This window comes from Mycobacterium sp. TH-M116 (genome assembly GCF_057473685.1).
On sequence record NZ_JBYCLC010000253.1, the window covers coordinates 1 to 54,033 of the forward strand.

A 54,033-nucleotide genomic window follows, 5' to 3' on the forward strand; every position below is an offset into this window, starting at 1 on the left:
CCCGTGGTTGGCGCTCCTGGGTCCGCTGCCGGATCCGCTCCCGGTTCCGGCGGCCAGCCCTTGCCTACACTGACTGACCTGCTCTATCAGCTCGCCAGCCGCTCTGTGACGTCGGACACACTGGTGCGTCGTTCCCTGCACGCCATCCACGTCAGCCAGTCCACCCTGAACGCCTTCCGGGTGGTACTCACCGAGTCGGCGCTGGCCGACGCGGCCGAGGCCGATCGTCTCCGGGCCGCCGGCGACACCTCCCCGTTGCTCGGCATCCCGATCGCGGTCAAGGACGACGTCGATGTTGCCGGGGTGCCCACCGCGTACGGGACCGACGGGAATGTACGCCCCGCCGCGCAGGACGCCGAGATTGTTCGCCGCCTGAAGGCGGCCGGCGCGGTGATCGTGGGCAAGACCAACACCTGTGAACTGGGCCAATGGCCGTTCACCAGCGGACCCGGATTCGGGCACACCCGCAACCCGTGGTCCCGGCGGCACACCCCGGGCGGATCGTCGGGCGGTAGCGCGGCTGCGGTGGCCGCGGGCCTGGTCACCGCAGCGATCGGCTCCGACGGTGCCGGCAGCGTCCGCATCCCGGCCGCGTGGACCCACCTGGTCGGCATCAAGCCGCAGCGGGGCCGCATCTCCACCTGGCCGCTGCCGGAGGCGTTCAACGGCATCACGGTCAACGGTGTGCTGGCCCGCACCGTGGCCGATGCGGCCCTGGTGCTCGACGCGGCGTCCGGCAACGTCGAAGGCGACCGGCACAAGCCTTCCCCGCTGACGGTGTCCGACTACGTCGGGAAAGCCCCCGGCCCGCTGACCGTCGCGCTGTCAACCCGGTTCCCGTTCACCGTTTTTCGAGCCAAACTGCACCCGGAGATCGCGGCGGCGACACGCGCCATGGCCAAGCAACTCCAACTGCTCGGCCACACCGTGGTGCCCGGCAACCCCGATTATGGCCTGCGGTTGTCGTGGGACTTTCTGGTCCGGTCCACCGCGGGGCTGCGTGAGTGGGAGGAGCGCTTGGGCGACGGCGTCACCCTGGATCCGCGCACCCTGTCCAACTTGCGCACCGGCCACGTGCTGGGACAGTCCACGCTGCGCAGCGCCCGCCGCCACGAGGCCGCCGCCCAGCGCCGCGTCGGCTCGATCTTCGACATCGTCGACGTGGTGCTGGCACCGACCACCGCGCAGCCGCCCCCCCAAGTGCGCGCGTTCGACAGGCTGGGCAGCTATCGCCTCGACCGCGCCATGATCCGCGCCTGCCCGGCGACGTGGCCGTGGAACGTACTGGGCTGGCCGTCAATCAACGTGCCGGCGGGATTCACCTCCGACGGCCTGCCGATCGGGGTGCAGTTGATGGGTCCTGCGGACAGCGAACCCCTGCTGATCTCGTTGGCCGCCGAACTGGAAGCCGTCTGCGGCTGGGCGAGCAAGCAGCCGAAGGTGTGGTGGAACACCTGAAGCGTCTTAGCAGCGACCTGTCCGCTACGGACGAGAGAAGACAAGACTTCAGAAACCAAGCCGACCAAGCTGTTTGGGGTCGCTCTGCCAATTCTTGGCGATCTTGACCCGCAGGTCGAGATAGACCTTGGCGCCCAGCAGCTTTTCGATCTGGGTGCGCGCGGCGGTGCCCACCTCCCGCAGCCGGGCCCCTCCCTTGCCGATGACGATCCCCTTCTGGCTGGACCGCTCGACGTAGAGGATGGCGTGCACGTCGATCAGGTCGTCGCGACCCTCGCGCGGGTTGACCTCGTCGATCACCACCGCGAGCGAGTGCGGGAGTTCGTCGCGCACCCCGTCCAGGGCCGCTTCGCGGATGAGCTCGGCCATCAGGACTTCCTCCGGCTCGTCGGTCAGCTCGCCGTCGGGGTAGTACGCCGGACCGGGTGGCAAGGCCTCGGCCAAGACGTCGATCAGCACCTCGACCTGGTCACCTCGGACCGCCGACACCGGCACGACCTCGGCCGTGTCGCCGACGAGCTCGCTGACCGCGACCAGCTGCGCGACCAGCCGCTCCTTGGGCACCTTGTCGATCTTGGTGACGATCGCCACGACGGTGGTCCGGGGCGCGACCGCACGGATCTGGTCGACGATCCACCGGTCACCGGGGCCGATCGCCTCGTCGGCCGGGATGCACAGCCCGATCACGTCGACTTCGGCGTAGGTGTCGCGGACCAGGTCGTTGAGCCGCTTGCCCAGCAGGGTACGCGGCCGGTGCAGGCCGGGGGTGTCGACCAGGATGATCTGGAAGTTCTCCCGGTGCACGATCCCGCGAATGGTGTGCCGGGTGGTCTGCGGCCGCTTCGAGGTGATTGCCACCTTGGCGCCCACCAGGGCGTTGGTCAGCGTCGACTTGCCGGTGTTCGGCCGACCCACCAGACACACGAACCCCGAACGGAAGTCCGTCATACCAGCCTCTCGTCGAAGGTACACACAGTGCGACCTATCACCCCTTGAGCCCAATCGGGAATTCTCGCCGTGAGTACACGCTCGGCATGCCCGCGCTCAGCCATGACGGCCGGCCTCCGCTCCGTTGGACCCGTCGGACTCCACCGGTGTGAGCAGGACGGTGCCGATCCGCACCCGCCCCCGATGGTCGAGCCCCCCTTCGGCGTGCAGGCGCAGCCCGTGGGACACCACCTCGGCGCCGGGCAGCGGCACCCGGCCCAGTTCCAGGGCCAGCAGGCCGCCCACGGTGTCGACGTCGAGGTCGCCATCGAACTCCACCCCGTACAACTCCCCGACGTCTTCGATCGGCAGCCGCGCCGAGACACGGAAGCGTTTGCCGCCCAAATCCTCGATCGGCGCCGTCTCGGCCTGGTCGTACTCGTCGGCGATCTCCCCGACTATTTCCTCCAGCACGTCTTCGATGCTGACCAGGCCTGCGATCGCGCCGTACTCGTCGACCAGCAGGGCCATGTGGTTGCGGTCACGTTGCATGTCCCGCAGCAGCGCGTCCAGCGGCTTGGAGTCCGGCACGAACACCGCCGGACGCATCACCTGGGCCACGGTCGTGTCCCGTCCGCCGTTGTCCGACAAGAACGTATGTTGGACAAGATCTTTCAGATACACGACACCCACGATGTCGTCGACGTTCTCGCCGATCACCGGGATGCGGGAATGGCCGCTGCGCACAGCCAGGTTGATTGCCCGGCTGGCCAATTTGTCGCTTTCGATCCAGATCATCTCGGTGCGTGGCACCATCACCTCGCGAGCAGGGGTGTCGCCCAGTTCGAACACCGACTGGATCATCCGGCGCTCATCGGCGGCGACGACGCCGCGCTGCTGGGCCAGGTCGACGACCTCGCGCAGCTCGATCTCGGATGCGAACGGCCCGTTGCGCAGGCCCCGGCCCGGCGTGAGCACGTTGCCCAGCACGACCAGCAACCGGCTGATCGGCATCAATAACCACGAGATCACCTGCAGCGGAACGGCGGTCGCCAGCGAGATCGAGTACGCGTGCTGGCGCCCGAGCGTGCGCGGGCCAACCCCGAGGACGACGAAACTGACCACCACCATGATGATCGCGGCCACGAACAATCCCCCGTCCACGCTCAGGGCGTGCCGGAAGAACACCACCAGCAGCGCCGTCGCGGTGATCTCGCAGGTGATCCGCAGCAGCACCATCAAGTTGATGTAGCGCGACCGCTCGGCCATCACCCGCGACAACGCCGCCGCGCCGGGCCGCTCGTCGCGCACCAGCTCCTGAACGCGGGCCGGCGACACCGTGCCGATGGCAGCGTCGATCGCCGCAAAGAGACCGCCCAGGACAATCAGCGCGATCGCGCCGAGCAACTCATTCAGTCCGGTCACAGGTCGAAGGCCGCGGTGTCCGGCAAACTTCCTGCCATGCGGACATTTTGACATATCGGCCCCACCGCGCCGGTCACCCCGACGCTCAACGCCTGCGCCGGTGCCTCGGCCGACTCCGAGACCTGCCGTGACGACCCGCGAACTTGCCAGCAATACCACAGTATTCTGCTCTAAGCTACGGGCCCGTGGGCAACCGGTCGCACCACACGGCGGTGGGTCAGGTGAGCGACTTCCCCCCAATGCTGCCCCCGTTCGCCGATGCCGACCGGACCGTGATCGCGGCCGACCCGAAGGATTACTGGCGCGAGCTTCAGGCCGAAGGTGTGTTCGTCGGCATGGGCGGCTACTACCTGGTGACCCGCCGCGAAGACGTGCTCGCGGCGCTGGGCGACTACGCCACCTTCACCTCACGCAGGCAGCCGCTCCCGTTGCCCGGCGCCGGGATGAAACCGCTGCCGACCCCGGTCCCGCTGGCCTACGACCCGCCCGCGCACTCGCGCTTCCGCCGGATTCTGCAGCCCTACTTCACCGCGCGCGCGGCCGATGAGCTGCTGCCCGCGCTGCGGGAGCAAGCATCGGCGCTGATCGGCGCTCTGCTGCCCCGCGGCGGGTGCGACGCAATCGCCGACGTCTCCATCCCGTTCCCCTTCGGCGTGTTGACGGCACTGTGCGGGCTTCCGCTGGGTGATCGGGACAAGCTGGCCGCGTGGGCGGAGGACGTCAACTGGGACACGCCCGGGTCACCCCACGCCTCCGGGCTGTTCGCCTACCTCGTCGAGGCCATCGCGGGCGACGAGCGGCCGGCGCTCGCCTCGCAGCTGCTCACCGGTGCCGACCCGCTGACCGAGAACGAGGTGATCGGTTTCTACGCACTGCTGTGCTCCGCACAGGACGCCATCCAGGCAGCCATCGGGTCGGCGCTGTTGTACCTGGCACGCGACCGGCGGCTTCGTCGCTGCCTGCGCGACAACCCCGACCGGATCGGGGCGTTCATCGAAGAGTTGCTGCGGCTGGAAACGCCGTTTCCGTTCATCGGGCGCTTCACCGCGCGCCAGGTGACGCTCGCCGGCGTCACGATACCGGCGGGCTCGGTGGTAGTCCTGTGCTTGGCCACGACGAACCTTGAGGCCGGCGACGGGTCGTCGGTGAGCATGACCGACGACGGCAAAATCCAACCCAAGCGTCACCGGAGCTTTGCAGCGGGAATCCATCGCTGCCTGGGCAAAGCCCTGGCCCGCATGGAGCTGACCGTCATCATCAACGAATTCCTCAATGCGATAACAGATTTCGAGTTGGAGCCCGACTTCACGCCGCGCTTCAGGTTTACCCCGGGCGGCGCGGTCATGCCGAGTAGTCTGCCGCTGCGCTGGGGCCCGGCCTGCTGAGCCTCGGCCGGCTCAGATTTCGAAATACCTGGACTTGTCCAGCAGCCGGCGATCACGCTCGCCCTGCACGTCGTGCCGGTATGCCTCGACCTGCTCGGCCACCCACTCTTCGAGCAAGCTGTCCTGCAGGGCGAACATTTCCTTCTCCTCGTCCGGCTCGCCGTGGTCGTAGCCGAGCAGGTGCAGCACACCGTGGATGGTCAGCAACGCCAACTCGTGGCCGAGGCTGTGGCCCGCGGCCGCGGCCTGCCCGGCGGCGAATTCCGGGCACAGCACGATGTCGCCGAGCATGGCCGGCCCCGGCTCGGGAGCGTCGGGGCGGCCGCCGGGTTCGAGCTCGTCCATCGGGAAGCTCATGACGTCGGTCGGGCCGGGCAGGTCCATCCAGCGCATGTGCAGGTCGGCCATCGCGGCGGTGTCCAGCAACACCATCGACAGTTCGGCGCCGGGGTTGACGTCCATCTTCGCCAGGACGAACCGCGCGACGCTGACCAGTTCCGACTCGGAGACGTCGATGCCGGACTCGTTGGAGACTTCGATGCTCATGGGACCACTATCGGCGACCCCGCGCACCCGATGACCGGCGCGCCGCCCGATTCATGGTCAAACCGGGCTCCTCGAACCTCGCGTAGGCGTCCACGATCTCCGAGACCAGACGGTGCCGAACGACGTCCGCGCTCGTCAGCTCCGCGAGGTGGATGTCGTCGACGTCGTCGAGGATCTCCATCGCCGATCGCAGGCCGGACCTGGCGGCGCCGGGCAGGTCGATCTGGGTGATGTCGCCGGTGACGACGATCTTGGAGCCGAACCCGAGCCGGGTGAGGAACATCTTCATCTGCTCGGCGGTGGTGTTCTGCGCCTCGTCGAGGACGATGAACGCATCGTTCAGCGTACGGCCGCGCATGTAGGCCAGCGGGGCGACCTCGATGACCCCGGCGGACATCAGCTTCGGGATCAGCTCGGGGTCCATCATCTCGTAGAGCGCGTCGTAGAGCGGCCGCAGGTAGGGGTCGATCTTCTCGCTCAGAGTGCCCGGGAGAAAACCCAGGCGTTCGCCGGCTTCCACCGCGGGCCGGGTCAAGATGATGCGGGTCACCTGCTTGGTCTGCAGGGCGCGAACTGCCTTGGCCATGGCCAGGTACGTCTTGCCGGTGCCGGCGGGGCCGACCCCGAAGACGATGGTGTTGGCGTCGATGGCGTCGACGTAGCGTTTCTGGTTCAGCGTCTTGGGCCGGATCGTCTTGCCGCGCCGCGACAGGATGTCCAGGGTGAGCACCTCGGCAGGCGACTCGTTGCCGGAGCCGACCAGCATGGCGACGCTGTGGCGCACCACGTCCGGCGTCAACGGCTGACCGCCGGCCACGATGGCGACCAGTTCGGAGATCACCCGCTCGGCGAGTGCGACGTCACCCGGGTCGCCGGACACGGAGACGGCATTGCCCCGCACATGCAGGTGTGCGTCGAGCGCACTTTCGAGGGCGCGCAGGTTCCCGTCTGACGAGCCCAACAGGCCGACGATGAGATCGGGCGGAACGTCGATGCTGCTACCGACCTGAGCAGACACCTCCGAAACTGCGGGTGCGTCATCGGCGCTGGTCTCGCGGGGCGTCACGTGGTTTCCGATGCCTGCCTGCTCGTGTATGCCGGGGTCACGCTGCAAACCACCAGTCTAACGCCGGGCAGGATCCCTCCCAAGCGCGCGTTTGCAGCTCGGTGCGCCGGCGACCGTGCCATCTGGAACGCATCAGTGGCGTGTCGCGCCGCCGGATGCGCACTCGGCGTCCGGGTCCCAGCGTGCGGTGAGCACCCCCAGCGCACCCAGCGCCACTGCCGCCGCCGTCGACGTCCGCAACACCTGCGGGCCGAGCCGGGCCGCCACCGCGCCGGCGTCGGTGAGCGCGGCGATCTCCCCGGGTGCGATCCCGCCCTCCGGGCCGACCACGAGAAAGATCGAATCTGCTTGTGCAACAGTGTGATCCGCGATTATATCGGCGAACCGACCGGTCGCCGACTCGTGCAGCGCCAGCACCGTCGCCCCGGCGGCCACTTCGTCGGAGATCCGCCGGGTGAGCGCCGCGGTGGACAGCAGGCCTTCGACCGGCGGGATGTACGCGCGACGGGATTGCCGGGCCGCCGAGCGGGTGACGGCGCGCCAGCGGCGCAGGCCCTTGTCGACGCGGGCGCCCGTCCAGGTGGCGACGCAGCGGTCCGCCTGCCAGGCGACGAACGCGTCGGCGCCGGCTTCGGTGGCCAGCTCGACCGCGAGCTCCGAACGTTCGGACTTGGGTAGCGCCTGCACGACGGTGATCCGGGGCCGCCCGGGCGCGACGCTCCACCGTCCCAGCACCCGCGCGCGCAACCCGTCGCGGCCCGCGTATTCGACCTCGCAGCTGGCCAGGCCCCCGGCGCCGTCACCGAGCACCAGTTGCTCACCGGGCCGGATCCGGCGCACGGTGGCCGCGTGGAATCCCTCGTCGCCGCCGACACCGGCCACCGCGCCGGCATCGGGCAGCGCATCGACGTAGAACAGCGTCGCCACCATGGACAACCCCTGACGACTGCCGGCTAACGTCCGGTGAAGGTTTCGCGCAGCCGGCTGAACAGCCCGCCCCCGTTAGCGGCGTCGTGCGAGGAACGGACCTCGGCCACGTCACGGCTGCGGCGGTTCTTCAGTTCCCTCAGCAACTCGGTGTCCCGGTGGTCCAGCCGGGCGGGGACGACCACCTCGACGTGGACGAGCAGATCACCTCGGACGCCCGTTCGCAGGTGCGGCATCCCGTGGCCACGCAGTGTGATGACCGTCCCCGGCTGCGTGCCGGGCGGGACGGTGATCTCGCTCATGCCGTCCAGGATGGCGTCGACGGTGACCGTGACGCCCAGCGCCGCGTCGACCATCGGCACCGAAACCGTGCAATGCAGGTCGTCGCCCTCCCGGACGAAGATGTCGTGTGCCTGTTCGTGCACCTCGACGTACAGGTCACCTGCGGGCCCACCGCCCGGGCCGACCTCACCCTGCGCGGCGAGTCGCACCCGCATGCCCTCGCCGACACCGGCGGGAATCTTGACGCTGATCTCCCGACGCGCCCGCACCCGGCCGTCGCCCATGCACTGGTGGCACGGGTCGGGGATGACCACGCCTACCCCGCGGCAGGTGGGACAGGGCCGGGACGTCATGACCTGGCCCAGCAGCGAACGCTGGACCGTCTGCACCTCCCCGCGTCCACCACAGGTGTCGCACGGGACCGGAGCGGAATCGCCGTTGGTGCCCTTGCCCTGGCAGCGGTCGCACAACACCGCGGTGTCGACGGTGACCTGTTTGGTGACGCCGGTGGCGCACTCCTCGAGATCGAGGCGCATCCGCAGCAGCGAGTCCGAGCCGGGCCGGACTCGGCCGATCGGGCCCCGAGAGGTCCCGCCGCCGTTGAAGCCGCCGCCGAAAAAAGCCTCGAACACGTCGCCGAGGTTGCCGAAGCCGCCGAAACCTCCGGCACCCGACGCCGCGTTTTCCAGCGGATCCCCGCCCATGTCGACGATCCGGCGTTTCTCCGGGTCGCTCAGTACCTCGTAGGCGGCGCTGATTTCCTGGAATTTCACCTGCGCGGCCTCGTCGGGATTGACGTCGGGATGCAATTCGCGCGCCAGTTTGCGGTAGGCGCGTTTGATGTCCGCATCGCTGGCGTTCCTGCTCACGCCGAGCAGGCCGTAATAGTCGCGTGCCACGCTTGAGTCTCCTCTACCTGGTTTTCGCCGCGCCTGCGCAAGCCTGAGCATTATGCACGAGCATGTTCACCGGGAACCGAGCACTTCGCCGATGTAGAGAGCAACCGCGGCAACGCTGGCAATAGTTCCCGGGTAATCCATTCGGGTGGGCCCCAGCACACCCATTCCGCCGTAGACGGTGTCGGAGGTGCCGTAAGCGGCGGTCACCACCGAGGTGCCCACCATCTGCTCGGCGGCCGTCTCGTGACCGATACGCACGGTGACCTTGCCGGCTTCCTGCTGGGCCGCCAACAGCTTCAGTACCACGACCTGCTCCTCAAGGGCCTCGAGAATGGAACGCAGCGAGCCGCCGAGGTCCGCGGCGTTGCGGGTCAGGTTGGCAGTACCGCCCATCAGCAGGCGCTCCTCGGTGTGCTCGACCAACGACTCCAGCAGCACCGTCGCCGAACGGCCGACGGCGTCGCTGAGGCCGTCGGGGCCGCGCAGTTGCCCGGCGAGGTCGGCCACCGCGACCGAGGCCGCCGACAGCTTCTTGCCGATCAGCGCCTGGCCGAGCATGTCGCGCAACTGAGAAAGCTGGTAGTCGTCGATCACGTCGCCGAGCTCGACGATGCGCTGGTCCACCCGGCCGGAGTCGGTGATGACGACCATCAGCAGCCGGGCGGGGGTCAGGGCGATCACCTCAAGATGTCGCACCGTCGACGACGACAGCGTCGGGTACTGCACCACGGCCACCTGGCGGGTCAGCTGCGCCAACAGCCGCACCGCCCGGCGCAACACGTCGTCGAGGTCTACGCCGGACTCGAGGAAGCCCTGGATCGCGCGCCGCTCGGCCGACGACAGCGGCTTGACGTCCTCCAGCCGGTCGACGAACTCGCGGTAGCCCTTCTCGGTGGGCACGCGCCCCGAGCTGGTATGGGGCTGCACGATGTAGCCCTCGGCCTCCAGCACCGCCATGTCGTTGCGGATCGTCGCCGACGACACCCCCAGGTTGTGACGCTCGACCAGGGACTTGGAACCGATGGGTTCCTTGGTGGCGACGAAGTCGGCGACGATGGCCTGCAGCACCTCGAAGCGACGGTCGTCGGCGCTACCCATTGTCGGTCACCTCCCTGACACCTGCTGACCGGGTTGATTTTACGGGCCTCGCTCTCCGCTGCCCGACAGCGGCAGAGAGCGTCAGCGGCGGGAAGGGCTTTCCGGCTAGCCTATCGAGCATGAATCCGTGCGGCCCGGCCGATGCGACGGGGCCGGAATCGCCGATGATCGATCCATGATCTTCAAAGGCGTGCGGGAGGGGAAGCCCTATCCCGAGCACGGGCTGTCCTACAAAGACTGGTCCCGAATACCCCCCCAGCAGATCCGGCTGGACGAATTGGTCACCACGACGACGGTGCTCGCGCTCGACCGGCTGCTTTCCGAAGACTCCACCTTTTACGGCGACCTGTTCCCGCACGCGGTGCGCTGGAAGGGGATCACCTACCTCGAGGACGGCCTGCACCGCGCGGTGCGCGCCGCGCTGCGGAACCGCACGGTGCTGCACGCCCGGGTGTTCGACATGGACCTGCGCTGAGCGCGCGGACCGGTCAGTCCGTCGCCGTCGCCGCCTGAATCAGCGCGATCGCGGCGTCGTGCTGCAGAACCCAGGTGCCATTCTGGTTGACGAACGCGAGGCGCTTGGTGACCGGCCCGGCGAACTTGGGGCCGGCGATGGCCACGTCGGCCTGGGCGGCGTTCGGGCCGGCCGGCGCGATATTCGTCGCGGTGAACGTTTCCGGGAAGTTCCCGTGCCGGTAGGCCTTGCGCAGTTCGTGGTCGGCGACGTGGCCCTCGTCCGGGCTGATGCCGTTCTCGACCAGGTCGTTCTTCGTCGTGTAGGACACGCCGGGATCGGTGACCTGGTTGCAGAGATTCGACAGCTGCTCAGCGGTCGGCAGCTTCTGCCCCGGCGCCGGGGACGGGGGGTTCTGCGGCAGCGGCGTCAGGGGTGTCCCCACTGCCGCCAGCTGGATCCCAACGAGGCCATCCGACGGTGCACTGAACGCTGCGACTGAGCCGCCGATGACGGCCAGGACCGCTACCGTTGCTACCCGTTTCACGGTTTTTCCCTTCGATAGAGCCGAACGTGATGTCATGACGACTGGCCTGCAGCCTGCAGCAACTCCATCGCCGAGGAGCGGGACAGCACCCAGCCGCCCTGGTTGACGAACGTGATGTTCTGGCTGACCGGCGCCGCCAGCTTGGGACCCGACACCGCCACGTCGGCCGTGGCCGAGCCGGGCGCGGCCGGCTGGATGTTGGTCACCGCGAACGACAGGGGCAGGTCCCCGTTCTTGGCGGCCTTCTTCAGCTTCTTGTCGGCGACGTGGGCTTCCATGCCGCTGATCCCGCCCTGGACCAGGTTGCCCTTGTCGGCGAACGGCACGTTCGGGTCGGCCAGGTTGTTCAGCACGTCGGTCAGCTGCGCGGCGGTCGGGACGTTCGCGCCCTGGGCCGGGGCCGGCGGGTCCTGCGGCAGGGGCGCGCCGACCGCGGCCAGCTGGGGCTGCGCGGGGCCGGCGGCCGGAACGGACGCGACGGACGTCACGCCGACTGCTGCGGCGGCAAACGCCCCCAGGACCGCCATGCCGGTGGCGATCGATGTGAAGTTCTTCATGCTCGGGTCTCCCCCTCGGTGTGTGCCGCCCGCAGCGATCAGTGGTGCCTCAGTGTCGACGTTGTGCCCTGTGTTGGCATTGTGCCCTGTGTTGGCATTGTGCCCTGTGTGTCGGCTGTTTTCCCAGTGACGATTGGTTTCGTTATCGCGACGGTACCCGGGCGGACTCAGGCGCAGCCGTGCCCAACCTGTGCAGCAGATGAGACCGTTCGGTGGGAGTCACGCCCGCGACCGGTCATCGGCCAGGACCTCCTCGTCCGTCATCGCGGCCACGTCGAGGTAGTGGCGTGCGATCACGGCGAGCCGGCCCGGGGTGCCGCGTTGTGACTCCCGCCCTTCCAGTCGCTCGGCCAGGCCGGCGACGGTGCGGGCGGCGAAGAGGTCGGCGACCATGGCGTGCTCGACGTCCAACCAGTCGCGGATCCGGGCGATCGCGGTCGTTGCCAGCACCGAGTCGCCGCCCAGCGCGAAGAAATCGTCCTGCACGCCGGTGGATTGCGCGCCCAGCACCTCGGTGACGATCCGGGCCAGGGCGGCCTCGAGGTCGTTGCGTGGGGTGCTTGCGTCCCCGTCGTAGCCCTGCCCGTCGAGCAGCGCGGTCACCGCAGTGCGGTCCACCTTGCCATTGGGGGTCAACGGGATCCGCTGCACAATGCTGATGCGAGCGGGGATCATGTAGTGCGGCAGAAACTCTGCCACCGTCGCGGCAAGGTCGGCCAACGGTTCTCCCGCGATCGCGGCGACGAGCTGGGGCGCGGCGGCGCCGACGACGGCCGCGACGGCATGGCGCACCCCCGGCACGGCACGAAGCGCGCTTTCCACTTCGCCGAGTTCGACGCGGTACCCGCGGATCTGAACCTGCTGGTCGGCCCGGCCCAGGAACTCGATCGTGCCGTCGGGCCAGTAGCGCGCCAGGTCGCCCGTGCGATACCAGCGCGCGCCGTCGTGCTCGACGAAGCGCTCGGCGGTCCGGTCGGGGTCGTTGCGGTATCCCGCGGCGAGGTTGGGGCCGCTGAACCACAGTTCGCCGGGAACCCAGTCCGGGCAGTCGCGCCCCGTCGGGGAGGCGATCCGGCAGCGCACGTTGCGCAGGGGAACCCCGAACGGCACGGTCGTCCAGTGCGCCGGTGGCGCCCCGACGACCTCGCACACGGTGCCGTGGACCGAGGTCTCGGTCGCGCCGCCCAACCCGGCGAACCGGCAGCCGGGCACCTGCTGGGCGAGCCGGCGGGCCAGGTCCGCGCCCACCCAATCGCCGCACAGCATGGCCACACGCAGCGAGTCGCCCAGCCGGTCCCCGCCCAGCTCCAAGATCATGTCCAGCCAGCTCGGCACCGAGCTGAGGACCGAAACCCGATGGTGGCGGATCAATTCCACCCAGGTGGTGGCCGCGGCCCGTTGGTCGGTATCCATGGCCACGATCGAACCGCCGGCCGACAGCAGGCCGAAGATGTCGTAGACCGACAGGTCGAACTCGAGGGCGGCCAGCCCCAGCACCCGGTCGCCGGTGCCGATGCCGAACCGGTCGTTGAGGGCGTCGATGGTGTTCATCGCCCCGGCGTGCCTGATGTCGACCCCTTTGGGCACGCCGGTGGAGCCGGACGTGAAGATCACGTACGCGAGTTCGCCGGTGCCGGGGAGCACCGGCGCCGGCAGCGGCGGCGAATGCCGTTGCGCCGCGTCGATGGGCAGGCACGGGACCGACGGTCCCATGCTCGCGCCCTGGGTGGTCAGCGCCGCGACGATGTCGGCGGACCCAAGGATCTTGGCGCGCCGCCCGTCCGGCTGGTCGAACCCGATCGGCACGTAGACGCCGCCCGCGGCGAGCACCCCGAGCACGGCCGGGATCTGGTCGGGCCCCTTGGGCAGTTGGACGGCCACGGCGTCGCCCCGGCGTACCCCGGCGGCGCGCAGCGCACCGGCGACCGCCAGCGCGCGCCGGGCGAGTTCCCCGTAGCTCCAGGCGCCCTCGGTCCCACCCGCTGCCCCGGGCAAGCCCCAGACGACCGCCGGCGCGTCCGGATTGGCCGCGGCGTGCTCGAAGAATCCTTGGTGCAGGCAGCGTCCGCTGACCGGGCCGTCGGTCGCGTTGACGGCCGCACGGACCCGGGCCTGGGCGCTGGGCAGCCGTACCGCCGCCTCCGCGTCCCAGCCCGCGTCGCCGTCCGCCAGTCGCCGCACCGCATCGGTGAATGCGGCGAACATGGCGTCGATGAGACCGTGCGGGAAGGCCGACTCGCGCACATCCCAGTTCACGAGCAATCCGCCGCGCAGCTCGGTGATCTGGGCATCGAGCAACACCTGGGGCCCCTGCGAGACGATCCACACCGGGTCGCCGAAGGTCTCGGTCACGGTGGCCGAGAACAGCTCGCCGAGGTCGAGCGCGCTGGTGAAGACCACCGGCGCCAGCACCGGCGCCCCGCGGTGGCGGCCGAGGTCGCGCAGCACTTCGAGCCCGGAATAGGCTGCGTGCGAACCGCTTTCGTACATGCTGCGCTGGATGGCGCGGGCCCGCTCGGTCACCGAGACGTTGTCGGTGACGTCGACCTCGAGCAGGACCGAGGAGGTGAAGTCCCCGACCACCCGCGCGATGTCGGGGTGGGCCGATTCCCGTTGGAATAACGGCACGTTGAGCAGGAAGCGCGACTGCGCCGACCACCCGCCGACGGTGTCGGCGAACACCGCCGCCAGCGCCATCGCCGGCGTGACCCCGCGGGCGTGGGCCCCGGCGATCAGCCGCTGCTTGGCCTCGGGCACCAGCCAGTGGTGGTGCCGCACGGTGCGGTGCGCTGCGCCGCGCTCCCCGACCGGCACGGTCGGCAGCTCGGGTGCGCCGGGCAGCTCGGGCAACCGCTGCTGCCACCACTGCCGGTCCCGGGCTCGCGCCGCGGCGTCAGGGCGGCGTTGGGTGCGGTAGCGCCGGTAGCTGTAGCCGGGCGGCTGCAGCGTCACCCCGTGGTACGTCTGGGCCAGCTCGGCCACCAGGACGCGGTAGCTCATCGCGTCACCGGCGAGCATGTCGACGTCGAGATGCAGGCGAGCGCGATCCGCGTCGTAGAGGCTCAGCGTGACGTCGAGCACCTGGGCGTCCTCGATCGCCAGGCGCTGATGCGTCGTGCGGTCGCGCAACTCGGCCAGCGCCGACCGGACGGCGTCGGGGCTTTGTCCGCGCAGGTCGACCACGGCGAAGACCGGCCTGCCCGGCTCGGGCATCGTCTGTTGGGTGCCGTCCGGCAGAAACCGGGTGCGCAGCATGGGATGGTTGGCGACCAGAGCCTTCACCGCGCTCTCCAAGCGCTCGGGCTCTATTGCCCCACAGTCGAATTCGACGTAGAGGTGGGCAGCGACGCCGCCGAGTTCCTGCTCGTCGGCGCGGCCGATCCAGTACGCGTGCTGCATGGTGGCCAACGGGAACGGCGCGTCCTCGGCCGCGTCTCCGGCCGAGGACGCGGCGGCGGGGTCGGCCGGGCCGGGCCCGGCCGCCCTCGTGCCCGGCTCCGCGCAGAGCAGGGCGTGCCAGGATTCGACCGTCGGCGCGTCGGCGAGCTGGGCGAAGGTGATGTCCGCGCCGCGCTTTCGCCAGCCGCCGGCCAGGGCCATCATGCGGATCGAGTTCAGGCCCAACTGGATCAGATTGTCGTCGTCGGCGATCTCGGTTGCCGGGCACCCCAGTTGCGCGGCGACGGTGACCCTGATCTGGTCTTTGCTCACGCTGTCGGCGCCGTCACTCACGGGTTGCCTCGCCCTCACTTCGGTCCCTTTCGTGTGGTCGATCAAGCTCGGCGGCCAGCGCGGCGATCCCGCGCCGCCACAGCTGCGTCAGGCGGTCGATGTCGGCGGGCGCGAACAGCGCGTCGCTCCACCGCCAGTTGCCGATCAGTTGGACACCTTCCGGCGTCATCGCCACGAAGGCGCTCAGGTTCACCGCGAATCGCAGCGGCAGGTCGGGCTCGGGATCATCGGGCAGCGCATCGATGTAGGACCCGGCGAGCAGCGACCACGGCTGTTCGCTGACGCCGAGGTCGAGCCGGCCCAGATAACTGAACTGGATCTGTGGTTCCGCGGCGGCGCGCAGCTCGGGTACGTCCGCGACGTAACGCAGCAGCCCGAAGTCCAGGCCGCCGTTGGGGACCGCACCGAGGTGGGCCACCACCGCGTCGAGCAGCGCTCCGGCCGCACCCGGGTTGTGCTCGGCCCGTTCGACGTCGAGCGCCTCTGGTCCCGCGCCCAGGCGCACCGGGTAGGCGTGTGTGAACCACCCGACGGTGTTGGTCGTGTCGGTGTCGAGCACGGCGTCGGCGCGCCCGTGGCCCTCGAGCGCCACGAGGGTGCCGGCCCGCGAGTCCTGCCCGCGTTCGCGGCGCCAGGCGGCGATGGCCATGGTCGTTGCGGTCAAGAGGAATTCGCGCACGCCGTCGTCCCTGGTGACCGCGGCGAGCATGCGCCCGGTGGTCTCGGGGTCGACCGCGTGCCGGGTCACCCGCAGCGAGGACCAGGTGTCCCGGGTGGGGTCGACGGGCCGCGTCCCCAAGTCCGGGTCGGTCCCGCGGACCTGGTCGAGCCAGTACGGCAGCTGATCACGGACCTCCGGCGTGGCGGCCCGCTGCCACATCAGCGCACACCAGCGCCGATAGGAGGTGAACTCCCCCAGCATCTTCGGTGCCGTTCCCGCCCGCACGCAGCGCCAGGCCTCGACCAGGTCGCCGAGGATGATGTGCCAGGACACCACGTCCACGGTCAGGTGGTGCGCGGTGAGCAGCAGCACGTCCGATCGCGGCGCACCGGAATACCAGACCGCGCGCACCATCGCCCCGGCGCGGGGATCGATCTGGTCCAGCACGCCCCGGGCGGAGGCCGCGAGAGCCGCAACCAGTTCAGCATCGGTGGGTTCGGCGAGCCGGACCCGGGTGAGCAGGTCGGCGGCGCGGACCGCGCCGGGCTCGCGGGTCACCAGGCGCGGACCCGCGGCGGTGTCGACCAGTACCGAGCGCAAGGTGTCGTGCCCGTCGAGCAGCGACTGCAGCATCGACTCGATCGAGGCGCGATCGATGCCCGACGGCAACCGCAGCAGGACGGAATGGGTGAACCGCCGGTAGTTGCCGTGCTCGTAGAGCCACGACACCATCGGCAACGGCAACACCTCGCCGTACTCCGCTCCGGGCGCCGAGGCGCCGGGCGCGTCCGGCGCGGATCCCGCGTCGATCGCCGCCGCGAGTTGGCGGATCGTCGGCGCGGCGAACACCATCCGCGGGCGCAGCGTCAGCCCGCGCCGTTGCGCCTTGTGCACCAACGAGATCGCCACGATGCTGTCCAGCCCGAACGCGAAGAAGTCGTCGTCGAGGCGCGGCACCACCCCGTTGAACTGCTCCCCGAACACCTCGCACAGCGACCGTTCGGTCTCGGTGGCGACCGCCGCGCCGCCGCCCGCGGGCGACAGCGCGCGCTCGGCCAGCCGGTCCAGCGCGTGCCGATCCAGCTTGCCGTTGCCGTTCACCGGCAGCCGCGGCAGCGCCACGACCCGCGCCGGCACCATGTACGACGGCAGCCGCCCGGCCAGCGCGGTGCGCACCGGGTCCGGGTCGCCGTCGGCGGCGTCCGCCCACACGACGAACCCGACCAGGGCGGTGGAGCTTTCGCGGCGTACGACCGACACCGCCGCGTCACCGACCCCGGGGTCCTCGCGCAGCGCGGCTTCGATCTCCCCGATCTCGACCCGGTAGCCGCGGATCTTGACCTGGGTGTCGGCGCGGCCCAGGTAGGCGTACCCGCCGTGCGGCAGGCGTCGCACCAGGTCGCCGGTCCGGTACATGCGCCGGCCGGGACGGAAGGGGTCCGCGACGAACCGCGCGGCGGTCAGCGCCGGCCGGCCGAGGTAGCCGCGGGCGAGTTGTGCGCCGCCCAGATACAGTTCGCCGACGGCGCCGTGGGGCACCATGCGCAGGCCGGAATCCAGGACGTAGGCGAACGTTCCGGCGTTGGCGGTGCCGATCGTGGGTGCCGGGTACTCGCCCACCGCTGCGACGACCGCCTCGACGGTGACCTCGGTGGGCCCGTAGCAGTTGTAGACCGCGCCGCAAACGCCCGCTGCGGGCAGGCCGCGCAGCTGCTCCCACACCGCGCCGTCGATCGCCTCGCCGCCCAGGGCGAGTACCGGCAGGCCGTGCCTCAGCAGCCCGGCGGCGCGCAGCTGCCCGAGCATCGAGGGGGTGGTGTCGATCATGTCGACGCGATGGGTGACCATGCCCGCCACCAGCCGGTCGGCGTCGCGCATCTCCGCGGCGCCGAAAAGGTGCAGGGCGTGGCCGTCGAGCAGGCTGACCAGGGGCTGCCAGGACGCGTCGAAGCTCAGCGACCAGGCGTGCGCGATGCGCAGCCGGCGGCCCAGCCGCGCCACGGCCGGACCGTAGACGCGCTCGCGGTGGTCGGCGAAATAGCTCAACACCGCGCCGTTGGTGCCCAGCACGCCCTTGGGTTCCCCGGTCGAGCCGGAGGTGAAGATGACGTAGGCGCATTGCCCGGGATGACGTTGCACCGCCGGCGCGGCGGCGGGCGACCGCGAGATGCGCTGCGCGGTGGTGGGGTCGTCGATGACCAGCGTGGCCGTGTCCGCGCCGACCAGCCGCCGGCAGCCGGCCGTGGTGAGGGCCAGGACCGGATCGGTCTGCGCCAGCATCGTGTCGATGCGGGCCTGCGGCAGCGTGACGTCGACCGGCAGGTAGGCACCGCCGGCGGCGAGGACGGCCAGGATGGCGACGACGGACCGGGCCGAGCGCGGCAGCACCAGCGCGACAATGGATTCCGGTACCACGCCGCGCGCGGCCAGTTCCGCGGCCAGTCGGCAGGCCGCGGCGTGCAGCTCGGCGTAGGTGTAGCGTTCGCCGCTGCCCGTGCCGAGAGCGTCCGCGTCCGGGGTGGCGCGCGCCTGCCGCGCGAACGCCTCCCACACCGTGGTGTGCGGCGCGGGCACCGACCGCGCGGCAAGACCGGCGAATTCGGCACGCTCGGCGGCGGTGAGCACGTCGAGCGCGTCGGGGCTCACGTCGCCGACGTCCGGCAGCCGGCGCAGCACGCCCAGCAGCCGCTCGCATGTGTCGTCGGGCCGAAGATGCGGCAGGGCTTCGTGAATGGCCTCGACGAGCACCACAAGCGCGTCGCCGCGCAGGTGCGCGACCACGGTCAGCGGGTAGTGCGTCAGGCTTTCCATCTCGACCGGGCGGAAGCGGGCCCCGTCGGGCGTGGTGACCGCGCGGATGGCGTCCTCGACGGGCGCGTTCTCGAACACGAACAGGCTGTCGAACAGAGCCCCGCGCCCGTGCGTCCGCTGGATCTCCGAGAGGCTGAGGTACCCGATGTCGCGCAGCGCCGAGGCCTCGCGCTGTAGGCGCGCGCAGTGGGCGGCCACGGTGTCGGCCCCGCCGAACCGGTGCACGACGGGCACGGTGTTGATGAACAGGCCGACCATGCCCTCCACGCCGGCCAGCTGCTCGGGTCGCCCGGACACGACGGTGCCGAAGACGACGTCGCGGCGGTCGGTGAGCCTGCTCAGCACGACCGCCCACGCGAAGAGCACCGCGGTGTTGAGCGTGAGTCCGTTGCGCCCCGCCCAGTCGCGCAGCCGGGCCGTGTCGGGCGCGGGCAACACCAGCTCCGCGGTGCCCGGCACACTGTCGCGAGTGGCGACGGTGCCGTCGGCGACCATGAGCGGAGCCGACGCACCGGACAGGTAGTCGTTCCACCGCGACAGCGCCGCGACGCGGTCCTGCCGGGCGAGCCACGCGATGTAGTCGCGGTACGGGCGGGGCGGCGGCAGGCCGTCGACCGAACCGCCCGCCCGGTACACGGCGAGCATCTCGGTGAAGAACACCCCGAGCGCCCAACCGTCCATCAGGATGTGGTGGGCGGTGAACACCAACCGGCTCCGGGACTCGCCGGGCACGCACAGCACCACGACGCGCAGGGCCGGTCCCCGGCCCAGGTCGAACGGGCGGCGCCGCTCCGAGCGTGCGATGGCATCGAATTCACCCGGCGCGGCGGTACGTTCGGTCCACGGCAGCTCGGCATGGGCGGGCACGATCTGCACGGGTTTTTCGACACCGCGGTCCCAGAACGCGGCGCGCAGATTCGGGTGCCGGTCCAGCATCGCCGCGGCGCTGCGGCGCAGCAGATCGACGTCGATGGGCCCGTCGATGTCGACCCGCAGCTGCATGGTGTACAGGTCGACGCCGTCCTCGGCCAGCCGGTACAGCGCGAACAGCCCTTCCTGCAACGGGCTCAGGGCGAGGACGTCTTCGACCTGCGGCGGAGCCTGACTCACCGCCACGTCACGATTCCCTGAGCCAGGAGGCGGTGAGCTCCGCCAGCGTGGCCTCGTCCAGGCCGGACGCGCTCATCGGCGCCGACGGCGACTCCGGCGACTCGGGCGGCTCGGGCGCCGAAGCATGCTGGGGCACGGGCTGATCGGTGGCCGCGTCGACCGCGGCGGCCAGCTCGGCGATGCTCATGTGCTCGAACACCATCGCCGCGGTCAGCGGCAGCCCCGCAGCGGTGGCCCGGGCCGCCAGCTGCACGGCGACGATGCTGTCGCCGCCGACGGCGAAGAAATTGTCCTCGCGGTGGACGCCGGTGATCTCCAGCAGCTCCTCCAGCAAGGCGGTCAGCGCCCGTTCGGTCTCGGCAGACCCGCCGGACAGCGGCCGCGCCCGCGCTTCGGGCGGGATCGGCTGGGCCAGCAGCGCCTGCAGGTCGGCCGCGGGCAGCAGCCCGACCGACGCGAGGGACGCGTCGGGCGTGGTCGCGAACGCGTCGAACGCCGCGTCGAGGGCAGCGGCGACGCGCCGGACGGTCGCGGGCTCGTAGAGATCGGCATTGGCCACGACCCGCACGTCGAGTTCGGCGTCCGGGGTCACGTTCACGCCGACGTTGAGGTCCAGCAATGAGATCTCGAAATCCATCGGGAGCGCCGACACCGTGGTGTCCCCGGCGCCGGTGAGATCACGCGGCAACAGTGCCCAGTCCTCGCCACGGAAGTGGATGGACTGCTGGAACAGCGGGTGGTTGCGCGACGGGGAGCGGGGCGGGTTCAGTGCCTCGACCAGCCGCTCGATGGGGAATTCCTGATGCGCCAGTGCGTCTTTGACCGTGTCGCGGCTGCGCGCGACGAGCTCGCGCAGGCTCGGCTGCCCGGAGAGGTCGGTGCGCAGCACCACGACGTTGGCGCAGGGTCCGGTCAGGTTCGCGGTGCTCTCGCCGACCCGGCAGGCGACGGGACTACCGATCGCGATGTCCGTGCCGCCGCCGAGCTTGTGCAACACGACCGCCAGGACCGCTTGGTACACCGAGAATTCGGTGGTGCCCGACTCCTCGGCCAGCCGGACGAGTGCCGCCCGCCGGGCCGCGGCGACGGTGAAATCGACCACTTCCCCGCGTTTCCCGAGCAGCGGCGGGCGCGCGCGGTCGGTGGCCACCGAGATGTCGGTGGCCAGCCCTTCCAGCGCGCCGCGCCAGTAGTCCAGCTCCGCCCGCGCCCACGGACCCGGGGATTCGAACGTATTCCGTTGCCAATGAGCATAATCGGCGAATTGCACCGGTGGTGCGGTCCACTGCGGCGGCTGCGCGTTGCGCCGCGCCCGGTACGCGACGACGAGGTCATCGACCAGGATTCCGAACGAGGTGTGGTCGGTGACCGCGTGGTGGATCAGCAACAGCAGCACGTGCGTGTCCGGGCCTGCCACCAGCAGGGTGGGGCGGATCAGCGGCTCGGATTCCAGCGCGAACACGTGGCGGCGCAGCGCGGCGATCGCCTCGCCGAGGCGATCGGCGGCGACCTCGGTCACCGCCGGTTCGAGCCGCAATTCCGGGTGCACGTACTGGTAGGGCATCCCATTGTGTTCCACGAGGTTTGTGCGCAGCACCTCGTGGCGGGCCACCACGTCGTTGAGCGCCGCGGTCAGCACCCCGGTGTCCAGCGGACCGGTGAAGCGCAGCGTGAGCGCCATGTTGAAGACGTCGTTGGCGCCCCGCATCCGGTACTGGAACCACATGGCGAGTTGGGAGTAGGACACTGGGGGCCGGGCCGGGCGGGTTTCCCCGGTCAGCTGCGGCCGGGTGTCCGCGGGGCGGGATCCGGTACGCAGCCGTTCGATCAGCCCCGCCAGCCCTGCCGGTGTCGGGGCGTCGAACACGTCGCGCACGCTGCACTCCACGGCGAATGCGGTCCGGATCTGCGCCACCAGGCGGGCAGCCAGCAGCGAATGGCCGCCCAGCCCGAAGAACGACTCGTCGGCGCCGATGCGGTCCCAGTTTTCGTCGCGGCCGAACAGGCGGGCGAAGATCGCGCACATCCGGCGCTCGATCTCGGTGGTCGGCTGCCGGTGGCCGCGCGCGGCCACCGGGGTGGGCGCGGGCAGGGCCCGCTTGTCCAGTTTGCCGCTGACCGTCAGCGGGATCTCGGGGATCACCCCGAATGCGCTGGGCACCATGTAGTCCGGCAGCGCCGCCGCGGCGTGGGCGCGGATCTCGTCGATGTGCACGCCGGCGGGTGCGCCCGATGGGCCGCAACCGGCGGTGGGCACCAGGTAGGCGGCCAGCGTCGGCCCGGCTTCGGTGTCCTCGGCGATGACGAGGCAGTGCCGGACCGCCGGGTGGGCGGCGATCACCGACTCGACTTCGCCGAGCTCGATGCGGTAGCCCCGCACCTTGACCTGCTCGTCGGCGCGGCCGACGAATTCCAGCTCCCCGGACAGGTTGCGCCGGACCAGGTCTCCCGTCCGGTACATCCGCATCCCCGCGGCGAACGGATCGGCGACGAAACGCTCCGACGTCAGCCCGGGGCGCCCCAGATACCCCCGCGCCAGCTGCGCCCCACCCAGGTAGAGCTCGCCGATCACCTGCGCGGGCACCGGCTGCAGCTCCTCGTCGAGCACATAGGCGTAGACGTTGCGGTTCGGGACACCGATGGGCACGACGCGAGAGCCTTGTGCGCCTTCGACTTTCCTGTGTGTCGCGCAGACCACAGCCTCGGTCGGGCCGTAGTGGTTGCGCAGCTCCGCGTCGAAATGGCCCGCGAATCTGTCGGCCACCTCACCGGGTAGCGCCTCCCCGCCCACCGGCACGTGCCGCAGCGCGCGCCACTGGGCGGCCCGCGGCAGCAACAACAGGGTGCTCAGCATCGACGGGACCATGTGCAGCACGGTGACGCGGTGGCGCTCGATCAGGTCCGCGACGTAGTCGATGTCGCCGAACGCCCCGGGCCTGGGCACGACCAGCTGCGCACCCAGCGTCAGCGTGACGAAGATGTCCAGCAAGGACGCGTCGAAGCTGACCGACGACGACTGCAACAACCGGTCGGCGGCGGTCATGCTCCACTCGGCGATGAATCCGTCGACGTGCTCGGCGATCGCCCGGTGCGAAACCGCCACGCCCTTGGGTCGCCCGGTGGAGCCGGACGTGTAGATGACGTACGCCAGATGCTCGGGATGCAACGCGAAGATCCGGTCGGCGTCGGTCAGCATCGCGTTTGGGAGACGCGCGGCGTCGCGTTCGGCGGCGACGAACTCCCGATGCCCGATGACCGTCCGCGGGCGGGCGTCCGCGATGAGGTAGTCGATGCGCTCGTGCGGGTAGGCGGGGTCGATCGGCAGGTAGGCCGCCCCGGCTTTGAGCACCGCGAGAACTGCGACGACGAAGTCGATCGACGTCGTCATGCGCAGCCCGACGATGTCTTCGGGACCCAAGCCGCGCCGAACGAGCAGGCGCGCCAGTCGATTCGCCCGGCGATGCAGCTCGGCGTAGGTCAGCCGCGCCTCGTCGGAGACCAGCGCGACGGCCTCAGGAGCCGCGTCGGCGGCCGCTTCGAGCAACGCGACCATCGTGGTGGCCGGCGTCGTGACGAGTTCACCATGGGATTGCGCCAGGACGTCGGCCCGCTCGCCGGGGCCGAGCATGTCGATGCCGGCGATCCGGCGCCCGGGCTCGGCGAGCGCATGGTCCAGCAGCCGCAGGTAATGCGCCAGCATCTGTTCGACGAGTTCACCGCGCAGCCAGGTCTGATATTCGACCTCGACGCACACCCGGCCGGGGTCGAGCACGATCGCGAGCGCCAGCGGTAGGTGCGCGCTCACCGCCGCCAGGTCGAGTTGTGCCACGGTGATGCCGTCCAGGGCGAAGTCGTTGGCGCTCTTGCGCAACGAAAAGCCAAGCCGTACCAGTCGGTCCATGCCGTCGTGCCCCATGCGTTCCGGATTCACCTCGCGCACGACCCGGTCGATGCCGACGGACTGGTGAGCGAATCCGTTGAGGCAGGTTTCGCGGATCGCGTCGACGAACGAGACGAAGGTGTCCTGCGGCCGCACGGTGATCCGCAGCAACAGCGTGTTGCCGAAGTACCCGAGGGCGCCGTGGGCTGCGGCCCGGCGCCCGGTCACCGGCACGGACACCAGGAAATCCTGGGTTCCGGTGTAGCGGCGCACCAGCACACCGAAAGCCGCCAGCAGGACCATGAACGGCGTGGCGGACTGGCGTTGGGCGAATTCTTGTACCTTGTCGAACAATTCGGGGGACATGACACGGGATAGGCGCTCGGCGTCCCGCGAAGGCCTGGTGGCGGCCAGGCCGGGAAGCGGCAAGGGTTCCGGCGCCGGCCGCAGCGTGTCGGCCCAGTAGCCGACGTCGGCGACGGTGGATTCGGCGGCGGTCTGAAGCACCTCGGCGGCCACGAACTGCGGTGCGTCGCCGAGCCGCCGGTCACCGTTGTAGGCCGCGCTCAGCTCGGCGGAGAAAACGGCCCAGCAGTCGTCGTCCCAGCAGATGTGATGTATGACGAGCAGCAGCACGGACTCGCCGGTCCCGCTGTGGATCAGGGTCGTCCGCAGCGGCAGGTCGGTGGCGAGGTCGAACGGCCGGCCGAACTCGGCGCGCGCCAGGGCTTCGATCCGCCGTGCTCGTTCGGCCTCGGGAAACTCGGTCAGATCGACCGTCGGCCAACCGATCTCGACGTCACCGGAGATCACCTGATACGGTTCGCCCTCGCTGCCCACCCCGTATACCGTGCGCAGGATCGCGTGCCGCGCCACCAGGTCGTGGAACGCCGCACGCAGCCGCTCCCCGTCCAGCGGTCCCGTCAGGCGGTAGGCGACGCAGACGTTGAGCGTGACGTCGCCGGCGTCCATCGCCTGCAGGAACCACATCCGTCGCTGCCCGGGCGAAAGGGGGTAACGCTCCCCCGCCCGTACAGCCTGAGGGATGACGGATTGCTCGGCCGCCAAACCGCTTTCGTTGATGCGTCGGCGCAGAAGCGCTCGGCGGCGGTCCTGCACGGTCCGGGCATCGTCTGCCATAACTCGCCCCATCTTCACTCCGCCGGTGATATCGGTTGGTCAGCGACCTCTGGCCTGCTCGGCCAACCGTCAGCCCAGTAGCTTATGTTAGCCTTCGCTAAGTCGCTAGGTTTCGGGTGCCGGCCACCCCGGTGCGTAGGCGGTGGTGCACACATCGCTCCGATGCGGCTTTCACCGGGGCGCAGGAGGCAAAAGTGGACATGGTGGACCTCGGACACAGCGTGCCCCACTCGGAGCACGCGGTGTTCCCGCCGGAGTTCTCGCTGCGCCCCGTGGACCCGGACCGTGACGTCGACCTGGTGCATCCCTGGATGAACGATCCCGCGGTGGCGCGCTTCTGGGGAAAACCGTGGCCGCGCGACCAGATCCGTTCCTACCTGCACCAACAGGTCCGCAGTACCCACTCCACCCCATACCTGGGTCAGCTGGCCGGCGTCGCGATGAGCTACTGGGAGCTCTATCGCGCCGACCTGGACCCCCTCGCCGACCACTACACCGCCCGCGCGCACGACGCCGGCGTCCACGTATTGCTGGGGCCTGCCGGATGCCGTGGGCGCGGACTGGGCGCGGCCCTGTTGCGGGCAGTCTCCGACTGGCAGCTGGACGTCGATCCCCGCGCGACCCGGGTGGTCGCCGAACCCGATGCCGACAACGTGCCATGCATACGGGCGTTGACGCGTGCCGGCTTCGAACGCATCACCGAGATGGCCCTGCCGAACAAACGGGCCGCCCTGATGATCCGCGAACGACGCTGAGGACCGACCGGGGCGCCATGGACGCACCCGGAGCCGGTGGACCCGCACCCCACTCCCGTCGAGGTTCGCCTTATGTTAGCCTCTCCTAAGTTATAGGCGGTGCGAACGCGGGCGGCCGGAGTGACGCCGATCGAGAGGTGAGAGCGGATGCTGCGAACGCCGGGCTGGATCAGGCAGTTCCACAAGCCCCACTCCCCTGGGAGTCTTCCGCTGTTGGTGTTCCCGCATGCCGGGGCCGGTGCATCGACCTACCGTGCTTTCTCGAAAGCTCTCGGCCGCAACTTCGAGGTCATCGTCTTCCAATATCCCGGCCGTCAGGACCGCGCGGCCGAGCAGGCCTTGCATTCGCTGCCGGAGATCGCTGCGGGAGCCTTCGCCGAGTTCTCGGCCTCGGAGCACAACCGTGGGGTTCCGATCGTCGCCTTCGGCCACAGCATGGGCGCCATGGTCGCCTTCGAGTTCGTCCGGCTCGCGGAGGCCGCGGGTATTCCGGTGGACCAGCTCGTCATCTCCGCGACCGTCGCCCCGTGCCGGGCCGCCGCCACACCCTCGCACCCGACCGAGGACGACGAGGAACTCCTCAACCACCTGCTGGCGCTCGAGGGCACCGACTCCGGTGTGCTGGCCGACCGCGACCTCATGCGGCTGACGCTTCCGGTGGTCAAGGCCGACTTCAAGGCCTTCGACGCCTACTCCGGCGCCGAAGACGTCACGGTGGCGGCCCCGATTCACGCCATGGGCGGAGATCAGGACCCGTATGTCACGCTGGGCGACCTGTACGGGTGGGGAAAGCACACCGCCGCGCTCAGGGTCACGATGTTCGAGGGCGGGCACTTCTATCTGAACCAGCACGTGGACGCGATCGCGGCGCTGCTGAGCGCGCACGCCGAGCAGCCGACGTGAGCGGCGACCCCGTCGTCATCTCCGGAATGGCTGTCGAGGCGCCGGGCGGAATCGACAGCCCCGCCGCCCTGTGGTCGGCGCTGGCTGAGGCCAAAGAACTCATCGGCCCCTTCCCCCGCGACCGCGGCTGGCCGCTGGAGGACCTGTTCTCGGTGTCGGAGCTCGACGGCTGGGGGCGAGTGTGCGACGCCGGCGGCTTCATGGACAGCGCAACGACATTCGACCCGGCCTTTTTCGGAATCACTCATCGCGAGGCTCTCGTGATGCACCCTCAGCAGCGGGTTGCGATGCGGGTGGCGTGGAAGGCGCTCGAGAATGCCGGCATCAATCCCGGCTCGCTCGAGGGCGAAGTCGGCGGTTGTTTCGTCGGCATGTCGATGACGGAATACGGGCCGCGCACCGCGCTGGCCGATGCCTTCACCGGACACCGGACCGTCGGCCTGGGGCAACTGGGAGGCGCCGGACGGGTCTCGCACTTTCTGGGACTGACAGGCCCCTCCCTCGCTATCGATTCCGCGTGCGGATCGTCGCTGACCGCAGTGCAGTTGGCCGCCAACGCGGTTGCGATGGACGAGTGCGAATGGGCGCTGGCCGGGGCCGTGTGTGTGCTGGGGGCCCCGACGGCCTTCTACGAGTTCGCGAGACTCAACGCGCTCTCCGACGACGGGCATTGCCGCGCCTACTCCGATGACGCGAGCGGCACCATCTGGGGTGAAGGCGCGGGTATGGTTCTCGTCGAACGGGAATCGCGAGCGCGCAGGCTGGGACACCACGTCTTGGGACGCATACTCGCCGTGCGAACCAACCACAACGGCAAGGGCAAGCCGATCCTGGTTCCCCGGGTGCGCGCGCAGGAGCAGGTCATTCGCACAACGCTCGACGCGGCCGGAATCGATCCGGCCGACGTCGGGATGATCGAAGGGCACGGCACGGCAACTCTGGCGGGCGACCCCGTGGAATTGCTCGCCCTGTTCAAGACGTACGGCTCAGCGGGGTGCGAAGCCCGGCTGGGCTCGATCAAATCGAACGCCGGACACGCACAAGCGGCATCGGGAATTCTCGGACTGATCAAACTGCTCCTTGCGGGCCGGCACGGCCACATTCCGCCCACCCTCTTCTCGGACAACCCGACCACGACGCTGGACTGGAACCTCACGGGCCTGCGACTGGCCACACAGCTGCACGCGTGGGAAGCCAAAGAAGGCTACCGCTACGGCGCCGTGTCGTCGTTCGGCGCCGGCGGTGCCAATGCGCACGCCGTGGTCGCAATGCCCACCGATCCAGGGGAGTGAGGGCGTGACGCTGTGACCTATCGGCTTCCCGACGGGACCGTTCCCGTTCTGCTGTCGTCGAATGAACCCGAGTTGTTGCGCGTCGAAGCCGCGGCCCTGCTCTCCTACGTGACGGGACACTCCGCGGTGACGCCGCAGCAGATTGCGGCAATGCTGTTTCGCACCCGCTCCGCGCGCAAACACCGGGCCCTGGCCATGGTGGGCACCCGGGAGGAGCTGACCGGCGCCCTGCGGGCGGTCGCCGAGGACCGCGCACACCCCGCGGTGGTGCGCAGCGAGACGCCGGCCGCGGCGCGCAAAATCGCCTACGTCTTTCCCGGACAGGGTGGCCAGCGACCGGGGATGGGACGGCTCTTCTACGAGGCGGTCCCCGCGTTCCGCGACGAAGTGGAGCGTTGCGACGCGGCGTTCCAGACGCTGGTCGGTGAGTCACCGCTGGATTACCTTCTCGGGCTGCATGTTCCCGTGCCGGACCGCGCGATCACGGTGCAGCCCGCGCTGTTCACCCAGATGGCCGGGTTGGCCGCGATGTGGCGCTCGTTCGGGGTCGTGGCCGGGGCCACAGTCGGACACAGCCAGGGCGAGGTCGCGGCCGCTTACGTCTCCGGCGCCGTCACACTGCCGGATGCGGTGCGCGTCATCGGCATTCGCGCGGATGCGGCCGACCAGTTCGGCGCCGGGGACTATGCGATGGCCGTCGTCGCCACCGGCCGCGACACCTGCGAGGACGTCCTCGCACGCCGCTCGGGGTGGGCACAGCTGTCGGTGGTCAATTCCCCCAACATGGTCGGGATCTCCGGCGACCGGGACACCGTGGAGGGGATCGTCGACACGTTCACCGAGCGCGGAACCTTCGCTCGCGTCATCGGCGTCCGGTATCCGGCCCACACCAGCCTGATCCAGGAACTCGCCGACAGGGTACGCGCTGCCGCCCACCACGAACTGCAGCATCCGGCGTTCCTGGACACTGACATCGACTGCCTCGGAAGCACCCTCGGCGGTCCGATCACCACAGACCTACCGGTCGACGAATACTGGCTGTGGAACCTGCGCAACCCCGTCCGATTCGACAAGGCGATCGCGGCCGCGCTCGAACTGGGCGTCGACACGTTCGTAGAACTGGCCGAACACCCCACACTGCAGCTGGCAATCCAGGACAACCTCGCGTCCTCCAACACCCATGCCGCCGGCCCGCGCGCGACCGTGGTCGTCAGCACGTCCGATCGCGCGTCCGGCGACCTGGCCGAGTTCACCCGCAACCTGGCGCTGCTGGCCGTGCACGATCAGGACTACCCGTGGGAGTGCCTGCGCGCCGAGCCCGAAGACCCCACCCCCCTGCCGTTACGCGACTTTCCCAACCTGGTGATGAACGAGTCGAAGCTCTGGCTGCCTTACGACGAGGTCCTGCCCCGGCGCAGCCGGCGGGGGCCCGGCCCCGACCCGACCGATCCGGCCCCGGCCACGGCCGCGCCGCGGCTGCTCACCGAACGGTGGGTCCGGCTCTCGCACCGCTCGCTGGCACCACCGCGCTCGTTCGGGATCGTCGACCACACCGGGGCCTGCGCGCAGCTGGCCGACGCGCTGCTCGCCGCCGCGGACGACATCGGCGCCTCGGGGCATAGGCTCAATGGCCACGAAATCCCCTCCGGGGAAACCGATCTCGACACCCTAATCATCCTGCTCGCGCCGTCGCCGCCGGTGGACGATGCGGCCGCCGCCACGGCGGTGGCGACCTTCTTCTCCCGCCGCGCGTGGTGGCCTGACGTCAAGACGGCGATCGCCGAATGCTGGCTGGTGACGGTAGGCGGCGAGCCGGTCGACGGCGACACACCGCCCGATCCGGTGCACGGCGCGGCGGCAGCGGGTTTCCGCTGCCTGGGCGCCGAACACCCCGGAGTGCGATTCCGTCACCTCGACCTGGAACCCGGGCCCGTGTCACCGCGGTCGGCCACCACGATCCTGTCCGCGCTGCACACCGCCGGTGAGTCGGAGCTGGCGCTGCGCGCCGGCGGGCTCTACGCGAAGAGGGTCATCGAAGAGCTCCCGGCCTCCCCCGGTACCGCTGGGGCGCCGCCCGAGCATGTGCTCCTCGTCGGGGGAACCGGCACGCTGGGGCTGGAATTCTGCGACCACTTCGCCCGCCGCGGCGCACGGCGCATCACGCTGGTCAGTCGGTCGGGCGAGACCGATGCCGTCGCGCAGCGTCTGCACCGGATCCGCTCGGCGACATCGACGCGCATCGAGGTCGCCGGCTGCGACGTCGGCGACCCGGCGGCGGTAGCCGAACTGGCGCAACGCCACCGGGATGCACCCGCCGACCTGATCGTCCACGCCGCGGTGCACTATTCGGGTGCCGAACTGGCGGACATCACCCCCGAGCAGGCCGACGAAGCGTTGCGCGCCAAGGTCGTCGGCATCTCCCGCGTGCTCGCGGCGTTCCCGCGCACCGACGACTGCCGCGTGGTCTTGTGCTCCTCGATCGCCGCCACCGTCGGCGGCCGCGGCCTGATCCTCTATGCCGCGGCGAACAGGATGCTCGACGCGATGGCGCACCGGCTGCGCGCCCACGGCGTGGACTGCGCATCCGTGCAGTGGGGACAGTGGGCGGTCACTTTCGACCCCCGGTCGTCAGGCACCGCGAAGCTCTCCCCGACCGGGTTGCTCGCGATGTCTTCGGCCGACGCGCTGACCCTGGGAATGGGCCGGTATGACGGAAATGCCGGCGTCGCGGCGTTCGCGCTGGGTCGGGCACGGTCGGTGCTGGATGCCTGCGGGCGCGCCTCGTTGCTGTCCCAGCTGGATACGCCCGCACCCGAAACCACCGGACCGTCCGCGCCTGTCACCGCGGATCGGACGCCGCACCGCTTGCTGACGCTGGTGGCCGGGGCCATCGGTGTCGATCGCGCCGAGACAATCGACACCCAAACCCCCTTGGTCGCGCTGGGACTGGAGTCGCTGCAGGCCCTGGAGTTACGCCGCCGTGTCAAGGCCGAGTTCGACCGCGACGTGGACGTGGTCGACCTGCTCGGCGGGGCGTCCGTCGCCGATCTATTGGAGCGGCTGAGCAGCTAACCGCCGGCCACAGGCTGTGCTGCGCCCCGTCGTTGACCAGCACACAGAACGCGAGCTCCGCGTCGTCAAACGGATTGGTACTCATCGGTTCTCCCCTTCTTCGAACCGGTGTGTCCCAGCTCGGCACCCAGTACGCGGTCGGACAGCAACCCCAGGCAACTCAGGTTGGGAAACCCCGGTCCCTCGTTGACGCCCGACAGGTTCGGCAACAACAGCTTGGGAGCAACGCCCGCGACGGCCAGGTCCGCGCCGATGGACTCCTCCAGTGCCTCGAGGGACACCGGCCCGCCCAGGCCGCGTTCGAGAGCGCCCCGGGCGGCCGGGCACAGCAGCGGCAGGAACCACACCGGATCGGCGCCGGATCCGTCGATGACGAGGTCGAACCGGTGCAGCGTCTCCAGCGGCTCACCGCAGTTGTCGGTGCGCAGCGTGATCCAGATCCGGTCGTCGCGGTCGATCACGCGGGCGACGCGCCCGCGCCGATGTTGGATCCGCTCGTCGGCCAACAGGGATTCCTGGACCCGTGCCGAGAACACCCCGCGGTCGGTGCGGGCGATGCAGTCGCGCCGTTCGGCCTGGCTCAGGCTGCGCCAGCCGGTCGGGTCGGAGAACAGCGAGTTCTCGAAGAAGCCCTCGCCGCGGGTGAACAGCGTCGCCTGCGGCGAGATGGCCGTGATGACCGAAACCCGATGGTGGAAAAGTTCGTTGAGGATGGAAGCGGCGGTCTCTCCCCCGCCGATGACCGCGACGTTGTCGGCGACGATGCGCTCGTGTTGTCCCGCGCGCCGCCAGAACTGCGCGATCGAGAGCACCCGCGGATCACCCGCGAGCATCGACCTGTCGGGCTGTCCCGGCCCGGTCACCATCAGCGTCGCGGCGGACAGGCTCGGCCCCCGGGTGTGCAGCACCCAGCGCGCGTCGTCCACGGAAATCCGGACCACCTCGCCGTCAACGACTTTCAAGCACACCATGGCGGCGACCCAGCGCAGATAACCGGCCCACGTCTCGTGGGTCGGCGCCGGCCTGCCCCGGTCGACCCAGCCCACGAACTGGTCGGTGGCAACCAGGTACGACTGCCAGCTGAACCGCATCATCCGTTCGTCGACTTCGGAGCCCGGCATCAGATCGGACCGGTACGGGAAGCCGATGTCCTTCTCGGGGCTGGTACCCAGCCGCTGCCGGCCGTCCGTCCAGCCCCCACCGGCCCGCCAGTTGGCGGCCACCCCGGACCGTTCGACGGCGACGACGTCGGGGGCATCGATGCCCAACTCGCGCAGCACCGCCGCCTTCGCGGCCACCGCCACCGCCTTCGCACCGGCCCCGACGATCGCAAGGGTGTCGCTCATCGCGCGTTCACCGCGCCACCTCCGTCGATTGGCTTAGCCGAGGCTGCCCTAACTTTGTGTACGCTACCCTATGCTCGACCGGCAGGACACGCCCGCCCCCGACGGAGTTCCCGAGTGCCATCTGATCCTGAGCCACCGTTGCACGGCTTCGTTCCGTTCCCGCCCGACCGCGCGGCTCGCTATCGGTCGGTCGGTCACTGGGCCGGCCGAACCCTCGACTCGGTGTTGCGGCACGCCGCGGCGACCTGGCCCGACCGCGTCGCCGTCGTGGACACGGCCGGCCCCGACCGCGGCCACACTTACGCCGAACTGGACGCGCTCGCCGACCGCGCCGCCGCCGGCTTCGCCGCGCTCGGCCTCGCGCCGTTCGATCGGGTACTGGTGCAACTGCCCAACACATGCCGGTTTTCCGTCGCCCTGTTCGGTTTGCTGCGCGCCGGGGCCATCCCCGTGCTGTGCCTGACCGGACACCGATTGACCGAGTTGGCCACTTCACCGAGGTCAGTGGAGCGGTGGGGTTGATCGTCGCCGACTCCGCGGGCGGCTTCGACCACCGCGCGATGGCCGAAGATCTCGTCGTGCTGCATCCCGGGCTGCGCCACGTGATCGTCGACGGCGACGCCGACCCGTTCACCGCGTGGTCGGCGCTGCCCGACGGTTCCGCGCCACACGTTGCGGGCGACCCGTCCGCACCCGCGCTGGTGCTCGTGTCCGGCGGCACCACCGGCGCCCCGAAGCTGATCCCGCGCACCCACGACGACTACCTCTACAACGCGACCGCGAGCGCTCAGCTGTGCCGACTGACCGCCGACGACGTGTATCTCGTCGTGCTGCCCGCCGCGCACAACTTCCCGCTGGCGTGCCCGGGTCTGCTCGGGGCAATGACCGTCGGCGCCACCACCGTCTTCGCCGCCGACCCCAGCCCCGAGGCCGCCTTCGCCGCCATCGCGCGCCATCGAGTGACCGTCACCGCGCTGGTGCCGGCCTTGGCCAAGCTGTGGGCGCAGGCCTGCGACTGGGAGCCGCAGCCACCGAAATCGCTGCGGCTCTTGCAGGTTGGGGGGTCCCGTCTGGATCCCGAGGACGCCCGCCTGCTGCGCACGACGCTGACACCGGCGTTGCAGCAGGTATTCGGCATGGCCGAGGGATTGCTCAACTTCACGCGACTCGACGATCCACCCGACGTGGTCGAGCACACCCAGGGCCGGCCGTTGTGCCCGGACGACGAACTGCGCATCGTCGACGCCACGGGCGAACCGGTGGCGCCCGGAGACGAGGGCGAGCTGCTGGTGCGGGGGCCCTACACGATCAACGGCTACTTCCACGCCGAGCGCGACAACGAGCGCTGCTTCGATCCCGAGGGCTTCTACCGCAGCGGCGACCTGGTCCGGTTGCGCGAGGACGGCTACCTCATGGTCACCGGCCGCGTCAAAGACGTGATCTGCCGCGGCGGCGAGACCATCGCCGCGGTGGACATCGAGGAACCGCTGCTGAGCCACCCCACGGTCCTCGCGGCCGCGGCCATTGCGCTGCCCGATACCATGCTCGGCGAAAAAATCTGCGCCGCGGTGGTTTTCAATGGGCCGGCGATCGGCTTGGCGGAGTTGAACGCCTACCTCGACTGTCGCGGCGTGGCCGCGCACGCGCGCCCGGACATGCTGGTCGAGATGGCGGCGCTGCCCACGACACCCGTCGGCAAGATCGACAAGAAGGCGATCGCCGGCCGTCTTGGCCCGCGAGCGTAACGTCACTGCGAAAAGTGGCCGCGGATTTCGCAGCCCCGTTACGCTCGCGGACCGGGCTGGGCGCAAACGCTCAGACGGGCAGCCCGGAGAACATGACCCGGCCGGGATCGTACTTCTGGCGCACGGCGCTCAGCCGCGACAGATTCGGACCGAAGTACCGCGACGCCGCCTGGTTCGCCTCGAGGTAGTTGACATAGCCGCCGGCCGAATATGGTTGCACCGCTCGGTGTGCCGTGTTGAGCCAAGCGGTGGCCGCCGCCGGCGATCCGGACGTTTCGACATACCACTGCACCAGCGCGTACTGGCGCCGCCACGGAAAGGCCGTCGCTCCCGGCGCCACGGTCGCCAGCGCGCCATCCAGGGCGTGCATGATCGCCAGCATGCGGCCCGCCCCGCGGGGGAAGGCGTTGACCGCCGCCGCGATTCCCTGCGCGGTGCCCGCGTTGACCAGCGGCAGGACGTCGGATCCGCCGACATACCCCAACGGTGCCGGGTTGAGGTTCCCGACGGCCAGATACCGCACCAGGTCCATGCGGTTGAACGTGTGGGTCTCGGTGCCGGTCGGCTGGATGCCGACGGCCGCGACGATGGCGCGCTGCACCCCGGCGCCCGATCCGGCCGGGCAGGTCGCCAGGATCCGGCAGTGGGTGCCCATCGGGTCGACCGTGGCATCGGCCAGCGCCCAGCTGTTCCGGTCGGCCGTGCGCAGCCAGTTCTGCCAACCGACGAGAACCTGGGCGAGCGACTCCGGCGGGAAATCGAGGTTCACGGCGTCGACGTCACCGGCGGGGAACGTGGCGAAGGTCAGCGAGGTGGTGACACCGAAGTTGCCGCCACCGCCGCCGCGCAACCCCCAGAACAGATCGGGGTTGTTGGCGGCCGACGCGGTGACCGCCCGGCCGCCGGGCAGTACCACCGACGCCGACGTCAACTGGTCGCACAGCAGGCCCGCGTGCCGCGAATCGGCGCCCAGGCCGCCCCCCAGCGCGTGACCCGCCGCACCGACCGTCGGGCAGGTCCCCGTCGGCACGCCGCGGCCCGCTCCGGCCAGCGCCTCGTGCATCGCATACAGATCGGTCGCCGGTGTCACCGTGACGTGCCCGGTGGCCGCGTCGTAGTTGATGCCGCCGGGCAACTGCCGCAGGTCGAGCACCATGGTGCCGTTGGCCGTGGAGGCCCCCACGTAGGAGTGCCCACCTGCGCGCGGGGCGACCTTGAGGTTGTGCGCCGCGGCGAACGCCATCGCTTTCTGCACGTCGGCGGTCGAGGTCGGGACGACGACCGCCGCAGGCATCGCATCGTTGTAGTTGGTGTTGAAAACCTGCTTGACCGTGGCGAATTGGGGACCCTGGTCCGGCAGGATCACCTGGCCGCCGATGACGGACGAAAGACCGCTCCAGCCCGTGGCTTTCGGTTCTGCCCGCGCTCGTCCCCCGCCCAGGACCGTCCCTGCGGCCAGCCCCGCAGCGGCAGCCCGCAGAAACGTCTGCCGCGAGATTTCATGCGCCAACGCCGGGCTCCCGCAACTGCGTCATGTTCGGCATTGTCGACCCCGGGAAGCGCGGTACCGTACGACGTGACGCGGGGTGACCGAACCGTTCCCGAACCGTGACCCCGCCCAACGGGTGGCGAAGCAAAGGAGCAACCAATGGCTTTGGGTTTATGGGGTGGCCTGACGCTGATCTCCCTGACACTGGTGCTGACGTTCGCCTCGGTTGCCACTGTGTTCGTCAAGCGGCTGGGCGCCCGGCCCACGTTGCCGATCAGCGAGGAGATCGGGAGCGCCAAAACGGTGCTGGACAAGGTGCGCAAGGGCCGGCCGATGTCGCGAGAGGAGCTGGACTATGCCAAGCAGGTCGTCGCCGACCGCGGTTCGCCGATGGCGCTCTGCATCCCTGCCGCCTTGTTCATGCTGGGGTGCTTCTACGTGATGGGCAGCCTCGAACACCTGCACGGGGCCACGCCGTCCGAACGGACATTCCTCGGCGTGATCCCGATGTTCACCTCCACGAACCTCGCCATCCGGCTGCGCGCCAGCGCGCGGTTGAAGAAGCGCCTGCAGTAGACGCTAACGTCCACAAACTGATATTCTCCCTTCGCTCCACATGTCAATCTGTCTGATACATGGATGGGTCGTGCCGGCCCCGGCAGTTCGTCGGGACCGAGGCGAGAGCGTGCGGCCAGGCACGGTAGCCCGAAAGGTGGTCGAGTGACTCCTCGTGCGTCAGTGGCCAGGACCGTCCTGGCCCGGGCGTGGATGCCGCTGGTCACCGCCGTCGCGATCGGTGTGGGCGCGGTCTGTATGTGGAAGGTGCATCAGTTCTCCGCTCCCCCGCCGGTCATCACCGTCAACGGACCGCAGGCGCCCGAGGAGTTCAACCCCAAACGACTCACCTATGAGGTGTTCGGCTCCGCCGGAAAGGGCGGCCAACTCGTCTACATCGACATCGACGGGCATCCCCATCAGGTGGATGTCACGACGTTGCCGTGGTCCCACACCGAGACGACGACGCTCACGGTGGTGTCCGGCAGTGTCTCGGTCCACGTTCACGGCGCGCACGTGGGCTGCCGGATGCTGGTGGATGGCGTGGTGCGCGACGAACAGGTCAGTCACCATCAAGACGCGGACGTCGAATGCCGGGTGAAATCGGCATGAGCGAACACCGCGTGGACGACGCCCCTGTCAAACGCCCTTTCATCCCGCGCATGGTTCGCGCTTTCGCGATACCGATCATCCTGTTCTGGGGTCTTGTCGCGGTGACCACGAACACCTTCATGCCCCAAGTGGAACGGGTCGCAGAAGAACTCGCCGGACCGATGGTGCCGCACTACGCGCCCTCGCAACGGGCGCTGCTGCACATCGGCGAGAAGTTTCACGAATCCGACTCCACCAACTTGACCATGCTCGTGTTCGAGGCCAATCGGCCGCTGGTCGTCGCCGATCACGAGTACTACGACGGACTGATGCGCCGCCTCGAGCGCGACAAACGGCACGTGCAGTACGTCATGGACCTGTGGGGCAAACCGTTCACCGCGGCAGGGGCGCAGAGCGTCGACGGCAAGGCCACCTACGTGCTGTTGCGTCTGGCCGGTGACATCGGCCAGATCGAAGCCAATCAGTCCGTGCAGGCCGTGCGTGACATCGTCGCCAAAGACCCCCCTCCGCCGGGCCTCAAGGTCTACGTCAGTGGCGCGGCCCCGCTGGCCTCCGACACGCTCACCACCGCCAACAACAGCCTGAACAACGTCACGATCGTCACGATCATCCTGATAGTCCTGATGTTGTTGGTGGTCTACCGCGCACCCTCGGTGCTCCTGGTGCCTTTGCTGGGGGTCCTCATCGAAATGCTGGTCGCCAAGGGGATCACCGCCACCCTCGGCCACCTCGGATTCATCGAACTCTCGTCGTTCGCGGTGAACATCGTCATCGCCCTGACCCTGGGCGCGGGAACGGATTACGGCATCTTCCTGATGGGCCGCTACCACGAGGCGCGACAAAACGGTGCGAGCCGAGAGGACAGTTTCTACATCGCCTACAAGGGTGTGGCGCCGATCATCATCGGCTCGGGGCTGACGATCGCGGGTGCGTGTTACTGCCTGACTTTCGCGCGGCTGAACTACTTCCACACCATGGGCCCGGCAGTGGCGATCACGATGATCTTCACCATCATCGCCGCGATGACGCTGGGCCCGGCACTGCTGACCGTGGGCAGCCTGCTGGGGCTGTTCGATCCCAAACACAAGGCGAAGGCACACCTGTACCGGCGCATCGCCGCCAGTGTGGTGCGCTGGCCGGTGCCGATCCTGGCAGCCAGTTCGGCCGTCGTCATGATCGGGGCGATCTTCGTGCCGACCTACCGGCAGAACTACGACGACCGTCAGTATCAGCCGTCTGACGCCCCGGCCAAGTTGGGTTTCGCCGCGGCCGATCGGCACTTTTCCAAAAGCAAACTCTTCTCCGAGATGCTGATGATCGAAACCGACCACGACATGCGCAACTCGGCCGACTTCATCACACTCGACCGGGTCGCCAAAGCTCTGATCCGCCTGCCCGGTGTGGCGATGGTGCAAAGTATGACGAGGCCCCTGGGCCGGCCGCTCGAGCATGCCAGCATTCCGTACTTGTTCACCACACAGGGCAGCGGCAGCGGTCAGCAGCTCCCGTTCAACAGGGAACAGAATTCCAACACCGACCAGCAGGCAGATATCCAGGCGCATTCTGTCGAAGTGCTGCGCAAGGAGATCGGCTTCTTCCAGAAGGTGTCCGACGAACTGCATCAGACCGTCCTCACCGTCGAGGATCTGCAACGGATCAGCGACGAGTTGAATCAGGAAACCGCAAACGTCGACGACTTCTTCCGACCCGTCAAGAGTTACTTCTATTGGGAGAAACACTGTTTCGACATTCCCATCTGCTGGACGTTCAGATCGCTGTTCGAAGCACTCGACAACATCGACAAGTTGGCCGAAGACATCGGGAACGCCAAAGTCTCCCTCGAAGAGGTCGACAAAGCCTTCCCGCAGATCATTACGCAGCTGAAAGCCACGGCCGACGACACCGAGGCCCTGCGGTCGAAGCTGGTCAACAGTTACGGCTCGGCAGATCTGCAGTCCATCCAGACCGACCAGACGTTCGATGACCTGATCAACGTCGGCAACGACTTCGACCGGGCCCGCAGCGACGACTACTTCTACATCCCCCACGAAGGTTTCGACAACGAAGACGTCAAAACCGGCATCAAGCTCATGATGTCCCCGGACGGCGAAGCCGCCCGGTTCATCGTCACCCACGAGGGCAACGCGATGGGCCCCGAAGGCGTGGAGCATGTCGAGAAGTTCCCGACCGCGATCACCACGGTCCTCAAGGAGACCTCGTTGGCCGGCGCCCGCGTCTACATCGGCGGTTCGGGGTCCAACGACAAGGACATCAAGGAATACGCGATGTCCGATCTGATGATCGCGGCAATCGCCGCGTTCATCCTGATCTTTCTGATCATGATGTTCCTCACCCGAAGCCTGGTGGCGGCCTTGGTCATTCCCGGAACGGTGGCGTTCTCCTACGCCGGGGCATTCGGGCTCTCCATTCTCGTCTGGCAGCATCTGATCGGTCTGCACCTGCACTGGCTGGTGTTGCCGCTGACGTTCATCATCCTGGTGGCGGTGGGCTCGGACTACAACCTGTTGCTGATCGTGCGAGTCAAGGAAGAGATCGGTGCGGGGTTGCACACGGGGCTGATCCGCGCTCTCGGCAGCACCGGTGGCGTGGTCACGTCGGCAGGCCTGGTGTTCGCGTTCACCATGCTGGCAATGCTCACCAGCGACTTGCGGACGATCGGCCAGGTGGGGTCCACCGTGTGCATCGGTTTGCTGCTCGACACGCTGATCGTGCGGTCGTTCGTCGTGCCGTGCATCGTCAGGATTCTCGGGCCGTGGTTCTGGTGGCCGACGCTGGTGCGCAACCGTCCGTCGCGGCGGCGCCAACCCGTGCCGGCCGGCCCCCCGGCAGCGGAATAGGCCCGCCCGGAGAAGCGTTGGAGCGGTTCGTGGCAGAACACGATCTCTTCACGCCGTTCACCGTCCGCTCGCTGAGCGTGCCGAACCGGTTCGCGATGGCGCCGATGACCCGGCAGGCCTCGCCGGGCGGAATCCCGGGCGCCGATGTGGCCGAGTATTACCGGCGCCGCGCCGCCGGTGGCGTCGGGCTGATCATCACCGAGGGAATCCGGTTGCCCGACCCGGCCGCGGGCTACCCCTACACCGTCCCGACGATCGCCGGCGACGACGTCGCGGCCGGGTGGCGGCGCGTCGTCGACGCCGTCCACGGTGAGGGCGCCGCGATCGCCGCCCAGCTGTGGCATCAGGGCGCTCAGCGCGACGACGCCGACGGTGTCGTACCGGTCAGCCCGTCGGGCGTCGACGGGCTCGGCACGCCGAAGGGCCGCGCGCTGTCGGCCGACGAGCTGCCGCGAGTCGCGCAGCTGTACGCCGACAGCGCCGCCACCGCCCGTGACCTCGGCTTCGACGCCGTCGAGATCCACGGCGCCCACGGCTATCTGCTGGACGAATTCTTCTGGGAGCGAACCAATCTGCGCACCGACGCCTACGGGGGGTCGTTGTCGGCGCGCACCCGATTCCCCGCGGAGGTCGTCGCCGCGGTCCGCGCCGCCGTCGGCCCGGACCATCCGATCATCTTCCGCTTCTCGCAGTGGAAGGGCACCGACTACACGGCCACGATCGCCGACGACCCCACCCAGCTGCAGGAGTTGCTCTCCCCGCTGGCCGAGGCCGGGGTGGACATGCTCCACCCCTCCACGCGCAGGCACTACGTGCCCGCGTTCCCCGGCTACGACGGCGAGTTGAGCCTTGCCGGGTGGGCCAAGAAGGTCACCGGGCTGCCGGTCATCGCCGTCGGGTCGGTGGGGTTGGAAACGCAGTTCCGCAGCGAGAAGCGGGGTCAGGTGATCCAGCCCGCGCCGGTCGAGCGCCTGGTGGAGCAGTTCGACGCCGGTGAGTTCGACATCGCGGCCATCGGCCGCGCGCTGCTCGCCGACCCGGGCTGGGTGAACCGACTGCGCAACGGCGACCTCGACGGGTTCACCGGCTACGACCCGGCGACGGCCCTGGCCGCCCTGAGCTGACGGCGGAGGGCTCCGGCTCTCATGTCATGGTCGTGCCGAGGGTCCCGCTGACGAAGGTGGGAGACGATCCCACGTCGAACGTGAAGCCACCGCGAGATTTGTGGCGATTTTTCGCATTAGCTTCACGTTCGGCGTGTCCGGGCCGAGCCGAAGGCTAGTGCCCGCTGCGCGTCAGCGTCCCCTGGGTTCTGAGCACCCTGCTGGCGGTGATCTTCTCGGTCCTGCGGGCCTCGCGCTCCAGATAGCGCTGCTTGGATTCGTCGAACTTGTCGCCGGCCGCCTCGAGCTCCTTGACCAGCAAGCCCAGGTCGTCGCGCATCCAGGCGGCCTCGCCGGTGAAGTCCTCGCGCTCGAAGATGCGCCACTTCTTCAGCACCGGCATCACCACCTCGTCGAGATGGATGCGCGGGTCGTAGACGCCGCCGACGGCGATGATCACCGCCTTGCGCCGGAATTCCGGCACCGTGAAGCCGGGCATCTTGAAGTTGCGCAGAATCTTGTGCACCGACCGCATGGCCTGATTCGGGGCGATGTCCAGGCCCGCGGCGCTGACATCCCGGTAGAAGATCATGTGCAGGTTCTCGTCGTGGGACACCCTGGCCATCAGCTGTTCGGCGATCGGGTCGCCGGCGACCTTGCCGGTGTTGCGGTGCGAAACCCGAGTGGCCAGTTCCTGGAACGAGACGTACATGACCGAGTCGAAGATGCTCTCAGCAAACATGTCGCCCTGACTATTCTGCCCCGGACTGAAGCCGCGGGTCATTTGCTCAAGGCGAAGCTTCTCCAGCTCGACCGGGTCGACGGCACGGGTGACCACCAGGTAGTCACGCAGTGCCGTACTGTGCCTGGCCTCCTCGGCGGTCCACCGGTTCACCCACTGCCCCCACGGGCCATCCATGCTGAAGTTCATCGCGATCTCGCGGTGATACGACGGCAAATTGTCCTCAGTCAGTAGGTTTTGCACGATCGCCACCTGCGCCACGTCGGTGAGCCGACTCTGGCCGGGCTCCCAGTCCTGGCCGTCGAGCGCGGAGAAATTCTTGCCGTCCGACCACGGAACGTAGTCGTGCGGGTTCCACTCCTTGAACTTCTCGAGATGCCGGTTGAGCAGCCGCTCGGCCACGGGCTCAAGCTCGTGAAGTAGCTGTAAATCGGTCATTCCCTTGGACACAAAGCCCTCCCAGTTATCTGTTTCCGCCAGTAACTCGCAATGTATCTGTGTCATGCGGTTACATCAAGAAAGCCACGCCGGGAGGCGATTGAAAAGGGTCTTTGGTCCCTACGGGCGTCACGAGCGGGTCACGCCGCCGGCGCGGCGCTACCGAGCGGGGACCAGGTAGGGCGCGAGGGTGGACAGCTTCTCGCAGGTCTCCTCGAATTCGCGCTCGGGGTCGGACTCCTCGATGATCCCGGCACCGGCCCGAAGCCAGGTCGTGCCGTCGCGCTCGTAGGCGGCCCGCAGCGCCAGCGCCGCGTCCAGCCCGCCGTCCGCCGAAACGGTCACGACGGCACCGGAATACAGTCCGCGCGGGGTGTCGTCGAGGCGCAGGATGGCCTCGACCCCGACCGGTTTGGGAATGCCCGACGCGGTGACCGCCGGGAAGAGTGCTTCCAGCGCGTCCATCCGGTCGTTCGACGAGCCCAGGCGCGCGGTGATCGTCGAGCCGAGGTGCTGCACGCTCCCCCGCTCGCGCACCGTCATGAAATCGGTGACCGATGCGGTGCCCGGCTGCGCGATCTCGGTCATCTCCTGCAGCGAGCTGCGCACCGAAATGGCATGCTCCACGATCTCTTTGGAGTTGGACTCCAGATCGGCGCGGGCCCGGCGGTCATGCGCCGCGCCCCGGCCGAACGCGCGCGTCCCGGCCAGCGGCTCGGTGACCACCGCACCATCCCGGTCGACCGCGGCAACCAGTTCGGGGCTGTAGCCCAGGGCCCGAATCCCGGACAGCCGCAAAAGAAATGACCGCACCGGCGTGTTGTGCCGACGAGCAAGCCGATAAGTGGCCGGAAAGTCCAGCGCGAAGGGTACTTTCACGGATCGGGAGAGGATCACCTTCTGGTAGCGCGCCGCCGCGATCTCGCCGACGGCGAGCGCCACCCGGTCGCGGTAGCCCGACGAATCGGCGGTCACGTCGATGCCGCGGGCGTCGCACACCTCGGGCACCCCGTCGCCGAGCAATGCCAGCACCGCCTCGCGGTGGCCGGGCGCAGCGCCGGCGAGTCGAACCTCGCCGCGGCTCACCACGATGCGGCCAAGGGGCCAGAACACCCGGGCCAGCGGGGTGTGGGGAGCCAGCCGGTCACCCAGCCCGTAGCGGTACACGCCGAACTCGAAGGCGACCCAACCGAACAGCTGATCGGTCTCCAGCAGCAGCCGGTCGACGGCCTCACCCAGGACGGGTGCGGGCCGTCCGGACCACGGGTGACGCCGGGTCGTCCCGTCGCGCGTCACCCGCAGCTCGTCGGAGTCCAGCTCGATCATCGCCCGCACACCGCTGGCCAGGACCCACTCGCCGGCCCGCTCGTAGAGCAGATACTGCTCGCCGGCCCGCTCCGACACCACCGCGGCCAGCGCGGCCGCCAGGTCGGCGGGATCGACGTGTGCGGGAAGCGGAATCGTCGATTCCGCGCAGTCCGCGGGATTCGTCTCGACGCCGACCTCGGTCATGGTTAGTAAATGTAGCCTAACCTATCCAATGGGGTCGACCCCGGCGCGCCTGCGCGAGCGACTCCGACCGAGGCCGGGGCCCGCCGATGGCCCTGTCCCCGGTCCGCGCCGACTTACGCATCGAGCCGGCAGCACACTCAGCGCGCATTCACCCCAGATTGCCCCGGCACTCCAGGGTCGCCGACTGCCGGCGGCACGCGCCCGACCCTGGTTTTTTCTTTGCCGAAAGCCGTCTCGCGTGATGGAATTCGTCCCGCGACGCCGGCGTGCCCACGAGTGGCGGTTTGGCACCGGCGGGGCTAGATTCTTCACGATCGTCGGGATGTTCGTGGTTTGCTCGCTGACGAACGTTGCTTCCCTGATCAGTCACCTGCCACGGGAGGCACCATGCTGCAAGAGTTCTGGAACAACTTCACCCACAACCTGTTCAAGCCGCTGTTGCTGTTCTTCTACTTCGGGTTCCTGATCCCGATCCTGAAGGTGCGCTTGGAGTTCCCCTACGTGATCTACCAGGGCCTGACCATGTATCTGTTGCTGGCCATCGGCTGGCACGGCGGCGAGGAACTGGCCCAGATCGGCGCCTCCAGCATCGGGGCCATCGTCGGGTTCATGGTGTTGGGTTTTGTGACGAATTTCCTGATCGGCGGTCTGGCCTACCTTCTCTTGAATTCACTGAGTTCGATGCGAGGCGTCGACAAGGCGACGGTCGCGGGCTACTACGGTTCCGACTCGGCGGGCACCTTCGCCACCTGCATAGCCGTGCTGACCTCGGTCGGCATCGCGTTCAACGCCTACATGCCGGTGATGCTGGCCGTGATGGAGATTCCCGGTTGCCTGGTGGCCCTGTACCTGGTGGCGCGGCTGCGGCACCGGGGCATGGACGACGCCGGGAACATGCCCGATGAGGCCGGATACGCCGCGCCGGTCAAGGCAGGCATCGGCCCGGGCACGCCGGCGCGGCCCGCCGACGGCCGCAGCCTGCAGGCCGAACACGAGCGCGGCGTCGAGCAGGAGCTGGAGTTCGCGATGGAGATGTCGGACCATCCCGAGGTTCTGGACCTGGGCGAGCCGCTGCCGGCCGGCAAGAGGTCCTCCCTGTTCACCCGCGAGCTGTTCCAGGAAGTCTTCCTCAACCCGGGACTCGTCCTGCTCTTCGGCGGCATCGTCATCGGACTGCTCAGCGGGTTGCAGGGCCAGAAGGTCGTGGCCGATGACGACAGGTTCTTCGTGCTGGCGTTCCAGGGCGTGCTGTGCCTGTTCCTGCTGGAGATGGGAATGACGGCCTCCCGCAAGCTCAAGGACCTCCGGTCGGCCGGGCGCGGCTTCATCATCTTCGGCCTGCTGGCGCCGAACATCTTTGCCGCGCTGGGGATCGTCGTCGCCCACCTGTACTCCTACCTGACCCACACCGACTTCCAGCCGGGGACCTATGTGCTGTTCGCGGTGCTGTGCGGCGCGGCGTCCTACATCGCCGTGCCTGCCGTGCAGCGCCTGGCCATCCCCGAGGCCAGCCCGACCCTGCCGCTGGCCGCATCGCTGGGCCTGACGTTCTCCTACAACGTCACGATCGGCATCCCGCTCTACATTGAGATCGCCCACGTCATCGGGCACTGGTTCCCGGGCACCTGAGAACTACCCCAGCAGGCCCCGCACGACCCCGTCGGCGAGCAGGCGTCCGCGTTCGGTGAGGACCAGCCGGTCCCGCAGTGGCACCAACAATCCGTCGGCGACTGCGCACTCGGCGCGTTCGCGCTCGGTGGCGTCCAGCACGGCCAGCGGAAGGCCTTGGCGCAGGCGTGTTCTCAGCAGGACTTCCTCGGTGTGCAACGCGTCCGGGCCGAGTTGCTCGAATCCCGCCACGGGCAGCGCCGCATTGGCCAACCTCTCGGCATAGGCGTTGGGATGCTTGACATTCCACCAGCGCGTGGCCCCGACATAGCCGTGCGCCCCGGGCCCCGCGCCCCACCATTGACCGCCGTCCCAGTAGCCGAGGTTGTGCCGGCATTCTCCGCCCGGGCGCGACCAATTGGACACCTCGTACCAGCTCATCCCCGCCTCGGTGAGACGGGCATCAACCAGCTCGTAGCGGTGCGCGAGGACGTCGTCGTCGGGGGCGGCCAGCTCCCCGTGGCGAACCCGCCGGGCCAGCGCGGTGCCCTCCTCGACGGTCAGGGCATAGGCGGACACGTGATCCACGCCGGTTTCGACCGCCGTGTCGACGGAACGCAGCAGGTCGTCGTCGCTCTCCCCCGGCGTGCCGTAGATCAGGTCGAGGCTGACGTGTTCGAAACCGGCCTGCAGGGCCTCGCGGGCCGCGGCCGCCGATCGGTTCGGCGTGTGAATCCGGTCGAGGACTCCCAGCACCCGCGGTGACACCGATTGCATGCCCAGCGACACCCGCGTGTATCCGGCCGCACGGATCGCGGCGAAGAAGTCCGGCCAGGCCGACTCCGGGTTGGCCTCGGTGGTGATCTCGGCGTCCGGTGCCAGCGCGAAGTGCTCACGCACCATGTCCAGCAGCGTGGCCACGCGCGCGCCGCCCAGCAGCGACGGCGTCCCGCCGCCGACGAAGACGGTGTCCACCGTCGGCGCGGCCAACCGCGCGGCCGCGAGTCCGAGTTCCGTGCGCAGCGCCTGCAGCCAGGCATCGGGGTTGACTCCCCCCAGCTCTGCCGGAGTATAGGTGTTGAAATCGCAATAACCGCAACGGGTTATGCAGAACGGGACGTGCACATACAACCCGAACGGCCGATCCGGACCGAGCCGCAGGCCAGGAAGGTCGACCGGTTCCTCGGGCTGGCTCATGCCTCATGATCCCATGGCCGATGATCCCATGGCTGCGGACCGGCTCGGAGCCCTCAGTCCTCTTCTGTCTTCGGGCAGCCGCCGCCCTGGTTATCCAGGAAGCCGAGAAGGTGCGTCAAAGACCCCACCGGTGCCGCGTCCTGACTGCACGCCGCACACTGGGGCCACGCGCCGGGACCCTGGGCGGTCATGATCCGATCTCCGACCTCGATCTGCCCGTCAGGCGAGGTGGCCGACGGCAAACCGTGACCGCCGTTGGCATCCCATGTCGGCTGGCTGATCTGCAGACCGCCGTACAGGCCGTTGCCGGTGTCGGCCGCCCAGTTGCCGCCCGATTCGCACTGCGCGATGGCTTCCCAATCGACATCCTCGGCTTTGGAATCGCTGGTCGACACCGCCAGAGCGGTGGCGAACAGCGCGCCCACCATCAGGACTTGGGCCAGGAACGCGGACACGACGACGCGGAATCCCGCGGGATTGAGTGTCATATCACTCGCACCTTGCTGGCCAGCCAACGACCGCCGACCTTCGTCATGACCATCTTGACCCGACTCCGTTGCAGGGTCGCTCTCGGACTCTGGCGAGTCTTGACCGATTGGTCGACGAGCATGACGACCACGGCCCTGCTGGTGGTGGCCTTCTTCACCCAAGCCTCGGTGATCCTCCCGCGCACGGTCGTCGCATTTTCCCGCAGAATCCGGTGCAGTTCCGAGCCGGATTTGCGGTAGTTCGCTTGGAAATCTCCGGTCGCGCCGTCGAGGATGTCGCCGTATCTGTCCCCGATGGTCTCGCCGTCGAAGTTCATCAGCTTGCCGATGTAGGTCTGGGCGGCCGCGAGCGCCTCCCTGGCTGCGGTGTTGCGTTGCTGCTCCTGATAGAGCAACTGCCCGCCCAAGCCCGCGAGGGCCAGAGTGATGACGAGGACTCCGGCGGCCAGCCAGCGCAATGCCGAACGTCTCGGACGCGAGCGAGAAGTCGCACCGGGGCGATGACGCACGATCCCCGGGAGTCGTTCGGTGATCGCGAAATGCGACGCGCCGGTCGGCCTTCTGCCCACCGTCTGGGCGGCGCTGCCGCTCTCGACCCGTGATCCGCGCACAATGACCTCCATCCCCTCCAGCACACGACGAAGAAATTATCACTGGTAACAGATGTCACATCGGTAACGGAGAAGCAGCTTTTTCGCATGCGAATCGGGTCCCCGCGCGGGCGCGTGGACGTCTTCCATGGCACAATGGCCGGCGTGACCGTCTCCAACCCCCGACTGCGCGTTGCGCTGGTGACACGGCGGCACATCGATCTCAAGCGCGTCTGCAGCTGTTGTTGTCTCCGCTGATCTGGTAGATCCGCCCACTTGTCAGTAGCCGGCGCCGGATCTGTGCCACCGCCGGAAATTTTCTTCTGATTTGCGCGTCCACGCCTGCGCGCGTTCTTGAATGACCACGGAGCAATGATCACAACCTCTTGCACACAGTTGCGCACCGCCACGCGAGGGCGTGCGCGGGAATATCTCGAGTTACCCAATGGTTTTCGCCATGGTACGCAGCGCTGCGTACGGGGCCGCAGCGAAAGCGTCAGCGCGACATCGTGTTTGCGCACGCCTATCCCGCTGAGAAAAACCGATCACCACATGGATCCTGGTGTGCGCTCTGTCACGCACACCAGGTGGACGGAGAAAGATCACCGATGACCACCACCGAAGCGACGAGCCTCTCCGAAGCCGAGTTACGTGAGATGGCGGCGCGCGGGGCGGCCGACCTCGAAGGTGCAAGCGCCACCGAGGTGCTGAGGTGGACGGACGAGATCTTCGGCGGCGTGCGGGGACCGCGCAGTTGGGCGACGTGCAACTACGTGGTCGCTTCCAGCATGCAGGACGCGCTGCTCGTCGAGCTGGCCGCCCAGGTCCGGCCCGGGGTGCCGGTTGTGTTCCTGGACACCGGATACCACTTCGCGGAAACCATCGGGACGCGCGACGCGGTCGAGTCGGTCTACGACATCCACGTGATCAACGCCACTCCCGGGCACACGGTGGCCGAGCAGGATGCGCTGCTGGGCAAGGATCTGTACGCACGGAACCCAGGTGAATGCTGCCGGCAGCGCAAGGTCGCTCCGTTACGTAAAGCGCTGCAAGGCTATTCAGCGTGGGTCACGGGGCTGCGCAGGGTCGACGCACCCACCCGCGCCAACGCGCCGGTGGTCAGCTTCGACGAGGCGTTCAAGCTGGTGAAAGTCAGTCCGCTGGTGGATTGGACCGACCGGGCCGTCGAGAGCTACATCGCCGAGCACGGCGTGCTGGTCAACCCGCTCATCGCCGAAGGGTATCCGTCGATCGGCTGCGCGCCCTGCACGGTGCGGCCCGCCCTGGGCGCCGACCCGCGCAGCGGACGCTGGCAGGGAACCGCGAAGACCGAGTGCGGTCTGCACGCATCGTGACGGAGCCGGACGTGGCCGGCGTGCTATCGGCGACGGCACGGGACTGGCCGGCGACGGGTCAATGGGTCAACAACCATGTGACGATGACGAGCACCACGAGCACGACGAGCACGAGTGTCACATGCGAGCGGGGCATGGACGTTACCGCGACGTCCCGTCGGTGCGCCGGAGGCGGCGCATCACGTCGATGCCCTTGCCGAGCAGTCCGTCCAGCACCAGCGCCATGAGATAGGCCACCGCGAGCACGATCGGCATCACCACCATCGCCTGCAGCACGAACGGCAGCCCGGAAAGCCACAGTTCGTTGCCGTCCCACCAGTTCAGGAACGCGGTCATCGGCCACACACTATTCGTGCCCGCCGCCAAAGCCAACGCGCGGGCAACGAATCGCCCGTCTGCCAGGATCGACCCATGGCTGCTGCCGACAGTACGACCTGCCTCATCGACAGCATCCACATGAAGATCCAGAACCAGTTGGTCGACCTCGACCTGACGCGGCTGACGGGACCGCGCGGGCGAAACAACGCAGATGCGCGCCCAGGGCATCGCGACACTGCGCCGGGCGCTGGCCGAGCTGGGGCCCTGGCTCGCCGAGCGGGTCGACGCGCTGACGTACCCGGAGGACGTGAAACTGCTTGACGTGCAACTCAACCGGCTCCGGCGATGGCATGCGGGGACGGGTCGACCAGAGCGCACCCTGACCGTACAGCTGGTCAGCCGGCCACCGGCGCTGCGACGCCTGGCCGGTCACCTGATCGCCATCGGACCGCTGCCCGAGCACGCACCGAAGTTCGCCAGACGCCGCGGGTGATCCCCGGATTGCGCGAAGCGTGGACGTCGGGCGGGTCGACAGTCGATGATGTCCGCATGGTGCTGCACGCCGAACCCGCCGACCAACCCAACCCCACCGACGTCGGGGACACAGTGGAACCGGTGGGGGATTCCCCGGCGGCGTCACCCATCGACTTCAGCGCGCCCGCGCCCCTGGCGCCCAACGCCGGTCTGCGCAACCCGTTCCCGCCGATCGCCGATTACGCGTTTCTGTCCGACTGGGAGACGACGTGCCTGATCTCCCCGGCGGGGTCGGTGGAATGGCTCTGCGTGCCCCGACCGGACTCTCCCAGCGTGTTCGGGGCGATCCTGGACCGCAGCGCCGGTCATTTCAGGCTGGGGCCCTACGGGGTTTCGGTTCCGTCGGCGCGCCGCTACCTGCCCGGCAGTCTGATCATGGAGACCACCTGGCAGACCCACACCGGGTGGCTGATCGTGCGCGACGCGCTGGTGATGGGCCCCTGGCACGACATCGAGCGCCGTTCGCGGACGCATCGGCGCACCCCGATGGACTGGGACGCCGAGCACATCCTGCTGCGCACCGTGCGCTGCGTCAGCGGCACCGTCGAGCTGATGGTGAGCTGCGAGCCGGCCTTCGACTACCACCGCACCGGGGTGACGTGGGAGTATTCGGCCAACGCGTATGGAGAGGCCGTCGCCCGCGCCGCCAAGCAGCCCGACGACCACCCCACCCTGCGGCTGACGACCAACCTGCGCATCGGCCTGGAGGGCCGGGAAGCACGTGCTCGCACCCGGATGAAGGAGGGCGACGACGTGTTCGTCGCCCTGAGCTGGACCAAGCACCCGGCGCCGCAGACCTACGAAGAAGCCGCCGAACGGATGTGGCAGACCACCGAGTGCTGGCGCCAGTGGATCAACATCGGCAACTTCCCCGACCACCCGTGGCGGGCGTATCTGCAACGCAGCGCCCTCACCCTCAAAGGCCTGACCTATTCCCCCACCGGCGCGCTGCTGGCTGCCGCCACCACGTCGCTTCCGGAAACCCCTCGGGGCGAACGCAACTGGGACTACCGTTATGCCTGGGTCCGGGACTCTACGTTCGCGTTGTGGGGGCTCTACACGCTGGGCCTGGATCGCGAGGCCGATGACTTCTTCGCGTTCATCGCCGATGTCTCGGGCGCCAACAACAACGAACGCCATCCGCTGCAGGTGATGTACGGCGTGGGCGGCGAGCGCAGCCTGGTCGAAGAAGAATTGCACCACCTGTCCGGCTATGACCAGGCGCGCCCGGTGCGGATCGGCAACGGTGCCTACGACCAGATCCAGCACGACATCTGGGGTTCCATCCTGGACTCGTTCTACCTGCACTGCAAATCCCGCGAGCAGATCCCGGAAAGCCTGTGGCCGGTGCTCAAGAGGCAGGTCGAGGAAGCGATCAAACACTGGCGCGAACCCGACCGCGGCATCTGGGAGGTCCGCGGGGAGCCACAGCACTTCACCTCGTCGAAGGTGATGTGCTGGGTGGCGCTGGACCGCGGCTCCAAGCTGGCCGAGCGGCAGGGCGAGAAAAGCTACGCGCAGCAGTGGCGCGCGATCGCCGAGGAGATCAAGGCCGACATCCTCGAGCACGGCGTCGACTCGCGCGGCGTGTTCACCCAGCGCTACGGCAGCGACGCACTCGACGCCTCGCTGCTGCTGGCGGTGCTGACCCGGTTCCTGCCCCCGGACGACCCGCGGGTGCGCAACACGGTGCTGGCAATCGCCAACGAGCTCACCGAGGAGGGCCTGGTGTTGCGCTACCGGGTCGAGGAGACCGACGACGGGCTGTCCGGCGAGGAGGGCACGTTCACCATCTGCTCATTCTGGCTGGTGTCGGCGCTGGTCGAGATCGGCGAGGTGGCCCGCGCCAAGCGGCTGTGCGAGCGGCTGCTGGCCTACGCCAGCCCGCTGCACCTGTACGCCGAGGAGATCGAACCGCGGACCGGCCGGCACCTGGGCAATTTCCCGCAGGCGTTCACGCACCTGGCACTGATCAACGCCGTTGTCCACGTGATTCGCGCCGAGGAGGAGGCCGACGGCTCCGGGATGTTCCAGCCCGCCAACGCCCCCATGTGAACGCCCGCGGGTGGCGGCGGGCACTCGCGTGACCGACCGCCCCGGCGACGCGGCCCGGGCGCCGCGATACCATGCGGCGGTGCCTGCCGCGACGCGTCGACCCTGGATCCTGACCGCATTCCTCCTTCTGGCGATCGCCGCCCTGGCCGGGTGCGGTCACAGCGGCAAGCCCGCCGCGACGTCGGGGACCAGCACCTCGGCGGGTGCGCACTGGTCGCGGCCCTCGGCTCCCCCGGACCCGCAGACGTTGCTGCAGGTCGGCGCCCTCGCCGTCACAAAGGTGCCCGGCGGCACGCTGACGTCGATCAGGACCCAGGAGACCGGGAGCTGGCGAGTCCACGTCGTCACCGCCGACGGCACCGAGCAGTCGATGGACGTGTCCTCGGACGGCGTCACGATCCTGGTCGGGCCGACCCCGAAGAACCAGAGCGAAGCCGACAAGGCCAAGAACCACGCGCTCGCCCAGGCCGCGACCTTGGACTACCGCGCAGCCGTCCAGAAGCTGCTGGCCACGGTGCCCAACGGTTCGATCACCGAGATGCAGCTCGCCGAGACCAACGGCAACACTGTGTGGGAAGCCGACGTCTGGGACACCTACATCGTCGAGCACAAGGTCACGCTCAACGCGGCGTCCGGGGACGTCATCGCGAACAAACAGGTCTAGCGACGTCCGCCGCCGAACACCCTGTGCGGCTTACTTCTTCGCCTTCTCGTCGCCGGTGGACAGCGCCGCGACGAACGCCTCCTGCGGCACGTCCACCCGCCCGATGGTCTTCATCCGCTTCTTGCCCTCCTTCTGCTTTTCCAGAAGTTTGCGCTTGCGGGTGATGTCGCCGCCGTAGCACTTGGAGAGCACGTCTTTGCGGATAGCGCGGATATTTTCGCGCGCAATGATTTTCGAGCCGATCGCCGCCTGTACCGGGACCTCGAACTGCTGGCGCGGGATCAGCTCCTTGAGCTTGGTGGTCATCTTCGACCCGTACGCCGAAGCCCCGTCTCTGTGGACGATCGCGGAGAACGCGTCGACGGTCTCGCCCTGCAGCAGAATGTCGACCTTGACCAGGTCGGCCTCCTGCTCGCCGGCCTCTTCGTAGTCGAGGCTGGCGTACCCGCGGGTACGTGACTTCAGCGAGTCGAAGAAGTCGAAGATGATCTCCCCCAGCGGCATGGTGTAGCGCAGTTCCACCCGCTCGGGCGACAGATAGTCCATGCCGCCCAGCTCGCCGCGGCGGGACTGGCACAGCTCCATGATGGTGCCGATGAACTCGCTGGGCGCGATGATGGTGGTCTTGACCACCGGCTCGTAGACCGCGCGGACCTTGCCCTCCGGCCAGTCCGATGGGTTGGTGACCACGATCTCGGTCCCATCCTCCTTGGCGACCCGGTACACGACGTTCGGCGATGTCGAGATCAGGTCCAGGTCGAACTCGCGCTCGAGGCGTTCGCGGGTGATCTCCATGTGCAGCAGGCCCAAAAAGCCGCACCGGAAACCGAAGCCCAGGGCCACCGACGTCTCGGGCTCATACGTCAGCGCCGCGTCGTTGAGCTGGAGCTTGTCCAGGGCGTCGCGCAGGTCGGGATAGTCCGAGCCGTCCACGGGGTACAGCCCGGAATAGACCATCGGGCGGGGTTCGCGGTAGCCCGTCAGCGCCTCGGTCGCACCGTGGCGCACCGTCGTCACGGTGTCGCCGACCTTGGACTGGCGGACGTCCTTCACGCCGGTGATCAGGTAGCCCACCTCCCCCACGCCGAGGCCCTCGCTGGGCTTGGGTTCGGGCGAGACGATGCCGACCTCGAGCAGCTCGTGGGTCGCGCGGGTTGACATCATCAGGATGCGTTCGCGCGGAACGATTTTGCCGTCCACCACCCGCACGTAGGTCACCACGCCGCGGTAGATGTCATAGACCGAGTCGAAGATCATCGCGCGGGTGGGCGCGTCGGCGTCGCCCTGCGGCGGCGGCACCTGGCGGACCACCTCGTCGAGTAGCTGCGCCACCCCCTCGCCGGTCTTGCCGGACACCCGCAGCACGTCGTCGGGCTCGCACCCGATGATGTGCGCGATCTCCCCCGCGTAGCGGTCGGGGTCGGCAGCCGGGAGGTCGATCTTGTTGAGCACCGGGATGATCGTCAGATCGCGGTCCAGGGCCAGGTACAGGTTGGCCAACGTCTGCGCCTCGATGCCCTGGGCGGCATCGACCAGCAGCACGGCCCCCTCGCAGGCTTCCAGCGCGCGCGACACCTCGTAGGTGAAGTCGACGTGGCCGGGGGTGTCGATCAGGTGCAGGACGTAATTGTCTTCGGGGGTGTTACCCCCCGATACTTTCCACGGCAACCGCACGTTCTGCGCCTTGATGGTGATCCCACGTTCCCGCTCGATGTCCATGCGGTCCAGATACTGGGCGCGCATCGAGCGTTCGTCGACGACACCGGTGAGCTGCAGCATGCGGTCGGCAAGCGTGGACTTGCCGTGGTCGATGTGGGCGATGATGCAGAAATTCCTGATCTGCGCCGGCGCGGTGAAGGTCTTGTCGGCGAAGCTGCTGATGGGAATCTCCTGGTGT

General features: G+C 68.9%; 39 protein-coding genes and 2 pseudogenes. 19 read left to right on the top strand and 22 right to left on the bottom strand.

The window, feature by feature from the left end; genetic code table 11:
- Positions 1-3: 3 nt before the first annotated feature.
- Entirely contained in the window at positions 4-1,458 is a 1,455-nt protein-coding gene (locus tag AC2VOK_RS12515; RefSeq protein ID WP_428900783.1) for an amidase, read from the top strand.
- 48 nt (positions 1,459-1,506) lie between these two features.
- Here the strand turns inward: AC2VOK_RS12515 and era are convergent, their stop codons facing one another.
- Both era and AC2VOK_RS12525 read right to left on the bottom strand, forming a co-directional pair.
- Positions 1,507-2,406 (bottom strand): GTPase Era, encoded by a 900-nt coding sequence (era, locus tag AC2VOK_RS12520; protein WP_428900756.1) that lies wholly within the window; start codon positions 2,404-2,406, stop codon positions 1,507-1,509.
- A gap of 96 nt (positions 2,407-2,502) precedes the next feature.
- Positions 2,503-3,810, bottom strand: coding sequence for a hemolysin family protein (locus AC2VOK_RS12525; RefSeq protein WP_428900757.1), 1,308 nt, complete (start codon positions 3,808-3,810; stop codon positions 2,503-2,505).
- A gap of 221 nt (positions 3,811-4,031) precedes the next feature.
- Between AC2VOK_RS12525 and AC2VOK_RS12530 the strand changes: the two genes are divergently transcribed.
- A complete protein-coding gene (locus AC2VOK_RS12530; RefSeq protein WP_428900758.1) occupies positions 4,032-5,195 on the top strand; it encodes a cytochrome P450 family protein in 1,164 nt (387 codons plus the stop codon).
- A gap of 12 nt (positions 5,196-5,207) precedes the next feature.
- Here AC2VOK_RS12530 and ybeY read toward each other — a convergent pair whose 3' ends face one another.
- The 5 genes from ybeY to hrcA form a co-directional block, all read right to left on the bottom strand.
- The gene (gene ybeY, locus AC2VOK_RS12535) at positions 5,208-5,741 is read right to left on the bottom strand and encodes an rRNA maturation RNase YbeY (protein WP_428900759.1); all 534 of its coding nucleotides are present in this window, start codon (positions 5,739-5,741) and stop codon (positions 5,208-5,210) included.
- A 7-nt stretch (positions 5,742-5,748) separates the two neighbouring features.
- Positions 5,749-6,807, bottom strand: a complete 1,059-nt coding sequence (locus AC2VOK_RS12540; RefSeq protein ID WP_428900784.1) for a PhoH family protein — start codon at positions 6,805-6,807, stop codon at positions 5,749-5,751.
- Positions 6,808-6,939: 132 nt separating this feature from the next.
- Entirely contained in the window at positions 6,940-7,737 is a 798-nt protein-coding gene (locus AC2VOK_RS12545) for a 16S rRNA (uracil(1498)-N(3))-methyltransferase (RefSeq protein ID WP_428900760.1), read from the bottom strand.
- Between the two features lie 23 nt (positions 7,738-7,760).
- Positions 7,761-8,915, bottom strand: coding sequence for a molecular chaperone DnaJ (gene dnaJ / locus AC2VOK_RS12550; RefSeq protein WP_428900761.1), 1,155 nt, complete (start codon positions 8,913-8,915; stop codon positions 7,761-7,763).
- Between the two features lie 66 nt (positions 8,916-8,981).
- On the bottom strand, positions 8,982-10,013 hold the full coding sequence (gene hrcA, locus AC2VOK_RS12555) for a heat-inducible transcriptional repressor HrcA (protein ID WP_428900762.1): 1,032 nt from the start codon (positions 10,011-10,013) through the stop codon (positions 8,982-8,984).
- A gap of 175 nt (positions 10,014-10,188) precedes the next feature.
- Between hrcA and AC2VOK_RS12560 the strand changes: the two genes are divergently transcribed.
- Positions 10,189-10,488 (top strand): type II toxin-antitoxin system VapB family antitoxin, encoded by a 300-nt coding sequence (locus tag AC2VOK_RS12560; protein WP_144953935.1) that lies wholly within the window; start codon positions 10,189-10,191, stop codon positions 10,486-10,488.
- A gap of 13 nt (positions 10,489-10,501) precedes the next feature.
- Here the strand turns inward: AC2VOK_RS12560 and AC2VOK_RS12565 are convergent, their stop codons facing one another.
- The 5 genes from AC2VOK_RS12565 to AC2VOK_RS12585 form a co-directional block, all read right to left on the bottom strand.
- Positions 10,502-11,050, bottom strand: coding sequence for an MTB12 family secreted protein (locus tag AC2VOK_RS12565; protein ID WP_428900763.1), 549 nt, complete (start codon positions 11,048-11,050; stop codon positions 10,502-10,504).
- Positions 11,047-11,571, bottom strand: a complete 525-nt coding sequence (locus tag AC2VOK_RS12570) for an MTB12 family secreted protein (RefSeq protein WP_428900764.1) — start codon at positions 11,569-11,571, stop codon at positions 11,047-11,049. The genes AC2VOK_RS12565 and AC2VOK_RS12570 overlap by 4 nt, the downstream gene beginning before the upstream one ends.
- A gap of 219 nt (positions 11,572-11,790) precedes the next feature.
- Positions 11,791-15,303: a non-ribosomal peptide synthetase gene (locus AC2VOK_RS12575; RefSeq protein WP_428900765.1), complete on the bottom strand. Its 3,513-nt coding sequence runs from the start codon at positions 15,301-15,303 to the stop codon at positions 11,791-11,793.
- Positions 15,296-19,885 carry an amino acid adenylation domain-containing protein gene (locus AC2VOK_RS12580; RefSeq protein ID WP_428900785.1) on the bottom strand — a complete coding sequence of 1,530 codons (4,590 nt, stop codon included), beginning with the start codon at positions 19,883-19,885 and terminating at the stop codon, positions 15,296-15,298. Before AC2VOK_RS12580 ends, AC2VOK_RS12575 begins: the two co-directional genes overlap by 8 nt.
- Before the next feature lie 7 nt (positions 19,886-19,892).
- Entirely contained in the window at positions 19,893-24,905 is a 5,013-nt protein-coding gene (locus AC2VOK_RS12585) for an amino acid adenylation domain-containing protein (protein WP_428900766.1), read from the bottom strand.
- A 200-nt stretch (positions 24,906-25,105) separates the two neighbouring features.
- On the opposite strand from AC2VOK_RS12585, the gene AC2VOK_RS12590 reads away from it, so the two are divergent.
- The 4 genes from AC2VOK_RS12590 (at position 25,106) to nbtC (ending at position 30,927) form a co-directional block, all read left to right on the top strand.
- Positions 25,106-25,660 (top strand): GNAT family N-acetyltransferase, encoded by a 555-nt coding sequence (locus tag AC2VOK_RS12590; protein ID WP_428900786.1) that lies wholly within the window; start codon positions 25,106-25,108, stop codon positions 25,658-25,660.
- A 147-nt stretch (positions 25,661-25,807) separates the two neighbouring features.
- A complete protein-coding gene (locus AC2VOK_RS12595) occupies positions 25,808-26,563 on the top strand; it encodes a thioesterase II family protein (RefSeq protein WP_428900767.1) in 756 nt (251 codons plus the stop codon).
- Positions 26,560-27,855: a beta-ketoacyl [acyl carrier protein] synthase domain-containing protein gene (locus tag AC2VOK_RS12600; RefSeq protein WP_428900768.1), complete on the top strand. Its 1,296-nt coding sequence runs from the start codon at positions 26,560-26,562 to the stop codon at positions 27,853-27,855. Before AC2VOK_RS12595 ends, AC2VOK_RS12600 begins: the two co-directional genes overlap by 4 nt.
- Before the next feature lie 12 nt (positions 27,856-27,867).
- The gene (gene nbtC, locus AC2VOK_RS12605) at positions 27,868-30,927 is read left to right on the top strand and encodes a nocobactin polyketide synthase NbtC (RefSeq protein ID WP_428900769.1); all 3,060 of its coding nucleotides are present in this window, start codon (positions 27,868-27,870) and stop codon (positions 30,925-30,927) included.
- Between the two features lie 4 nt (positions 30,928-30,931).
- On the opposite strand, the pseudogene AC2VOK_RS12610 reads toward nbtC, so the two are convergent.
- Positions 30,932-31,012 (bottom strand): annotated as a pseudogene (locus tag AC2VOK_RS12610) (MbtH family NRPS accessory protein); the annotation flags it as partial.
- Entirely contained in the window at positions 30,993-32,273 is a 1,281-nt protein-coding gene (gene mbtG, locus AC2VOK_RS12615) for an NADPH-dependent L-lysine N(6)-monooxygenase MbtG (RefSeq protein WP_428900770.1), read from the bottom strand. The pseudogene AC2VOK_RS12610 and the gene mbtG, both read right to left, overlap by 20 nt.
- Positions 32,274-32,540: 267 nt before the next feature.
- Here mbtG and AC2VOK_RS12620 point away from each other — a divergent pair.
- Together AC2VOK_RS12620 and AC2VOK_RS12625 are read left to right on the top strand one after the other, a co-directional pair.
- Positions 32,541-33,535: pseudogene (locus tag AC2VOK_RS12620) on the top strand (AMP-binding protein); the annotation flags it as partial.
- 150 nt (positions 33,536-33,685) lie between these two features.
- Entirely contained in the window at positions 33,686-34,018 is a 333-nt protein-coding gene (locus AC2VOK_RS12625) for an AMP-binding enzyme (RefSeq protein ID WP_428900787.1), read from the top strand.
- A gap of 70 nt (positions 34,019-34,088) precedes the next feature.
- Here the strand turns inward: AC2VOK_RS12625 and AC2VOK_RS12630 are convergent, their stop codons facing one another.
- Positions 34,089-35,528, bottom strand: a complete 1,440-nt coding sequence (locus AC2VOK_RS12630) for an FAD-binding oxidoreductase (protein ID WP_428900771.1) — start codon at positions 35,526-35,528, stop codon at positions 34,089-34,091.
- A 138-nt stretch (positions 35,529-35,666) separates the two neighbouring features.
- Between AC2VOK_RS12630 and AC2VOK_RS12635 the strand changes: the two genes are divergently transcribed.
- The 4 genes from AC2VOK_RS12635 to AC2VOK_RS12650 all read left to right on the top strand — a co-directional run bounded on the left by AC2VOK_RS12635 (position 35,667) and on the right by AC2VOK_RS12650 (position 40,656).
- A complete protein-coding gene (locus AC2VOK_RS12635) occupies positions 35,667-36,083 on the top strand; it encodes a hypothetical protein (protein WP_428900772.1) in 417 nt (138 codons plus the stop codon).
- 192 nt (positions 36,084-36,275) lie between these two features.
- Complete coding sequence (locus tag AC2VOK_RS12640; protein ID WP_428900788.1) at positions 36,276-36,674, top strand: MmpS family transport accessory protein; 399 nt, start codon at positions 36,276-36,278, stop codon at positions 36,672-36,674.
- Positions 36,671-39,532 carry an MMPL/RND family transporter gene (locus AC2VOK_RS12645; RefSeq protein ID WP_428900773.1) on the top strand — a complete coding sequence of 954 codons (2,862 nt, stop codon included), beginning with the start codon at positions 36,671-36,673 and terminating at the stop codon, positions 39,530-39,532. Before AC2VOK_RS12640 ends, AC2VOK_RS12645 begins: the two co-directional genes overlap by 4 nt.
- 29 nt (positions 39,533-39,561) lie before the next feature.
- Positions 39,562-40,656 carry an NADH:flavin oxidoreductase gene (locus tag AC2VOK_RS12650; protein WP_428900774.1) on the top strand — a complete coding sequence of 365 codons (1,095 nt, stop codon included), beginning with the start codon at positions 39,562-39,564 and terminating at the stop codon, positions 40,654-40,656.
- A 154-nt stretch (positions 40,657-40,810) separates the two neighbouring features.
- Here the strand turns inward: AC2VOK_RS12650 and AC2VOK_RS12655 are convergent, their stop codons facing one another.
- Both AC2VOK_RS12655 and AC2VOK_RS12660 read right to left on the bottom strand, forming a co-directional pair.
- On the bottom strand, positions 40,811-41,815 hold the full coding sequence (locus tag AC2VOK_RS12655; RefSeq protein ID WP_428900789.1) for an acyl-ACP desaturase: 1,005 nt from the start codon (positions 41,813-41,815) through the stop codon (positions 40,811-40,813).
- 159 nt (positions 41,816-41,974) lie between these two features.
- Complete coding sequence (locus tag AC2VOK_RS12660) at positions 41,975-43,327, bottom strand: salicylate synthase (RefSeq protein WP_428900775.1); 1,353 nt, start codon at positions 43,325-43,327, stop codon at positions 41,975-41,977.
- A 387-nt stretch (positions 43,328-43,714) separates the two neighbouring features.
- Between AC2VOK_RS12660 and AC2VOK_RS12665 the strand changes: the two genes are divergently transcribed.
- Positions 43,715-44,956, top strand: coding sequence for a sodium-dependent bicarbonate transport family permease (locus AC2VOK_RS12665; protein WP_428900776.1), 1,242 nt, complete (start codon positions 43,715-43,717; stop codon positions 44,954-44,956).
- 3 nt (positions 44,957-44,959) lie between these two features.
- On the opposite strand, the gene hemW is transcribed toward AC2VOK_RS12665, so the two are convergent.
- Genes hemW through AC2VOK_RS12680 form a run of 3 tightly spaced genes read right to left on the bottom strand, consistent with a single transcriptional unit; the run spans position 44,960 to position 47,231 of the window.
- On the bottom strand, positions 44,960-46,132 hold the full coding sequence (hemW, locus tag AC2VOK_RS12670; protein WP_428900777.1) for a radical SAM family heme chaperone HemW: 1,173 nt from the start codon (positions 46,130-46,132) through the stop codon (positions 44,960-44,962).
- Positions 46,133-46,185: 53 nt separating this feature from the next.
- Positions 46,186-46,560 (bottom strand): transglycosylase family protein, encoded by a 375-nt coding sequence (locus tag AC2VOK_RS12675; RefSeq protein WP_428900790.1) that lies wholly within the window; start codon positions 46,558-46,560, stop codon positions 46,186-46,188.
- A 56-nt stretch (positions 46,561-46,616) separates the two neighbouring features.
- On the bottom strand, positions 46,617-47,231 hold the full coding sequence (locus AC2VOK_RS12680; RefSeq protein WP_428900778.1) for a hypothetical protein: 615 nt from the start codon (positions 47,229-47,231) through the stop codon (positions 46,617-46,619).
- Positions 47,232-47,366: 135 nt separating this feature from the next.
- Here AC2VOK_RS12680 and AC2VOK_RS12685 point away from each other — a divergent pair, with 135 nt between their 5' ends.
- On the top strand, positions 47,367-47,468 hold the full coding sequence (locus AC2VOK_RS12685) for an Ms4527A family Cys-rich leader peptide (protein WP_428900791.1): 102 nt from the start codon (positions 47,367-47,369) through the stop codon (positions 47,466-47,468).
- A gap of 350 nt (positions 47,469-47,818) precedes the next feature.
- Positions 47,819-48,565 carry a phosphoadenylyl-sulfate reductase gene (locus tag AC2VOK_RS12690; RefSeq protein ID WP_428900779.1) on the top strand — a complete coding sequence of 249 codons (747 nt, stop codon included), beginning with the start codon at positions 47,819-47,821 and terminating at the stop codon, positions 48,563-48,565.
- A 141-nt stretch (positions 48,566-48,706) separates the two neighbouring features.
- Here AC2VOK_RS12690 and AC2VOK_RS12695 read toward each other — a convergent pair whose 3' ends face one another.
- A complete protein-coding gene (locus AC2VOK_RS12695) occupies positions 48,707-48,901 on the bottom strand; it encodes a hypothetical protein (RefSeq protein WP_421530970.1) in 195 nt (64 codons plus the stop codon).
- 193 nt (positions 48,902-49,094) lie between these two features.
- Between AC2VOK_RS12695 and AC2VOK_RS12700 the strand changes: the two genes are divergently transcribed.
- The 3 genes from AC2VOK_RS12700 to AC2VOK_RS12710 all read left to right on the top strand — a co-directional run bounded on the left by AC2VOK_RS12700 (position 49,095) and on the right by AC2VOK_RS12710 (position 52,136).
- Positions 49,095-49,376, top strand: coding sequence for a hypothetical protein (locus tag AC2VOK_RS12700; RefSeq protein WP_428900780.1), 282 nt, complete (start codon positions 49,095-49,097; stop codon positions 49,374-49,376).
- A 56-nt stretch (positions 49,377-49,432) separates the two neighbouring features.
- Entirely contained in the window at positions 49,433-51,472 is a 2,040-nt protein-coding gene (locus AC2VOK_RS12705; protein ID WP_428900792.1) for a glycoside hydrolase family 15 protein, read from the top strand.
- A 79-nt stretch (positions 51,473-51,551) separates the two neighbouring features.
- Entirely contained in the window at positions 51,552-52,136 is a 585-nt protein-coding gene (locus AC2VOK_RS12710) for a PepSY domain-containing protein (RefSeq protein ID WP_428900781.1), read from the top strand.
- Between the two features lie 30 nt (positions 52,137-52,166).
- On the opposite strand, the gene lepA is transcribed toward AC2VOK_RS12710, so the two are convergent.
- The coding region (gene lepA / locus AC2VOK_RS12715; protein WP_428900782.1) for a translation elongation factor 4 at positions 52,167-54,033 on the bottom strand (1,867 nt) is incomplete at its 5' end.

Excerpts from the sequence above, each read along its gene's own strand:
- era (WP_428900756.1), bottom strand. The coding sequence starts at position 2,406 with ATGACGGACTTCCGTTCGGGGTTCGTGTGTCTGGTGGGTCGGCCGAAC.
- ybeY (WP_428900759.1), bottom strand. The coding sequence starts at position 5,741 with ATGAGCATCGAAGTCTCCAACGAGTCCGGCATCGACGTCTCCGAGTCG.
- AC2VOK_RS12545 (WP_428900760.1), bottom strand. The coding sequence starts at position 7,737 with ATGGTGGCGACGCTGTTCTACGTCGATGCGCTGCCCGATGCCGGCGCG.
- hrcA (WP_428900762.1), bottom strand. The coding sequence starts at position 10,013 with ATGGGTAGCGCCGACGACCGTCGCTTCGAGGTGCTGCAGGCCATCGTC.
- AC2VOK_RS12560 (WP_144953935.1), top strand. The coding sequence starts at position 10,189 with ATGATCTTCAAAGGCGTGCGGGAGGGGAAGCCCTATCCCGAGCACGGG.
- AC2VOK_RS12565 (WP_428900763.1), bottom strand. The coding sequence starts at position 11,050 with ATGACATCACGTTCGGCTCTATCGAAGGGAAAAACCGTGAAACGGGTA.
- AC2VOK_RS12570 (WP_428900764.1), bottom strand. The coding sequence starts at position 11,571 with ATGAAGAACTTCACATCGATCGCCACCGGCATGGCGGTCCTGGGGGCG.
- AC2VOK_RS12585 (WP_428900766.1), bottom strand. The coding sequence starts at position 24,905 with ATGGCAGACGATGCCCGGACCGTGCAGGACCGCCGCCGAGCGCTTCTG.
- AC2VOK_RS12590 (WP_428900786.1), top strand. The coding sequence starts at position 25,106 with ATGGTGGACCTCGGACACAGCGTGCCCCACTCGGAGCACGCGGTGTTC.
- AC2VOK_RS12595 (WP_428900767.1), top strand. The coding sequence starts at position 25,808 with ATGCTGCGAACGCCGGGCTGGATCAGGCAGTTCCACAAGCCCCACTCC.
- mbtG (WP_428900770.1), bottom strand. The coding sequence starts at position 32,273 with ATGAGCGACACCCTTGCGATCGTCGGGGCCGGTGCGAAGGCGGTGGCG.
- AC2VOK_RS12625 (WP_428900787.1), top strand. The coding sequence starts at position 33,686 with ATGGTCACCGGCCGCGTCAAAGACGTGATCTGCCGCGGCGGCGAGACC.
- AC2VOK_RS12635 (WP_428900772.1), top strand. The coding sequence starts at position 35,667 with ATGGCTTTGGGTTTATGGGGTGGCCTGACGCTGATCTCCCTGACACTG.
- AC2VOK_RS12640 (WP_428900788.1), top strand. The coding sequence starts at position 36,276 with ATGCCGCTGGTCACCGCCGTCGCGATCGGTGTGGGCGCGGTCTGTATG.
- AC2VOK_RS12645 (WP_428900773.1), top strand. The coding sequence starts at position 36,671 with ATGAGCGAACACCGCGTGGACGACGCCCCTGTCAAACGCCCTTTCATC.
- AC2VOK_RS12655 (WP_428900789.1), bottom strand. The coding sequence starts at position 41,815 with ATGACCGATTTACAGCTACTTCACGAGCTTGAGCCCGTGGCCGAGCGG.
- AC2VOK_RS12660 (WP_428900775.1), bottom strand. The coding sequence starts at position 43,327 with ATGACCGAGGTCGGCGTCGAGACGAATCCCGCGGACTGCGCGGAATCG.
- AC2VOK_RS12665 (WP_428900776.1), top strand. The coding sequence starts at position 43,715 with ATGCTGCAAGAGTTCTGGAACAACTTCACCCACAACCTGTTCAAGCCG.
- hemW (WP_428900777.1), bottom strand. The coding sequence starts at position 46,132 with ATGAGCCAGCCCGAGGAACCGGTCGACCTTCCTGGCCTGCGGCTCGGT.
- AC2VOK_RS12675 (WP_428900790.1), bottom strand. The coding sequence starts at position 46,560 with ATGGTGGGCGCGCTGTTCGCCACCGCTCTGGCGGTGTCGACCAGCGAT.
- AC2VOK_RS12685 (WP_428900791.1), top strand. The coding sequence starts at position 47,367 with ATGGCCGGCGTGACCGTCTCCAACCCCCGACTGCGCGTTGCGCTGGTG.
- AC2VOK_RS12690 (WP_428900779.1), top strand. The coding sequence starts at position 47,819 with ATGACCACCACCGAAGCGACGAGCCTCTCCGAAGCCGAGTTACGTGAG.
- AC2VOK_RS12695 (WP_421530970.1), bottom strand. The coding sequence starts at position 48,901 with ATGACCGCGTTCCTGAACTGGTGGGACGGCAACGAACTGTGGCTTTCC.
- AC2VOK_RS12700 (WP_428900780.1), top strand. The coding sequence starts at position 49,095 with ATGCGCGCCCAGGGCATCGCGACACTGCGCCGGGCGCTGGCCGAGCTG.
- AC2VOK_RS12705 (WP_428900792.1), top strand. The coding sequence starts at position 49,433 with ATGGTGCTGCACGCCGAACCCGCCGACCAACCCAACCCCACCGACGTC.